This window comes from Curvibacter sp. Hmag1.1 (assembly GCF_059769165.1).
This window is the reverse complement of sequence record NZ_JBMBGX010000002.1, coordinates 394,819-451,529: the sequence shown is the minus strand read 5'-3', so window position 1 is coordinate 451,529 and position 56,711 is coordinate 394,819. Positions and strand designations below refer to the sequence as shown.

Sequence of the window (56,711 nt, the reverse complement as noted above, 5' to 3'; positions counted from 1 at the left end):
CACCACCTCGCCACCTTTGCGCGCGATGCCGGAAGCAACATGCGCCAGACGGTAAGCTTCGCGGGCGCTGTCTGCGTTCTGTCGTACGGTGGCACTGAGCTGCTCCATGGAGGCGGCGGTTTGCTCTAGGGCGCTGGCCTGTCGCTCTGTGCGCGACGACAGGTCGCCGCTGCCACTTGCGATTTGTGTGCTGCCGCTTGCAACGCTCTCCGAGCCCTCCCGCACCGTCCCGACCATCATTTGCAAGGCGTCCTGCATACGGGCCATGCCGGCCATCACGCTATCCGGGGCGTGGGCGGGCACCATGATGCGTGTCGTCAAATCACCCTGTGCCACGGCATTGGTGATGGACAAGACCTCGGCGGGTTCACCACCGAGTTGCCGGTGGAGCGTCCGGATCATGAAATACCCGAGCGCTATGGCAATCAGCAGGCCACTCAATATAGCCGTTAGGCAGACCGCTCGTATCCAGGCAAAGTAGGCCACACCGGATTCGTATTCCTGTTTCGAAACGGCGTACTGGATTCCGTTGAGTTGCTCAATTTTTTCCATGACAGGGGCCATCTGGCGGACCACGTGGTCGTTGTAGACCATGAGTGCCTTGCCATGGTCCCGGTCTGCCAGGGCGTTGCGCATGGGGCGTAAAGCCTGGTCCAACAAAGATCGATAGAGCGCTGAAAACTCTTTGGCCAACGCAGTTTCTTCCGGGGTCAGGTAGGTCGCCTCGTACGCCTGCCAGGTTGTGCCGATTTGTGTGGCGTTGCGGTCAAACTCGGCAATCTGGCCGGTTGTGTGCGCGGGCTCGGGGTTCATCACACTGTCCATCAGAACGATCCGGTTGCGTTGCAACAGTCGCGACACTTCACCTAGTTGGCCCAGTGCAATGACGCGGTCCTCATACACGGTTTTCAGTGAGTCATTGGATGCTGCCAGGCCCTGCAGGCCGAGGCCGCCGATGCCAAGTAGCAAGCATCCTAGGATGCCGATGATCCACTGAAGGCGGGTCGCGATTTTCCAGGCTTTCATATGCACGGTCTCCCTACAAACAAAGGAGCGGCATGCCCGATGGTCCAACGGATGTCCGCCGGTCGCCGCCTCCCGTCAGCAATAGGTGCACAGCTCCGCCTTGGTGGTCTATGAGCTGCTTGTGTGCTGCATTTTGGTGCATTGATATGAAAAATGCACCATTTCGATACGAATTTAGGGAATTTTCAGGTTTTCAGCCGGACATGAGCTTGTGCACCGGGTCTGCGGTGGTTGATGCCTTGTACTTGCGCATCAGTCGTGCGCGGTAGATTTCCACGGTGCGGTGGCTGATCTCCAGCGTTTTGCCGATCTGCTTGGAGGTCTGACCCTGCATGAGGTAGGCCGCAACTTCCCGCTCCCGGGGGGTGAGTTCCGCGCGCACCGGACGCAGGGCGCTCAGGTCCTCGAAAGTCCAGATGCCGGCTTCGTGCGGGGCGCTGGGGTTCAGGGCCCTGCCGCTCACGTGGCACCAGAAGGTTTCGCCCTTGAAGCGGCCGTCCAGCCGTTTCATGATCCGGTCATCTGCGTAGGTTCCATTGCGGTTCAGCAAAGGGGCCATGCGCGCACCGAGGCGCTCGAATTCGTCCGCGCTGGGGTACAGCACCTGGAAGGACTGGCCGACCAACTGGTCTTTACCGGCGCCGAACATGTCGCAGAGTTGCTGGTTGCAATCGATCATGGTGCGGTTGCGGGACAGCGCCAGCCCGACGGGCGCGAGGTCAAAGGCTTGGCGGTAGTCAATATCCATGCGGTTTGCAGTGAGGGAAAGGCTTTACGGGGAACTACGTATCCGGTTACGTAGTATCGTAGCGGCCATGTTGTTTCTATCCATATAGGAGATACGCGCAGTGAACAAGATTTACCCCAGCGCCGCCGCGGCGCTTGAAGGCATCATCCAGGACGGCCAGTTGCTGGGCGTGGGTGGTTTCGGCCTGTGCGGCATTCCGGAGGCCTTGATTGACGCGCTGCGCGACAGCGGCGCCAAGAACCTGACCGCCATTTCCAATAACGCCGGCGTGGACGGTTTCGGTCTGGGCAAACTGCTGGAGACCCGCCAGATCAAGAAAATGATTTCCAGCTATGTGGGTGAGAACAAGGAGTTCGAGCGCCAGTACCTGGCCGGCGAGCTGGAGTTGGAGTTCACCCCCCAGGGTACCTTGGCCGAGAAGCTGCGCGCCGGTGGTGCGGGCATTCCGGCTTTCTTCACGAAAACCGGCGTGGGCACCATGGTGGCCGAGGGTAAAGAGCTGCGCGAGTTTGATGGCCAAACCTATGTGATGGAGCGCTCCCTGGTGCCGGATGTGTCGCTGGTCAAAGCCCATCGTGCCGACAAGTCGGGCAACCTGCAGTTTCGTTTCACTGCGCGCAACTTCAACCCGGCCGTGGCCATGGCCGGAAAAATTTGCGTGGTGGAGGTCGAAGAGATTGTTGAGACCGGCGCTATCGCCCCGGACCATGTGCATTTGCCGGGCATTTATGTGCACCGCATCGTCCTGAATGCTTCGCCCGAGAAGCGGATTGAAAAACGCACGATCACAGAGAAAGCAGGAGTCTGAACATGAGCTGGAATCAAGACCAAATGGCTGCCCGTGCGGCCCATGAGTTGGAAGACGGGTTTTATGTGAACCTCGGTATCGGCATTCCTACCTTGGTGGCCAACCATGTGCCTGCAGACAAAGAGGTGTGGCTGCAAAGCGAAAACGGCATGCTGGGCATAGGCCCCTTCCCGACTGAAGACGAAGTGGATGCTGACCTGATCAACGCCGGCAAACAAACAGTAACCACCATCAAGGGCAGCAGCATCTTCGGTTCGGACCAGAGCTTTGCCATGATCCGTGGCGGCAAGATCAATCTGTCCATTCTCGGCGCCATGCAAGTGAGCGAAAAGGGTGATCTGGCCAACTGGATGATTCCCGGCAAGATGGTCAAGGGCATGGGCGGTGCCATGGACTTGGTGGCCGGCGTGAAGCGTGTGATCGTGCTCATGGAGCACGTGGCCAAGAAGAAAGACGGCACCGAGGACCTGAAGATTCTGCCCAGCTGCACCTTGCCCTTGACCGGCGTGGGTGTGGTGGACCGCATCATCACGGACCTGGCTGTCATGGACATCACCCCCGAAGGACTGAAGCTGGTGGAGTTGGCTCCCGGCGTCACCCGCGAGGCTGTGCAGTCTAAAACGGGTGTGACCCTGCTCTAAGCCGGGGGTTCTAGCGGGTAAGATGCTGCGCAGTGTCAAACCCCGGGGAAAACATGTCCAGAGCGCTTAAATTTCTGATGTTCATCTACTTCGTGGTCTTCGCGACCACGGGGGCTTTCATGGTTCTCATCGTGAATGCGGATGAAACCTCCCAACCCTGGATTGCGCTCCTGGTGCGCAACCACGCCATTGTGTATGCGTGGCATTTGGGCTGCTGGATGGTGATGGGCATGTTTACCAACTACTACTGGGATTTGTTTAACCTCGGCAAGGGGCTGGAGTCCATGCAGGCATTGCGCATTGGTTTGCCTTTGCTGGTGTCTCCGTTTGTGTTCATGCCGGTGTACAACCTCTGGCTCGCTTCCAGCTCACAGAGCTACATGTTGTTTGCCGTGATTGCTATCCAGAGCGGCTTCTTCTGGCAGGCCCTGTTGACCAAGGTTGCGCCTTTGGACCGGGCACCTTCCATTCCATGGTCGGTGAACAATGGCGTGAACCGCAATGCGCGCGCCAGCAACCCGCAAGGGCCTGAGCTGAGCTGATCAGATTGCTACAGAAAAAAAGCGGGGCCTCGGCCCCGTTTTTTTTCGTCTGACTGTTGCTTTATCAATGCGCTCCAGCTGCTGCCTCGGAGGCACCTGCACCGCTACGGGCCGGGCGTGAGAGCCATACCAGCGGGATCAGCAATACGAAGATCATGGCCGATGCGTAAAACACGTCGTTTGCAGCCAGCGTTGCTGCTTGCTGATCGATCATGCGGTTGATCTGGCTGAAGGCTTGCTCTGCACTCAGGCCCGCAGCGTTCAGGCCTGCCAGGGCACTGTTGGAGGCGGTGCTGCCGCGGTTGATCATCTCGGTGAGCTGGGCGTGGTGCAGGGCGGTACGGTCCTGCCATACGGTGACCGAGATCGAGGTACCGAAAGATCCGAACAACACCCGGCAGAAGCTGCTCAGGCCCGAGGCGGATGCAATCTTGTCACCCGGCAATCCACCCAGAATGATGCTGGTGAGCGGAATGAAGAACAGCGCCAGCGCAATGCCCTGGATCAGCGTCGGAATCATCATCGTGTTGAAGTCCGATAGCGTGCTGAAGTGCGAGCGCATCCAGAGCACCAGTGCAAACACCAGAAAGGCCACGGTAGCCAGCCGGCGGGTATCGAACTTGGCGATGTTCTTGCCGATGATGGGCGACAAAATGATCGCAAACAGACCTACCGGTGCCATCAGCATGCCGGCCTGGGTAGCCGTATAGCCCATAAAGCTTTGCAGCCACAACGGCAGCAACACGATGTTGCCCATGAACAGGCCGTAGGCAATCGACATGGCCACCGTGCCGGTCAGGAAGTTGCGCACCTTGAAGAGCTTCAAGTCCACCACCGGGTGGTCATCGGTCAGTTCCCAGGCAATCAAAAAGGCAAACGCAATCACCGACACCACGGTCATGATGATGATTTCTTCGGAATGGAACCAGTCCAGCTCCTTGCCGCGGTCCAACATCAGCTGGATGGCCGTCACACCAATCACCAGCAGTGCCAAACCGACCGTGTCGATCGGCAGCTTGCGGGTAGGTGTCTCGCGCTTGTGAAAGATGGTCCAGGTGATGAAGCCTGCAATGAAACCGATGGGCACGTTGATGAAAAAGATCCATCCCCAATGCGCGTTGTCCGTGATCCAGCCGCCCAACAGTGGACCCATCACAGGGGCTACGAGCGTGGTCATGGCCCATAGTGCCATGGCGAGACCCGCGAGGGCCGGCGGGTAGCTGGAGAGCAGCAGGGTCTGCGCCAGCGGCATCATGGGGCCCGCAACAAAGCCCTGCAACGCGCGGGCACCGATCAGGAAGGGCATGTTAGGGGCAATGCCGCACAACCAGCTGGAGAGCACAAACAGCAGCACGCTGGTGACGAACAGCCGCACCTGGCCGAAGCGCTGGGACAACCAGCCGGTCAGGGGCAGGGCAATGGCGTTGGCCACACCGAAGCTGGTGATGACCCAGGTGCCCTGGTTAGAGCTGACACCGAGATCGCCGGCAATGGCGGGCAGAGACACGTTGGCAATCGACGAGTCCAGCACGTTCATGAACGTGGCGGCTGACAAGGCAATCGTGCCCCACAAACGCGCCGATCCCTGCAAGGGGGCCGGCGCAGCGTAGGCGGGAGCGCTCATAGGTCTTTACACACCCGAGGCGGTTTTGGCAGCCGCGTGGGCATTGGTTTTGGCACCGCGGCCGAGGTTGGCAGCGATCACCTTGCGCACTTCGTCGCTAGCCTGCTGGTCGAGCACGGTGTACACATCGGTTTGAGTCGCAGAAGCCGTGCGGGGTGCATCAGCCAATGACTTGCCGCTTTGGTCTGTTACGTCCACTGTGGCTTCCATGGACAGGCCCACGCGCAGCGGGTTCTGGGCGAGTTGCTCGGCATCCAGCGCCACACGCACCGGCACGCGCTGCACGACCTTGATCCAGTTGCCGGTGGCGTTCTGGGCGGGCAACAGAGAGAAGGCGGCGCCCGTGCCGGCACCCAAGCCTGCCACCGTGCCTTTGTATTCCATCTTTTTGCCGTAGAGATCAGCGGTGAGCTTGACCGGCTGGCCGATGCGGATGTTGCGCAGCTGCACTTCCTTGAAGTTGGCATCCACCCAGAGTTGGTTGAGGGGGATGATGGCCATCAGCGGGGCACCGGCGGCGACGCGCTGGCCCAGCTGTACGGTGCGCTTGGCTACGTAGCCGTCCACGGGCGCGGGCAGCTCAGCGCGGTGCAGCGCCAGAAAGGCCTCGCGCACTTTGGCAGATGCGGCAACCACGCTGGGGTGACCTTCCACATTGGTGCCTTCGGTCAGGGTCTGGTTGCTGGAGAGCTGCTCACGCGCAGCAGCCACACCCGCCTGGGCGGCGGACAGTGCGTTCTGCGCGGTGGTGAGTTGTGACTTGGCGTGGTTGAGTTCTTCTTTGGACACGGCGCCATTGCCTGCCAGTGCTTGGCGGCGGTTCAGGTCGTCGGTGGCACGGGCAATGTCGGTTTGCGCGCGGGCGATGTCGGACTCACGTAGCGTGACCTGGGCGGACAGCGTGCCGTTGTTGGCATACAGGGTGCGGACTTGACGCACCGCTTGCGCCAGGTTGGCCTCAGCTTGGTCGAGCGCAACTTTGGCATCCGCCGGATCCAGCTTCACCAGTGCCTGGCCGGCTTTCACGAAGTCGGTGTCGTCAGCCAGGATGGCGGTGACGGTGCCGCCCACTTGGGGGGTGATTTGGATCACGTTGCCTTGTACATAGGCGTTGTCGGTTTCTTCGGAATGGCGGGCGCCGTAGTACTCAAAACCGCCATAGGCCAAGCCCAGCAGTACGACGATGGAGAGAACAGTCAGGGCTTTTTTGCGTGCGGGATTGCCGGATGGCGCAACGGTAGGGGTAACAGTGGAGGTGGAAGAAGTGCTCATGGTGTTTCTTTCAATCAGGTTCAGTGCGAGTTAGGTGGGGCCGTGGTCAGTGCTTAGCGGACTACGGTGTCGCTCGTCGGTGCGGCGGCCGAGGTGGTGTCGGTGTCGGTAAAGCCGCCACCCAGTGCGCGGATCAGCTGGATCTGGGTGTCTACGCTGCGGGCCGCCAGGTCCACGGCCAACTTGCGCTGGGCCAGCACGGCGGTCTCGGCGTTGAGCACGTTCAGGTAGTTGCCCAAGCCTGCCTCGTAGCGTTGCACGGCAATGGCGTAGGCGCTTTCGGCGGATCGCTGCGCGGCTTTTTGCTCGGCCTGCTGGCGTTCAATCGATTGGGTGGATGCCAGCTGGTCTGCAACGTCGCGCACGGCGTCCGCCACAGCGGCGTTGTAGGTCTCAATGGCGGCATCCAGATCCGCTGCCTTGCCTTTGAGGTTGGCGCGCAGGCGGCCACCTTCAAACAGTGGCAGGCGGATGGCCGGGCCCACGCCCCATTGGGCGCTGCTGCTTTGCACCAGCTTGTCAAAGCCGATGCTTGAGAAGCCGGCAAACGCGGTCAGGTTGATGTTGGGGTAGAACAGGGTTTTGGCGTTGTCCACATCGCGGGTCGCAGCTTCGACGCGCCAGCGGGCGGCGACCACGTCGGCGCGCCGGCCCAACAAGTCCATGGGCACGGCCTGTACCTTGGTTTGTGCAGCTGCTACGGAATTGATAGCTGCTGGCGCACGGTTGGTGAGCGCCAGGCCCCCATTTTGTTGTCCGGTTAAGGCGGCGAGGGCGTTGGTGAGCAGAGCTTCCTGCTCTTTGAGGGCCTCGATCTGAAAGCGGGCATCAGGCAGGGCGCTCTCGCTTTGCTGGAGCTCGAGTTGGGTGTCCAGGCCGGCTTGCAGGCGATCTTTCACGAGTTGTTGGGTTTGCTGGCGCTGGGCGAGGGTGCGCTGAGCAACTTCAAGCTGGCCCTGCACCCGCAGCCACTGGAAGTAGCTGCGTGCCACATTGCTGGCCAGCATCATGCGGGCGGCCTGGGCGTCGGCTTGAGCAGCGCGGCTTTGGCCGATGGCAGCATCCAGCGCAGCGCGGTTCTTGCCGAACAGGTCCAGCTCCCAGCTGCCAGTGGCTTGCAGCGTGGCAATCTCGCGCTCGCTGCCGGCGATCGGCGCGGGCACCAGGCCGTTGCGGGTGTATAGCTGGTGGGTGGCATCCAGCCCGGCGTTCAATTGCGGCGCGCTGGCGGCATTGGCGTTATCGATTCCTGCTTGCACGCGCTGCACACGTGCCTGGGCCACGCGCAGGTTGGGGTTGTTGGCCAGGGCTTGGGCGACCAGCTGGTTGAGTTGCTCATCGCCGTAGGCTTTCCACCACTGGCTGTCCAGCGCCACGCTGTCCGAAGGAATGGCTTGGGTGGACAAGCCGGCTTGCTGCGCAGCAACCGGCTTGGCCTGGGAAAAGATGCCCGAGAAGTTGGCACACGCGCTCAAAGACGCAATGGCCACCGCGCTGAGCGCAAAACGGCTCCAGCGCAGTGCTTGTGAAGTGGAGAAGATGGTGTCTTGCATGGGGTGCTTGGCGGTCGGTAGAGGGGGTGTCGGCAGCGGCGTTGTTGGCTGCCTTGATGCGTTGGGCGTTATCCAGAATGCGGCGCAGGTAGCCCTTGAGGTTCTCGAACTCTTCAGTGCTGAAACCTTCGAGGTGGGTGTTTTGCACCTCGCACAGCACCTGGGGGATGTCGGCTGCGGCTTGCGTGCCGGCAGGGGTGAGCTGGATGTTGACCACCCGGCGGTCTTGCTCGGAGCGCACGCGCTGGACCAGGCCTTTGGCCTCCATGCGGTCCAGCAGGCGGGTGGTGGCGCCGTTGTCGAGCTCGCAGGCGCGGGCTAGTTCGGCCACTGTCGAGGCCTGCTTGTTATACAGCTTGAAGAGCGGAATCCACTGCGCGTTGGTCAGGTCGGTGTGGGCGAGCTGATGCTCCACCGACTGGGCCACGTGCGAGAGGATGCTGCGCATCAGGTAACCGACGCTGTCTTCCGGCCGGTAACTGTCGGGGCGGTAAAACGAAGGGGCAATGTGTTGCATAGCCCGAATATTAGTTGCCTGAGCAAATATTGTCAAGGCTGATATTGCGTGGGCAATGGAATGGGCGAAAAAAAAGCCGGCCCAAGCCGGCTTTCCAGGCATGCGGGTGCAGGCTTATTTCAGGATGTCGCCCAGGCAGAGGTACTTGACCTCGATGTAGTCATCCATGCCGAAGTGCGAGCCCTCGCGGCCGAGGCCCGATTGTTTGACACCGCCGAACGGCACGTGCTCGGTCGCCAGAATGCCTACGTTCACGCCCACCATGCCGTACTCCAGCGCTTCGCCCACGCGATAGATGCGGCCGATATCGCGGCTGTAGAAGTAGCTGGCCAGGCCGAACTCGGTGGCGTTGGCTGCGTCAATGGCTTCCTGCTCCGTGGTGAACTTGAACACCGGTGCAAAGGGGCCGAAGGTTTCTTCGCGGGCGCACAGCATGTCGGCGGTAGCGCCGGAGACGACGGTGGGCTCGAAGAACTGGCCTTGCAGGGCATTGCCACCGGTTTCCACCTTGCCGCCCTTGGCGACTGCGTCCGCCACATGGCGCTTCACCTTCTCGACGGCGGCGTCTTCGATCAGGGGGCCTTGCACCACGCCGTCTTCAAAACCGTTGCCGACCTTCATGGCTTTTACCTTGGCGCTGAACTTGGCCACGAACTGGTCATACACGCCGGCCTGCACATAGAAGCGGTTGGCGCATACGCAGGTTTGGCCAGCGTTGCGGTACTTGCTGGCCAGAGCGCCTTCGACCGCAGAGTCCACATCGGCGTCGTCAAACACGATGAAGGGCGCATTGCCACCCAATTCCAGCGACAACTTTTTGACCGTAGGCGCGCTTTGCGCCATCAGGATGCGGCCCACTTCGGTGGAACCGGTGAAGCTCAGGTGGCGCACCACGTCGCTAGCGCAAATGACCTTGCCCACGGCAATGGACTGATCGCTGTCGGCGGTGATCATGTTGAGCACACCAGCCGGAATGCCGGCGCGGATGGCCAACTCGGCGGCTGCCAGCGCAGTCAGCGGCGTCAGCTCCGCGGGTTTGATGATGACCGGGCAACCGGCGGCAAGCGCAGGCGCCACCTTGCGGGTGATCATGGCCAGCGGGAAGTTCCACGGCGTGATGGCTGCACACACGCCGATGGGCTGCTTGATAACCATGAGGCGGCGGTTGTTGTCGAACTGGGGCAGGGTCTCGCCGTTGACGCGCTTGGCTTCTTCGGCGAACCATTCCACAAAGCTGGCGCCATAGGCAATTTCGCCCTTGGCCTCGGCGAAGGGCTTGCCTTGCTCGGCGGTCATGATGCGGGCCAGGTCTTCCTGGTTGGCCATGAGCAAGTCAAACCACTTGCGCAGGATGATGCTGCGCTCTTTGGCGGTCTTGCTTTTCCAGGCAGGCCAGGCGGCGTTGGCCGCGGCAATGGCGGCTTCCGCGTCTGCGGCACCGAGGTTGGCCACATCGGCCAAGTGCTGGCCGTTGGACGGATCGGTCACCGCAAAGCGGCTGGCGCCAGTCACCCACTGGCCATTGATGAGTGCGTCTGTCTTGAGCAGGCTGGGGTCTTTCAACAGGGAAAGCGGCGATGTGGACATGGTGTCTCCTCAATATACAAACAAAATTGGCTGCCAGCGCCCGTGGAATATGCGCAAGCAGCTATGAAAAACGTAGCAAATTCAGGTGTGTAGCCGGCAGTCAGCGCACCGGCACCCCGGGCAGCACACACAGCATCTCGTACAACAGGTTGGCCCCTAGCAAGGCGGTGTTGCCCGTGGTGTCGTAGGGCGGTGATACCTCCACCAAGTCTGCCCCAACGATATTAAGCCCACGGCACCCCCGGATGATCTCCAGCGCCTGCGGCACGGTCAGTCCACCGATTTCAGGCGTCCCGGTACCGCCGGCGTAGGCAGGGTCAATACCGTCAATGTCAAAGCTCAGGTAGCAGGGGGTGTTGCCCACCCGATGGCGCACCTGCTCCATCACGGGGGCCAAGGACTGGTGCCACACCTCGTGGGCGGGTACCAGCGTAAAGCCTTGGCGGCGCGGCCAATCGAAATCATCGGCCGCGTAGCCGGTGCCGCGCAAGCCGATCTGGGTGACCTTGCTGCAATCGAGCAGGCCCTCTTCCACAGCGCGGCGGAAGGGGGTGCCGTGCGCAATGCGCTCGCCGAACATGTCTTCATTCACGTCGGCATGCGCATCCACATGCACCATCGCCACCGGGCCGTGTTGGGCGGCCATGGCCCGCAGAATGGGTAGCGCAATGGTGTGGTCACCGCCCAGAGTAAGCGGTATGCAGCCGTGGCCCAGCACCTCGGCGTAATAGGCGGTGATGATGTCGACTGACTTCAACAACGAGTAGGTATTGATGGGCACATCGCCCAGATCCGCCACTTGCAGGGCATCAAACGGCGCAGCACCGGTGGCCATGTTGTAGGGGCGCAGCAGGCAGGATTCCGCGCGGATCTGGCGGGGGCCGAAACGCGCACCCGGGCGGTGGCTGGTGCCTATGTCCAACGGCACACCGATGAAAGCAGCATCCAGCCCTCGGGCGGATGTGGCGACCGGCAGGCGCATCATGCTGGCGATGCCGCCGAAGCGCGGCATGGCATTGCCGGAAAGAGGTTGGTTCAAATCCATAGGGGAGAGGGGTTCAGGGTCAGGCTTTGCGGCCGCGTAGCCACTCCAGCACCAGCAACATGGTGGTGGTGAACAGGATCAACAAGGTGGCAACCGCTGCAATCGTGGGCGAGATGTTTTCGCGGATGCCGGTGAACATCTGGCGCGGCAGGGTGGTCTGCTCGGCGCCAGCCAAGAACAGGGTCACCACCACTTCGTCAAACGAGGTGGCAAAGGCGAACAGCGCGCCGGAAATCACACCTGGGGCAATCACCGGCAGGGTGACCCGCATGAAGGTGTTGAAGGGTGTCTCGCCAAGGCTCAGCGAGGCGCGCACCAGGTTGTGGTTGAAGTTGGCCAGGGTGGCGAGCACGGTGGTCAGCACAAAGGGGGCACCCATGGCAGCGTGCACGGCAATCAGGCCCACATAGCTGTCGCTCAGACCCAAGGGGGCGAAATACAAGTAGGTGGCTACGCCGATCACGATCACCGGCACTACCATGGGGGCGATCAGGAATGCCATCAGCAGGCCCTTGAAACGAAATTCGGTGCGGGTCAGGCCCACGGCAGCCAAGGTGCCCAAGACCGTCGCAATCACCGTAGCGGCGGGCGCCACGATGAAGCTGTTGCGCATGGCGTTAGACCACTCGGGCGCGGTGAGCAAGTGGCTGTACCACTTGGTCGACCAGCCGGGGATGGGGTAGGTCAGGAATGAGCTGCTGGAAAACGACAGCGGAATGATGGCCAGGATGGGCGCAAGCAAGTAGCCCAGCACCAGCACACACACAATGCGCAACAGCCACCAACCGGCCTTGTCGGCCAGCGTGAAGTAAAGGGGAAATTCGGGCAGTTTGAACATGGGTGTCTTTCTTATGCCAAGGCCAGGTCGGATTTCCCGATGCGGCGGTACACGCCATAGAGCACCAGTGTGGTGGCCAGCAGCAGGGCACCCAAGGCGCAGGCCATGCCCCAGTTGACTTCAACGTTGGTGTAGCGGGCGATGTAGTAGCTCAGCATCTGGTCATCTGCACCACCCAGCAGCGCCGGCGTGATGTAGTAGCCAATGGCCAGAATGAACACCAGCAGTGCGCCGGCACCCACACCGGGAAAGGTTTGCGGTACATAAACCCGCACAAATGCAGCCAGCGGAGCACTGCCCAGCGACACAGCAGCACGCACATAGGTGGGTGGCACGCTCTTCATCACGCTGTATAGCGGCAAAATCATGAAGGGCAGCAGGATGTGCACCATGGAAATGATGACGCCGGTACGGTTGAACAGGAGCGCCAATGGTTCGCTGATCACACCGATGCCCAGCAGCGCACCGTTGACCAGACCTTCGGACTGCAGCAACACGATCCACGCCGCCACCCGAACCAGGATGGAGGTCCAAAAAGGCACCAGCACCAGAATCATCAGCACGTTGGCTTTGCGCTCCGGCAAGGTGGAGAGCCAGTAGGCCAGCGGGTATGCCAGCACCAGGCACAGCAGGGTCACGATAAAGCTGATCTGGAAGGTCCGTACCAGAATGCCGCTGTAAGCACGCTGCTCTTCGGGCATGCGTTCGATATGGCCGTTGGCATCACGCTTCAGGTCCACCGAGGCCAGCAAGTAGTCGGGCGTCCAGCGAGAGCCGTTTTTGGCAATAGCCTGCCAGAACTCCGGCTCGGCCCAGCGGGCGTCTTTGTCCAGCAACTGCTGGCGGACGGATTCAGCATCACCTTCGATGGGCAGGGCCTTGTAGGCACCCATGATCAGCGAGCGTGCCCCGGGCGCTTCGGTGTTCAGGCGGCGCGCCAGAGCGCCGGCATCTGCCGTGTCCGGCAGGTGCGATAAATCTTGAACCAAGGCGGCGTAGGCCGCAGCTTGGGGTTGGGACGTGCGGTCCCAGCCTGCCAAGGCTTCTACCGTGGTGGGTAGGGCCTTGGCGACTTCGGGGTTTTCCACCGCGCGCATCAGGAGTGCTGCAATGGGAACCAGCAGGGTCAGGAGCAAAAACACCAGCAAGGGCAGTGTCAGGCTGAATGCCCGCCATTTGCGGCGGGACTCCGCACGGGAGAGTGCCGCGCGGAGATCGCCCGGGGGCTGGATGGCACTGGCTTGCATGGACATGGGTTCAGGCTCCTGACGGTCTACGGATTACTGGGTGGCCCAGGCAGCAAAGCGCTTTTCCAGGGCTTCGCCTTGGTCAGCCCAGAAGGTGGTGTTGAACTGCAAAGCTTCCTTGGCGTTCTTCTCGGAAGTAGGCAGGTCACCCAAGACCTTGGCGCTGAGCTTGGCCAGAGCCTTTTTGTTGGTCGGGCCGTAAGCGATGTTCTGGGCGTACACAGCCTGGTTCTCCGGCTTCATGGCGAAGTTCAGGAACTTGTAGGCTGCGTCTTTCTTGGCAGTGCCCTTGGGGATAACCCAGTAGTCCAGGTCATAAATGCCACCGGGCCAGTAGATTTGCAGGTTGCGGCCTTCGCGGTTGGCGGCGTCAATACGACCGTTGTACACGGTGGACAAGACCACATCGCCAGCCACCAGGAACTGGGGTGCCTGGGCGCCTGCTTCCCACCACTGGATGTTGGGCTTGAGGGCGGTCAATTTCTTGAAGGCGCGTTCTGCACCGTCTTTGGTGGCCAGAACCTTGTAGACGTCTGCGGGCTTCACACCGTCGGCCAGCAAAGCGAACTCGAGGTTGTAGCGGGCGCCTTTGCGCATGCCGCGCTTGCCGGGAATCTTGTTGGTGTCAAAGAAGTCTGCCCAGCTGGTAGGGGCTTTTTTGAGCTTGTCGCCGTTGTAGGCCATCACGGTGGACCACACAAACACACCCACACCACACTCGCTCACAGCGGAGGGCAGCAGGTCAGCTTTGGGGGCAATCTTGCTGTAGTCCAGCTTTTCGAACAGGCCTTCGTCGCAGCCGCGGGCTACGTCAGGGGATTCGACTTCCACCACGTCCCAGGTCACATTTTTGGTTTCCACCATGGCCTTGATCTTGGCTTGCTCACCGTTGTATTCCACTGCGGTGACCTTGACGCCTTCTTTGGCAACGGGCTCGTAGTACGCGACTTTCTGGGCGTTCGCATTGGCACCACCGAAGTTCACCACGGTAATGGCGTCTTGGGCGTGGACATTCATCGCAAAGCAGGCAGCAATAGATGCAGCAGCGATCAGGCTTTTTTTCATGGAGAGATTTCCTTAAGGGTTGAGGAAGGGACGGGGGAAAACTTCAGAGCGCGTAAATGCGCGTAAAGGGAGTCGGGAACTCAAGGTGCACCGTGCTGCCCATGGCAGGCGGTGTGAGGGCACATGCGTGGGTGAGCGGGAGCTTCACGGTGGCTTGCGCCTGGCCGGCACTCATTGAGCACAGCAAGCGCACGTGGTCGCCGTAGTACACAATGCCGGCCACTTGGGCGGCGACGGTGTTCAGTGCAGCGGGCGCCTGTACGTGCAATGCAATCCGCTCGGGCCGCACACATGCTTCCACCATCGCGCCTGCAACAGCGTTATTGACATTGATGCCGGGCAGCGTCTGGCCTTGGCCCAGGACTATGCTGGGGGCTTCTGCAGTTCCGCCCAATGTGCCGCGAAGCACCGTACTGTCTCCCACAAAACCGGCCACAAAGCGGTTGCTGGGGGCTTCGTACAGGCTTTGGGCATCTGCCAGTTGCTGGATCACACCTTCGTTGAACACCGCCACCCGGTCGCTCATGGTCAGGGCTTCGCCCTGGTCATGGGTCACATACACAAAGGTCACACCCAGCTGGCGGTGAAGCTCTTTGAGTTCGAGCTGCATGTGTTCGCGTAACTGCTTGTCCAGCGCGCCCAAGGGCTCGTCCATAAGCACCAGTTGGGGCTCGAACACCAGCGCGCGGGCCAGTGCCACGCGTTGCTGTTGGCCGCCGGAGAGGCGGGTGGGCAGCCGGTCGCCCATGCCGGTCAGTCGCACCATGTCCAAAGCCTTTTGCACCCGCTTTTCTTGCTCGTCTTTAGGCACTTTGCGCACGGTGAGCGGGTAGGCCACGTTCTGTGCCACCGTCATGTGGGGGAACAGTGCGTAGTTCTGGAACACCATGCCGAAGTTGCGCTTGTGCGGCGGGGTGCGCGTGATCTGCTTGCCGTCGAGCAGGATGTCGCCTGCTGTGGGGGACTCGAACCCGGCCAGCATCATCAGGGTGGTGGTCTTGCCCGAGCCCGAGGGTCCGAGCAGGCTCAGGAATTCACCGCGCTGGATATCGAGGTTCAGCTCCCGCACCACCAGCTGTTCGCCGTCGTACGTTTTTTGTACGCCGCTAAAGCGCACCAAGGGTTCAGTAGAGGACATGTGTTCTTCGAAAAGCAGATTCAAAATGGGCGATCAGGCCACAGCGGCGAAGCTGTCGGCCAGAATGGCCAAGCCTTCTTCCAGCAGCGCGTCGGGCGCGGTCAATGGCACCAGGATGCGGATGACGTTGCCGTAGGTACCGCAGGACAGCAGAATCAGCCCGCGTCGAGCAGCCTCTGTGACTACTTTCTTGGTCAACACCGCGTCTGGGCGGTGCACATCACCACCTTCAAACAACTCGATGGCGACCATGGCGCCCATGCCGCGTACATCACCGATGGCAGGTACCTTGGTGGCGATGGCCTTGAGCTTTTCAACCAGGAAGGCGCCCATGTCTTGACTGCGTTGCAGGAGTTTTTCTTCTTCAAAGGCCTTCATCACGGCCAGTGCGGCTGCGCAAGCCACGGGGCTGCCGGCATAAGTACCGCCCAAGCCACCTGCCGCAGGTGCGTCAATCACATCAGCACGGCCGACCACACCGGACAAGGGGAATCCACCTGCCAGCGATTTGGCCGTGGTAATCAAATCAGGAGCCACAGGCCATTGTTCGCATGCGAACCAAGTGCCGGTGCGGCCCGCCCCGGTTTGCACTTCGTCGGCGATCAACAAAATACCGTACTTGTCGGCCATGGCCTTGAGGCCGGAGATGAACTCGGGAGGGGCCACGTAGAAACCGCCTTCGCCCTGCGCGGGCTCGACGATGAAGGCAGCGACGCGTTCTGCTTCGATGTCATTCTTGAAGATCAACTCCACAGAATGCAGGGCATCCGCCACGCTCACGCCATGCAGTTCATTGGGGAACAGGGCGTGGAACACTTCGCCGGGGAAGGGCCCGAAGCCCAGCTTGTAAGGCGCCACTTTGCCGGTGAGGCCCAACGTGAAATTGGTGCGGCCGTGGTAGCCACCGGTGAAGGCGATCACTCCGGGGCGCTTGGTGTGAGCGCGGGCGATTTTGATGGCGTTTTCCACCGCTTCGGCGCCGGTGGTCAGCAGCAGGCTCTTCTTGGCAAAGTTGCCGGGTGCCATGGCGTTCAGGCGCTCGCACACTTCGACGTAGGGTTCGTAGGCGATCACCTGAAAGCAGGTGTGGGTATACAGGTCGAGCTGGGCCTTGACGGCCTCAATCACCTGGGGGTGAAGGTGGCCGGTATTGAGCACCGCAATGCCGCCGGCGAAGTCGATGAAGCGGCGACCTTCCACATCCCAGAACTCGGAGTTGCGGGCGTTCTTGATGAAAATCTCGTGGGCCTGACCGACGCCGCGGGCAACGGCGGATTGGCGGCGGGCATACAGGGCGGCATTGAGAACTTGGCGATCGGCTTGCATAAGATAGTCCGGTGTTGTTGAACGGGTGGCAGAACTATAGGAACCCGGTCCACAAACAACCATGTACACAATGATGAAAGTTTCGAGACACTGTGCAGGTCTAAAATCCTGTACAGAGTTTCCCTAAATTGGTGCGTTTTTTGACCACCTGTTGTCTGCTTTACGATCGCGCCATGCTCACACTCAGTCCCGACATTGCTACCCCCCTGGTAAGCCAGATCGTGGACGGACTGCGCGGGCTGATTGCGGGGCAGGTGCTCAAGCCCGGTAGCAAGCTGCCTTCCATCCGCGCATTTGCGGTGGCGCACAACGTCAGCGTGTTCACGGTGGTCGAGGCCTATGACCGTTTGGTCGCCCAGGGATGGCTGGTCTCGCGGGCCCATTCCGGCTTTTTTGTAAAGCGGCGTGAGGAGGGCGGCAGCGTCGGGGCACCAGCCCGCGAAGTGGAAACGCCCCGTTTTGATGCAAGCTGGTACCTCAAGCAGATTTTCGAAAACCGGAACCTGCCGTTAAAGCCCGGTTGCGGCTGGTTGCCGCATGATTGGTTATTCGGTGATGCCGTGCGCCGCAGCATGCGCCAGCTCTCCAGCGATGGCTCTGAATTGGACGGCTATGGCCTGCCCTATGGCCACATGGCCTTGCGCATGATCATTGCGGAGTCATTGGCCGAACATCAGATTTCGGCAGACGCCGGCCAGGTGTTGTTGACGCATGGCTCCAGCCAAGGGCTGGATCTGGTGGCGCGCTGCCTGCTCAAGCCGGGCGACACCGTACTGGTAGACGATCCGGGCTACCCCAATCTCTTGTTTATGTTGCGCTTCTGGGGCGTGGACGTGGTCGGCGTGCCGCGCACGGGCGTGGGCTACGACCTCGCTGCTTTGGAGGCCATTCTGGCAACCCGCAAGCCCAAAGCCTTCTTCACCCAACCCCGTTTGCAGAGTCCTACCTGCTCGGTTGCTTCGGTGGCGCAACTGCACCGCTTGTTGCAACTGGCGGAGCTGCACGATTTTGTTCTGGTCGAAAACGACATTTATGCCGACATGGATGCGACTTCGCGCACCACGCTGGCCAGTCTGGATCAGCTGCGTCGCGTGGTGTACGTGGGCAGTTATTCCAAAACCATTTCGCCCAACCTGCGTGTGGGTTACTTGTTGGCCCGGCCTGATCTGTCAGCGCAATTCGTGCAGCTGAAGATGATTGCAGGACTGACGTCTTCCGATATTGCCGAGCGGATTACATTCGGCGCGATTACGGATGGCCGCTGGCGCAAGCACCTGAAGTCGCTGCGGGACCGCTTGGGTGAAGCACACCGCCAAGTCAGTCGCAGGCTGCTGGGTCTGGGTTTTGAGATCTTTCATGAGCCTGAGGCCGGCATGTACCTGTGGGCCCGACACCCTGACATCTCGGACAGCGCCGTCCTGTCACAGTCAGCGACTCAGGAAGGCATCATGTTGGGGCCCGGCCAGTTGTTCCTGGTGGAGCCCCGGCCTACCGGATGGTTGCGCTTCAATGTAGCGTTTAGCTCGGACGAGCGCCTGTGGCGCTTTCTGGACCAGCGGATCCTGGTGGGGCAAAGCGCCGAACACGCCTGAGGCGCGCGGCGCTTACAGCAAGCCCCTCTTTGCCAAGTTGCGCATCAGGTGTGATGCGCTGAATGTCCAGGGCGGGCACTGGTCGCAGTGCCGCATGCGGTTGCGTAGGGTCCCCAGTTTGGCGCTGTGGATGGTGACCACATCGTCCAGTTTGTGGGTAAAGCCGCTGCCCGGGGCATCCCGGTCCTGCACGGGCGCAAACAAAGTGCCCAAAAACAGCATGGCACCATCCGGGTATTGGTGATGCGGGCCTATCAGCTGGGCGGCAAGGTCCAGCGGGTCACGGCTGATGCGTGCCATGGATGAATAGCCATCCATCACAAAACCGTCAGCGCCTTCCACACGCAATGTCAGTTCAGCGCTGCGCACTTCGTTGATGGTGAATTTCTCGTCAAACAGGCGAATGAAGGGCCCTACCGACGCCGAAGCGTTGTTGTCCTTGGCTTTACCCAGCAAAAGTGCTGAGCGGCCTTCCACATCACGCAGGTTTACGTCGTTGCCCAGCGTGGCACCCACGACTTCGCCGCGCGAGTTAACAGTGAGTACGACTTCCGGTTCGGGGTTATTCCAGTGTGATGCGGGGTGCAAGCCCGCGTCGTCCCCGCAGCCCACAGCGGCCAGTACCGGTGCTTTCGTAAAAATCTCTGCATCAGGGCCGATGCCGACTTCGAGGTACTGGCTCCAGGCACCTTGTGCAATCAGCACTTGTTTGAGTGCCATGGCCTGTTCCGAACCGGGCTTGAGTTTGGATAGGTCGTCGCCGATCAGTGACTGGATTTCAGTGCGTATGGCGCTCGCCGCCGCCGGGTTGCCTCTGGCTTTCTCTTCAATCACCCGTTCCAGCATGGACGTGGCAAACGTCACCCCGGCTGCCTTGATGGCTTGCAGATCACAGGGGGCCAACAGCCACGGTAAGGCAGCGTCCCTGCTGGCAGCGCTGCTGTTGGCCAGGAGGCTTTGCACACTGCAAACAGTCTCCCCATGGGCTGCGCGCAGTGCGCGGGCCGGATCGGCGGTTTCGCATACATCACGGGCTGTGGGATAGATGCTGCTGATGTCGATCACCATGCCATCGCGTACCGTAACCACGCTGGGGCCTTGTAGTTCAGGCCGCCAGATACGGCCCAACAGGGTGGCGTGGCCGGCATCGGCCGGCAGGGTGTTGTCAGGAGTGAGTTGCATAGAGGCCTATCGGGTCACGTAGCCCATGGTCTGCGGCAGCCAAAGAACGATCTGGGGAAAGCAAGTCATGGCCAGCAGCAGGCAGAGCAGCATGACCAGGAAGGGCCAGCCTTCCTTCATCATCTCGCCGATAGGAATCCCGGTCAGTGCCTTGGTGACAAACAGCAGCATGCCGAAGGGCGGATGGATCAAGCCGATCATCATGTTCAGGACCACCAGCACACCGAAGTGCACCAGGTCCACCCCCAGCAATTTGGCAGCCGGGAGCAGCATGGGCACGAAGACCAAGAGCAAGACGGACACATCCAGAAAACAGCCCAACACCAGAAACATAACGTTCACCAGCAAGAGGAACTGGATTTTGGACAGGTGCATGCTGTCGACCCACATCGCCATGCTTTGGGGCACGCCCTCGGCGGTGAAGGCGTAGTTCAGCATGAATGAGCCGGCAAGGATAAGGGTGATGACTGCGCTGCCGCGTGCGGACTCCATCACCACACCCCAGAAGCTGCGCCAGGTGAGCGCTCGGAACACCACGGCGGCGAGGATGAGTGCATGCAAAGCAGCCACTGCCGCAGCTTCAGTAGGCGTGAAAGCGCCTGAGTAAATGCCGCCTAGCAGGACGATGGGCATAGACAGCGGCAACGCACCGCGGAAAATGAGCCCGGCCCATTCAGAACGGGGCACCGGTTCGTCACGCGGCATGTTGCGTTTGACCGCGATGATGTGCACCACAAACATCATCAGGCCAGCCATCAGAAAGCCGGGCACTACACCGCCCAAAAACAAGGCGCCGACCGACGCACCGGACACCAGCGCATAAATCACCATGGGGATGGAGGGCGGGATGATGGGCCCCAGTGTTGCGCTGGCCACCACGACGGCACCGGCAAACCCGCGTGTGTATTCCGGCTTTTTGAGCATCTGGCGGATGGTGACCAGGCCGGGGCCGGCAGCATCTGCAATCGCACTTCCGCTCATCCCTGAAAAGATCACGCTCACCAGAATGTCGACTTGTGCCAAGCCTCCCCGCATGCGGCCGACCAGGATACGGCAAAAGTCAAAAATGCGCTCGCTCACGGTGCCGGCATTCATGATGTTGGCGGCGAATACAAAAAGCGGTACCGCCAGGAGCACGTAGCTGTTGTACAGGCTGTTGCCCACTTGCTCGGCTACCAGACCTACGTCCTGGCCCTTGGCAATCAAATAGCCGATACCTGCTGCCAACATAGAGAAGCCGATGGGCATGCGCAACAGCAAGCCGACCAAAAGATTAGCCACCAGTACCCACAGTCCGGTTGTCATAGTCGCAACTCCGCTTCCAGACCGATGCCGCGCACCGCGTTCCAGATGGCCCATGCACTGCGGATGACCAAAGCGATCAGCAGGAATACAAAGGGCATAAAAATCCACATGAAAGAAACGCCCAACACCGGCGAGCCTTCGCGCGCCATGAAGTGCACATAGTCCCAGCTGGCAGGAATGGCTGCAGCAGACAAGCCGCCAATCAGCAGGCTGCCTGCAATGCGCATGATCTGGCGGCTACGGTAGTTGACGCTGTTCCACAGCAAATCAAACACTACATGTTCGCGCTCTGGCACCACGGCCGCGGCACCCCAAAGAATCACCCACACATACAGAATCACCGCGGCTTCATCGGTCCACGGCAAGGGCTTGTTGAAACCGAAACGCGCCGTGATCTGGATGATGAAAACGACGAACAGGGTCAGGAAAAGGCCGCCGCCCAGAAGGTTGGCGGCCTGTTGCAATCGACGCAACATGGTTCGGTCGTCGCTTACTTGGTCGCGTTGATGCGATCCAGCAAGCCCTTGGGCCACACTTTGGCGTAGTCTGACGCTTGGTAAGTGGCTTGCACGGACTTGCGGAATGCATCCACATCAGGCGTCGATACCTGCAGGCCTTCCTTCTTGAAGAATTCGACGAGCTGGCCTTCTTCCTTGATGCGGTTCTCGTTGTTGTAAGCAGCTGCAGCTTGGGCGGCTGCTGTCACCTTTTGCTTTTGCGCCGGCGAGAGTGCATTGAAGCTCTTGTTGGAGATCGCGATGAAGATGCCGTCTACCAGGTGGCTGGTCAACACGATTTGTTTGGTGACTTCGTAAAACTTGGCAGCGCGTACCGAGGGCAGGGGGTTGTCCTGGCCGTCGATGGTACCGGTCTTGAGCCCCATGTACACCTCGCCGAATGCCAGCGGTGTGGCGGTGGCACCCAGCGCTTCACCCAGGAACAACCACTCTTTGGAGCCGGGCATGCGAAGCTTCACGCCTTTCAGGTCTGCAGGTGTTTTGACCGGCTTGGCTTCGCGCAGGTTGACTTGGCGGGTGCCCAAATAGACGGTGGCCAGCGGTGTGACCTCCATTTTTTCAGACACGGCCTTGAACAGCTCCGCACCAATGGGGCCGTTGAAAATCTTTTGTTGCTGTTCCGGATCGCGCACCACGTAGCCGGCGGTGAAGATGGAGAACTCGGGAACGAGCTTGGCAATGTCAAAGGCCGAAATGCTGGACAGCTCCAGGTTGCCACGCGCCATGGCCGCAGGCTCGGTGCCTTGCTTGAACAGGGTGGCGTTCAGATTGATCTGAACATCGAACTCGCCGGGTGCTGTTTTCTCCAGTTGTTCCTTGAACACGGTCCACATCTTGGCGTGCCAGTCGTCGGGCACTGCGGGGGTGGAGATGCGCAGCACGGTCTTAGTCTGTGCCATGGCCGGCAATGCGGGCAGCGCGGCAGCGCCCATTGCGGCAGCGGCGCCCAGCAGGGTTCGGCGATTCAGTCGGGTAGTTGTCATGGTGTTGTCTCCTCGTGTTGTTGGTGTTTACAGGTGGCTCAATGCGGCACCCAGTGCACGATAACCGCTGCGAACGGTTTGTAACTCGGTGTTATCCAAGGGGCTCAAAGGGGCGCGCATGGTCAGCCACGCCTCGTCGCCGGACTGCTCTGCAAGCATGGCTTTGTAGACGCCCACAAAGGGCATACCGGGCTTGACGGATAGCAGCTTGAGCAAATCAAGAATGAGTTGTTCATCCGCTTGGCTGACCTTGTCGGGTGCGCTCATCACCCGCTTCATCAGGCGTGGTGCAATGTTGGACAGGCCATTGATGGAGCCCGATCCACCTTGGCACATGACCGGTGCCACATGGGGCTCCGCCCCGACCAGAATGGACAAATCCGGGAAAGCACGGGCTAATGCGAGTGAGTGCTCGAGGTCTCCACTGCTGTCTTTCACGCCCATCACCTGCCCGGGGTGGCGGCGCACCAGTTCTGCAATGGCGGCGTGCGAGAAGCCGAAGGTGCTCATGAAAGGGAAGTGGTAGAGCAGCAGTTTCAAACCATCGTCGCCTATGCCTCGCACCACCTGGGACACGGCCTCGATGATGCCGGCGTCTTTGGGTTGATTGAAGAAAAAGGGCGGCATCAGCATCTGACGGTGCACGCCCAAGCCGCTGGCGTGACGGCCCAGTTCGATGGCATCGCCCAGCGCCAACGCGGTGGTGGTCACAATGATCTGGTCGGGACGTATGCCGTGGGCCAACATGGCTTCCAGCAGGCCCGTGCGCTCAGCCATCGTGAATGCCGGGCCCTCGCCCGTCGTACCGAAAAGGGTCACGCCATCGCAACCTGCCTCGAGCATGCGTTGTGCATGGGCCAAGGCACGTGGGGTATCTAGCGTGCCGTCGTCGGTGACGGGCAGCAAAAGCGCGGGCCAAAGGCCGTGGATATCGGGGTTCAAACGTGTCTCCTGGTGTTGTCGGTGGGAAGCGGGTCAAAGTGGGGGGTGGGGCTGACGCCCCATTCATTGCGCACTTGTTCCAAAGGGGCATGCATGACCCGGTTGCGGGCGCTACTGATGTGTTCCTCCAATAGGGTGGCGGCTTTGGCGCCATCCCGCGCTCGTAGCGCTTCGATAAAGCGCAAGTGCTCCTGCATGGCTGGAATGAGGCGGCCCGGGGTAATCACGCTTTGTTCGAGCTTGATCAGTCGTACCCGCAAGCTGTTGACCCGGTACTGGTCGGAAATGATGTCGTTGCCCAGTGCGTCCACCATGCGGTCATGCAGGCCCCAGTCCAGCGCTTGGGCTTCGTCCAGCAGGGTGGCGTCTTGCAATGCATCGGGCGCCGCGGCACGGGCCAATATCCGGTGGTGGCTGGCTTCAATGGCTTCCAGTTCAGCATCGGTTGCGGTGTGCACGAAATGCAGCAATGCCTCCCGTTCGATCATGGAGCGCACCTGAAACGCATTGCGGATCAGTCGCAGGTCCACATGGGCAATCTGCAGACCGCGTTGCGGCACAGTTTTGACAAGGCCAGCAGCTTCCAGGCGGGGAATCATCTCGCGCACCGCGCCCAAGGGCATATCCAGCAAGGTCATCAATTCGCGTTGCGACACAAACTGCCCGGCACGGATGGTTCCCTCAAACACCTGTCGCGTGAAACCTTGGTAAGCCTTGGCACGCTGGCTCAGCGAGTCGTCGACAGGGCTGTTTACCACTTGATTCATGACTGACATGTTAGTTGTGTGCCAGCCGGAGTCCTATTGGGATAAACCCGCAGCTAATGGAACGGCTCTGGAGCGGCCGGTCCATCTGCGGGGGCGGCGATAATAGTGGGTTCTATTGATCCACCACTCGAAGAAATTCCGTCATGACCCAGCCCGTAATGAGTGTTGCCGACATTCGTAAATCCTTCCTCGACTTCTTTGCCTCCAAGGGGCATACCGTCGTGGCGTCCAGTCCGCTGGTACCGGGCAATGACCCCACCCTGATGTTTACCAACTCGGGTATGGTGCAGTTCAAGGATGTGTTTCTGGGCACCGACAAGCGCAACTATGTGCGTGCGGCCTCTGTGCAAGCCTGCCTGCGTGCCGGTGGCAAGCACAACGATCTGGAAAACGTGGGCTACACCGCCCGCCACCACACCTTCTTCGAGATGCTGGGCAACTGGAGCTTCGGCGACTACTTCAAAAAGGAAAGCCTGAACTGGGCGTGGGAACTGCTGACCACCGTCTACAAGTTGCCCGCGGAAAAGTTGTACGCCACCGTCTACCAGGAAGACGACGAGGCCTACGCCATCTGGGAAGATATCTTCGTCAAGGCCGGCTGGACCCCTGAGCGCGTAAAGCAAGAGGGACGCATCATCCGCATCGGCGACAACAAGGGCGGCCGCTACAAGAGCGATAACTTCTGGATGATGGCCGACACCGGCCCCTGCGGCCCGTGCTCGGAAATTTTTTACGACCACGGTGCCCACATTCCCGGCGGCCCGCCCGGCAGCCCGGACGAAGACGGCGACCGCTTCATCGAGATCTGGAACAACGTGTTCATGCAGTTCAACATGGACGAGACCGGCGCGGTGACCCCGCTGCCCGCACCCTGCGTGGACACCGGCATGGGGCTGGAGCGTCTGGCCGCTATCTTGCAGCATGTGCACAGCAACTACGAAATCGACCTGTTCGATGCACTGATCAAGGCCGCCTCCCGCGAAACCGGATGCTCGGACCTTACAAATAAGTCTTTGCGCGTGATTGCCGACCACATCCGCGCCACTGCGTTCCTAGTAAGTGACGGCGTGATCCCGAGCAACGAAGGTCGCGGTTATGTGCAGCGCCGCATCGTGCGCCGCGCCATCCGCCATGGCTACAAGCTGGGCCAGAAGACACCGTTCTTCCACAAGCTGGTGAAGGACCTGGTGCAGGTCATGGGCGCGGCATACCCCAACATGGCATCGCAAGAGGCTCGCATCACCGAAGTGCTGCGCGTCGAAGAAGAGCGATTCTTCGAAACCCTAGCCACCGGCATGCAGATTCTGGACGAAGCCCTGGCTGGCGGTGTGAAAGTGCTGCCTGGTGAAGTGGCCTTCAAGTTGCACGACACCTATGGTTTCCCGCTCGATTTGTCGGCCGACGTGTGCCGCGAAAACGGTGTGGAAGTCGACAGCGCCGGTTTTACCGCCGCCATGGAAGCGCAAAAGGCCAAGGGCCGTGCAGCGGGCAAGTTCAAGATGGACAAGGCGCTGGAGTACACCGGCGCAGGCAACACCTTTGTAGGTTACGAGCATCTGACCCAGTCTGCAAAAATCGTAGCGCTCTACGCAGACGGTACGGCGGTTAGCGAGCTGAAGGCCGGTCAAGACGGCGTGCTGGTGCTGGACACCACACCGTTCTACGCCGAGAGCGGCGGCCAGGTGGGCGATGAGGGCGCGGTGTTCTCGGATGCCGGTCTGTTTGAAGTGGGTGATACCCAGAAGATCAAGGCCGATGTGTTCGGCCACCACGGCACGTTGAAGACCGGCGTTTTGCGCGTGGGCGATGCCGTAACCGCCCATGTGGACGCCGCCAAGCGCGCCGCCACGGTTCGCAACCACAGTGCCACTCACTTGATGCACAAAGCCCTGCGTGAAGTGCTGGGCGAGCATGTGCAGCAAAAGGGCTCGCTGGTGAATGCCGAGCGCACCCGTTTTGACTTTGCACACAACGCGCCTGTGACTGCCGAGCAAATTCGCCAGATTGAAGCAAAAGTGAACGCCGAAGTGCTGGCCAATGCCGCCGCGCAAGCGCGGGTTATGGACATTGAGTCCGCCCAAAAGACGGGCGCGATGATGCTGTTCGGAGAGAAATACGGTGAAACCGTGCGCGTGCTCGACATCGGCTCCAGCCGCGAGCTCTGCGGCGGCACCCACGTTCATGCCACTGGAGACATTGGCTTGTTCAAGGTGGTGGGCGAAGGCGGCGTGGCTGCTGGCGTGCGCCGCATTGAGGCGGTGACCGGTGCCAACGCACTGCATTACCTACAAGATTTGGAAGACACAGTCGGCGCTGCAGCAGCAACGCTTAAGACCCCCGTGGCTGAGTTGGGCAACCGCTTGGGCCAGATCGTGGACCAGGTCAAGGCGCTGGAGAAAGAAGTTGCAGCACTCAAGGGCAAGTTGGCTTCCGCACAGGGCGACGAGCTGGTGAGCAGCGCGGTAGACGTGAACGGCGTGAAGGTGCTGGCAGCCAAGCTAGAAGGCGCGGACGCCAAGACCTTGCGCGACACCATGGACAAGCTCAAGGACAAACTCAAGACTGCCGTCATCGTGCTGGGCGCTGTCGATGGCGACAAGGTGCAGATCGCAGCCGGCGTGACCAACGACACGACAGCCAAGGTCAAAGCCGGTGAGCTGGCCAACTTTGTCGCAAGTCAAGTAGGTGGCAAGGGCGGCGGCAAGGCCGACATGGCCATGGCCGGTGGCACCGAGCCTGCCAAGCTGGCCGGTGCGCTGGCCAGCGTCCAAGCCTGGGTAAGCGCCAAGCTGTGAAGGCAGAGCGTTAACCTCATAATTGCTATCAATACAGGAGCTGCTCGCGCTTATTCCATGGGCGTCAGCAGCTCTTTTTATGCCTAAATCAAGTATTCAACGCCGTCAGGCACTGGCAACTTTAGGGGCGTGGTGGATGCCCGCGGCCCAAGCTGCCACGGAATCCATCAGCCCAGGCTTTGACCTCCAGCCATGGCCTCGCGGTCGCGCGGCGCCAGCGTTTCCCGCGACGGATATGACCGGGCAAGCGGTGTCACTTCAGGCGCTACGGGGCAAGGTGGTGTTGGTCAACTTCTGGGCCAGTTGGTGCGAACCCTGCCGGGCCGAAATGCCCTCGCTGCAAGCGTTGGCCGAGCGCGAGAAAGCGCAGTTGGTTGTGTTGACTATCAACCTCAAGGAAAGCCCCGAGGCCATAGCGCGCTTTGTGCAGTTCACCGGCCTGACTTTGCCCGTACTGCGGGACCCGCTAGGCGACACTGCTCGCGTTTGGGGTATCAAGATTTACCCGTCTACGGTGTTGGTGGACTCAAAAGGCCAAGTCCGCAGTGTGGTGCGAGGGGCGTTGGATTGGGCGGGTTCCGAAGGCGAGGCCCTGTGGCGCCCCTTGTTAAGAGCAGAGCCTCAGCGCACGCCCAAGCGCTGAACCAGAGCTTGTACTTCGGCGTCCCGCACCGCAGGCGCCCCATCGGCCGCACTGGACTGAATCAGGCGGCGCAGCGTCTCCAGGTGGGGCATCACGGTGCCAAAAAATGTAGCGCGTTCACCTTGGGCAATCAACAGGGTGGGGAAGTTTTCCACCTCAATCGGGTCCACCAGATCGGCTTCATCTTCCACATCCACCCAGTGCATGCGCGCGCCGGGGAACTCAGCCTGCAGCGCGGTGAACAGGGGCTGGTAGTCCTTGCAAGTGCCGCACCATTGGGCACACAGGCAGGCAACCAGCAGTGGAGCGGTGGCGGATTCAGCGGGAGTAGACAAGTGCTGGCTCATGACTCAAATCAATATCGATATAACGGGCTTCAGGGGTATGAAGTTTTACAATATAGGGTTTCGCCCTAGGCCTTTGTGGCCTGTGCGGTGCTCCACAGTCTGACCCTCAAGCAAGGCCCCCATGAGTGCATTTCTGGAAGAAACAGTTTTAAGCGTACACCACTGGACAGACCGTTTGTTCAGCTTCACCACCACGCGTGACCCTGCGCTGCGCTTTTCCAACGGTCACTTCACCATGATTGGCTTGATGCAAGACAACGGCAAGCCGCTGCTGCGCGCGTATTCCATTGTCAGCGCCAACTACGAAGAACACCTCGAATTCTTGAGCATCAAGGTGCAGGACGGTCCTTTGACTTCCAAGCTCCAGCACATCAAGGTGGGCGACAAGATTGTGGTGGGCCGCAAGCCCACCGGCACTTTGCTGATTGATTACCTCTTGCCCGGCAAAAACCTGTACCTCTTGGGCAGCGGCACCGGCTTGGCCCCGTTTTTGAGCGTGGCGCGGGACCCCGAGACGTACGAGAAGTTTGAAAAAGTCATCGTGGTCCACGGCGTGCGCGAGGTGAATGAACTGGCGTACTACGACTATTTCAAGAACGATTTGCCCAAGCACGAATTCCTTGGCGAGATGGTCACGAACCAGATGCTGTACTACCCCACGGTGACCCGTGAGGCCTTTGAGCATCAGGGCCGTATCACCACCTTGATCGAGTCCGGCAAGCTGCCTGAAGACTTGGGCCTCCCCCCGCTGGACCCGGCCACCGACCGCATCATGATCTGCGGCAGCCCCGGTCTGAACAAAGACATGCGCGAAATCCTGGACGCCAAAGGCTTCAAGGAAGGCAACACCACCACGCCGGGCGACTACGTGGTGGAGCGCGCATTCGTGGAACAATAAATGCAGGGGCTCTCAGGAGCCGCCTCGTCATGGAAAGGCCCGCTTGCAGGCCTTTTTTTATGCCTGCCGGGTGTGACTGGCCCGGTGCCGCTGTACCTCGGATGAGCGTAGGGCGCGGTGTTTGGTAACCCGTCCTGCCATGCGTTTGCGCCACATACGGAAGGAGCTGGCCTTCATGTGTGAACGCATCAGCGCGATGACACCGGATTCATTCAAACCGAATTGCATTTCGATGGATTCAAATGGCGTACGGTCTTCCCACGCCATTTCGACAATGCGCGACACATCAGCGTCTGTGAGCGTCATGCAGCCATGCTCCCAGCCAACATGCACAGCGCTGCTACCACCGTGAGGTGCAAGCGCATGCTCAGCCAATCGCCCAAGCCGTAGGCCGGGTAGCTGCGCCGGTCTACCGCCAGGCATATGCCCAGCAACAGCGCCATGGTCACCAGTCCTTGGGACAGGGGCAGCAGCAAAGCGACCCAAGCCACCAGACTGGGAAACACGCCCCACACGAAGGGCCCGGGTTGAGGTGTAAGTGGCCCGCGCATCGCCAGGCCCCAGTGGATAGCGCCCAGAAAGCTCGAGATAGTGGCGCCGTAGGCCAACAAGGCAAAAGCCGCCTGCGCATGATGCGCGGCCGGAGCCAGCCATGCTGCTGCAGCCAGTGCCACAAACGGGATCAGTCCGGCGTATCCCAGTCGGGCTGCCCAGCGGGGCAGGGGAGTGCCTGCGGAGGGGGATGTGAATGGGGCACTCATGGTGCGTCGCCCGCCGCGTCTTCTGTATCGACCGGTTGGACAGTCATAGTTTTGTCAATTTCGGGCATCGGGCGGCACATCATGGTGCCGTTCCATTGCTGGCCGCACCAGCACAGGCCTTCCGCGTTGATGATGCAGGTGCCGGTACCGCAGCAGCGTTCGTCTTCTTCCATGGGGCGTCCTGAATATCCGTGTGAAACAAAGGCGCTTGCCGCTGTGGCAGCATCCGTTGCCCAGATTTTGCTGGAATCAGCTCCGCCCGTGTGCCTCAGGGCCTTTTCCCTGACTACAGAAAGCCAGTTCACCATGTCCGCACTCAATGTTTTAGGCACTGCATTGCAGGCCTGCTCGTATGACCCGCTCACCGGCTATTTCCGTGACGGGTGCTGCAATACCGATGCGCATGACCACGGCACCCATGTGGTGTGCGCCAAGGTGACGGCGGACTTTCTCGCCTATTCGCTGCAGCGTGGAAATGACCTCGTTACCCCCCGGCCGGAGTATCGCTTTGTGGGTCTCCGTCCCGGTGATCGCTGGTGTCTTTGTGTGAACCGTTGGCTGGAAGCCTTGCAGGCCGGCGTGGCGCCGCCGGTGCACCTGGAGGCCACGCACGCCAAGGCGCTGGAGCGGGTGAGCCTGGAGCAGCTCAAGGAATACGCCTTGTAAAGCCGTGCGCTACCGCACGGCAAGGCTTGCGTGCCGGTGCATACTGCCACCATGAAAAACAAACTTCTTTTGCTGTGCTTGGGTGCATTGTGGGCTACTTGCTCCAACTGGGTCCATGCGGAACAGCCAGCCTTGCAGACCATCGCGATGCTGGACGTGCCCCGCTATATGGGTACCTGGTACGAGATTGCCAAGTACCCCAACAGCTTTCAAAAGAAGTGCGCTCGCAACACCCGTGCGGAATACCAAGCCCGGCCGGACGGCAGTGTGCAAGTGCTCAACCGCTGCATCATGGCAGATGGCCAGATCACCGAGGCGCTGGGTGCCGCTCGACAAGTCGGACCCGCCACCTCCCCCAAACTGCAGGTGCGTTTTGCGCCAGCATGGTTGTCGTTTTTGCCTATGGTGTGGGGGAATTACTGGGTCATCGATCTGGACCCGCAGTACCAGCTGGTGGCTGTCAGCGAGCCGCAGCGCGAGTATTTGTGGGTTCTGTCGCGCACCCCCAAAGTTGAACCAGTGACTTACCAAGCCTTGCTCACACGCCTGGCCCAGCAAGGTTTCGATTTGAAGCGTTTGGAACCCAGCCCGCAGGAGTGAGCATGATCGATGGACTGATTGCAGGGCACTTGGTGGGCTTGGCAGAAACCCGTCAGGGCAAAAACGGCAGCAGCTTCGCGCTGGCCAAAGTCAAAGCCACCGCAGGCGATGGCGAAACCTTGATCGTGAACGTGATTGCCTTCGCCGCTGAGGCCAGTGCCGCGTTGATGGCCTTGGACGATGGCGATGCTGTCGCGCTGGCAGGGGCACTGACACCCAAGGTGTGGACCGATAAACAAGGCAATACGCGCCCCGCGCTGGACATGGTAGCTACGCAGGTGCTTACCGCGTACCACGCGGCACGTAAACAGCACGTGCTTGCTGCACCGGAGATAGATGCGCGGTGATACAGGCTGTAGTTCTCGCACTGGCAATAGCGCTGGCTTTTGGCTTCGCTTGGTGCGTCCATCGTGAGCGCCGCCTGGCGGTCTGGGCCTTGGCTTGGTTGGCCTATGCACTGTACGAGTACCTCATGTTTGCGCGGGTACTGTGTTCTGGCGAGTGCAATATCCGAATTGATCTTTTGCTTATCTTTCTACCGATGGCGCTGGGCACTTTATGGGTGGCTTTGAGAGCGATTTTCCGCTGGTGTCTCAGGTCATTAGGGCGAAGTTCCGAACAATGAGGGTTTGAAATAGTCAAACCCGACCGTAGTTGTCTTCCAGGCGAACGATGTCGTCCTCACCGAGATAGCTGCCGAACTGAACTTCCACAATCTCGACTGTTTCATCGCTTTGGTTGGCCAGACGATGTACCTGCCCCATAGCTATGTCGCAGTGTTGACCCGGCGTTAGATCAAACTCTTTGTCACCCAAGGTGATTCGAGCGGTGCCCTTAGTGACAATCCAGTGTTCAGCGCGCTGACTGTGTTTTTGGAGGCTCAACTGTTGTCCCGGGGCGACCTGAATTCGCTTGATTTTGTTGCCGGTCACTTCAGATACTGTTTCGTACCACCCCCAAGGGCGCATGATGCGTTCAACCGTTTCTGTACGTTGCTGGGTAGTACTTTGCGGAGTCATTTTTGAAGACGAATGTTGTATTCGGTAGAAATGTCGACTGAAGACAAGGACTTCAGCGTGATGCGTTGGGTTCAATCCAATAGAGGTAGGTCGCAGCAGTCCACGAAAACTCTCCTCCACCCAAACCTCTGCCGTTGGTGGGGTCGTAATACTCATGGAAGCCTTGTTGACGCAGCAATATCTCTGAATCAACCCGTATACGGTCAGCAAGTTCCACGTGACCTTGATCGGCCAATCCCACGGCGATCAACATATTGATGTGCTGCCAGATGGGTCCACGCCAATAACGAAGAGGCTCGAATCCAATATAGGTACTACGGGTCGACGGGATGCCGTAGAGGGTTTCGTCCAACCATGAGTCGACCGTGTCGGCGCAATCTTTCTGGAACCCGGCATATGCCGCCATCAGGCCTGCGGAAGTCGGCACATCCAAAAGTGCTCCCGTTCGTGCATTGCGGGATACATATTGCTGCCAGCGCTCAGACCATAGTGATTCCACTGCAACTTGAGTGCGGTCAACATGCTGTTGCATTTCCGTTGCGGCGTCTTGCAAGCCGAACTCCTGGCACAAGGCCACCAGGTCAATGCTGGACCGCTGAAGGATGCTGATGATCCCGATGTCATTCACCCGATATGGGCATTCCGCAAAGATGCGCTTGGGATCAAAGCCACACGCACTATTGAAGTCCATGAGGCTCACCATGCGGTCGTAAAAGACCTTTGGAGGGCGCATGGAAGCGTCCACGTGGTTCAAGTCTTTGCGTACATAGGGTCGCTGGGTGGGTGGGACCGCGGACTGAGGGTCATCCCATGCAGGCGAATTGTCCATACCGGTTTCCCAAGGATGAATGTTTACCACCAGGCCGGAACCCTGCGGATCGCGGCACCGGTACCACCAGCGGTGGTGCGCAATCACTTTGGGCAACAAGTCTTGCAGACAAGCTTCTGCCATGTCCCTCAGTGGGGCGAGGGTCTTGTCTCGCTCACTGGCTCGAACCGTATCCTTCCACATCCAACGCAACATGGTCGCATGTAGTGGAGGCTGACTGATGGAACTTGTCCGTATCGCAAGGCTGTCGGTGCCCCACTGTTCGGGGCCGGGGAAATAAGTGTCACTGTCCTGGTGAAAGGTAATCTGGGCCAGAAAGCCGTCATTGGCGCCACCAAAGTGGTCAGCCCCCCACTGACCGCTAAACAGCGTTTCGTATTCACGCCAAGCCCGTGCGGGGTCAAAAGTCATCCATCCCAAAGCAGTGATCCCGGCATCCCAATTCCATTGGAATGGATACAAACCTTGTGTAGGTAATGTGTAGCCACCGCGATCATTTTTGCGCAGGGTTTCGCGCGCGATTTTTTGAAGTTGCTCGTGTGATTGCATCAATGAATTCCTTGTTCAGGCTACAAGCTTCTTGTTACTGTCATACCAGCGAGCAGCGCCGGATTTTGCTATCACTTGCAGAGCGTCAGACGCCATGACGGTGGGCTGCGCTGCGGTACTGATGCGCAAGAGTTCTGACCCTACAAACGTGTTTATCTGCTGGGAGGCTCCCAGCATTTCGACCACCCTGGCTCTCACTTGCAATCCACCGCGGTCCACCAGGTCCATCGACTCTGGTCGCAGACCCAGCGTAAGACCGGGCGACGGCGCCGTGCAACCAAGGGCTTCTTGCACTGAGCTATCGGTAATGAAGTTCATCGGCGGATTGCCAATGAATCCCCCTACAAATTGATCAGCAGGGTTGTCATACACCACCGGTGGCGAGTCATATTGAACAATCTCACCGCCATTCATGACCGCGATGCGATCTGCAAGACTCATCGCCTCGGTTTGATCATGGGTGACATAAATCGTGGTGGTCTTGATATCTCTCAGCAGGCCTTTGAGCTCACTGCGCATCTCAAGACGTAACAGTGCGTCCAGGTTGCTTAAGGGCTCGTCCATCAGTAGCACATCTGGCTCCACTGCGAGTGCCCTTGCCACGGCGACCCGCTGACGTTGACCGCCGGATAACTGGCCTGCGTAGCGGTCCAGCAAGTGCTCTATGTGCATCAAGCTCGCTGCACGCTGAACCTGGGTCTCCAACCGTTCAGGGGATGCGTTTTTCATGCGAAGACCAAAGCCTATGTTTTCACGAATGGTCATATGCGGAAAGACGGCATAGTTCTGAAAAACCATTGCGATATTCCGTTTGCGAGGTGGCAGCCCGTTCATGCAGCGATCACCGATAAACACATCGCCACTGGTTTGGGTTTCCAGCCCGGCAATGATGCGCATCAATGTCGTTTTGCCACAGCCGGATGGTCCGAGTAGCACACAGAACTCTTGATCGCGCACTTCCAGACTGATCGACTTGAGCGCCTGATGGCCCTTGAATTCTTTGCGGATGGATCGGATGGAGATGGAAGACATAGTGTTCCTTTGTACTCAGCGGTTGCTGATGCCCCACATGGAGAACAGATACTTGCGTACTACGAATATGAAGAGCAGCGAGGGCAAAATTAAAAAGAAGCCACCTGCAAATCGGAAGTGAAGTGGGCTTTCCTCCAGGCTGGCGAACAGGAACGCAGTCAGGGTCCGGTTATTCAGCGTAAGGACACTCGCTGCAAACACTTCATTCCAGGAAATCACAAAGCTGAAGATCATGGTCGCAGCCATACCTGGTAGTGCCAAGGGCAAAACGATCTTCATGAACGCTTGCAATCGACTGCATCCGAGCGTCCATGCAGCCTCTTCAAGTTCCCGCGGGATACCCATAAAGAGACTGGAAGACACCAGAATGGAGAAGGGCAGAGCCAAAGCGGTGTGAACCAACGCCACGCCCAAATGGGTGTCATACAAGCCGACGCTAATGAAGCGGGTAACCAAAGGCAAAGCGAGAATGGCCAATGGGAAGGCTCGTGTCATTACGACCAGAAGGCGATAGGCTGTTTGCCCTGTGAAGTCATATCGCGCAAGCGCGTAACCGGCGGGCGCACCCAGAATCACGGCAAACAACATAGTCAGCGCGGCTACCAAGACGCTACTCGTCACAGCCTTCCAGACACCTGCGTAGTTCAGAAAGAAGCGCATGGTGTCCAGTGAAAAAGCTTCCGGAATGAAGCTCTTGGGCCACGCGCTGACTGCTTCGCGCGGCACGAATGCACTTAGTCCGATCAGAACGATGGGCACCAGCCAGCAGACGGATAGCAGCAAGGCGGAGACAGTGACAAATCGGGAGGTGTTCTGCATGCTTATGCCAATGTTTCACGGCGTACACGCAGAACGCGCAGGTACACCAGCGTAGACAGGATTGAGACGCCTAGGATGAATACCGCGTAGGCTGAAGCCACATGCGTGTTCTGGTAAGCGCCTTGCCAGTTGTAGGCCTCACCCACCAATACAGGCAGGTCGCGCCCTGCCAAGGCATGCACCACGGCGAAGACTTCAAAGGCAAGTACCGTTCTCAAGATCAAAGCACTTTGCAAGCTGGGTTTGAGGAGCGGTAGCGTGATCTTGACAAAGCGTGTCCATGGACTCGCACCGAACACCTCTGCAGCTTCGTTGTACTCCTTGGGTATCAACTGGACGCCCGCTACCAAGATCACCAGCACGATCGACGTTGCTCGCCAAATCTCGGCAAGGATCACGCAGACGAAGAGCGCGACGGGGTTCTCATAGCTCAGCCATGCGACCGGGCCGTCGATCAGGCCCACTGCATTCAGGGCAGAACTGAAATAACCCCGATCTGTGAAGATGGCAAGCCAAGCCAGGCCGGCGGCCAAGTCACAGACACCGAGGGGAACTGTCCAGATGTAGAGGAAGCCCATGCGACCCCACTCCACCTTCTGCAGCATCATCGCCATCGAGAGTGCAACTCCGATCTGAAGTGGCACGATGATGGCAACCAGAATCAAGGTGTTTTTCAGGGCAACCGAAAAGTTGAGGTCGCCGGCCATTTTGCTGAGGTACTGGCTGGTCCAAAGTCCTTCCGGTGTGCGAAAAGCCATCAATGCCGTCTCTACCAGTGGCCATACAAACAACAGCAATAAAAACACCAAGCTCGGTGCAATGAGCAGATAGGGTGTCCGGCTGGAGTGGGATTGCATAGGTCTTTCAGTCAGTCAACAAAGCACGGACGGCCATTGGTGGAGACATCCGGTGCCCAGCATGGGGCACCGGTTTCTTGAACCAGATCGTTCAGCACCTTGGCTTGCTCACCCAGTACCGTCTTGATGTCCTCTTTGCGCAAAACAATGCGCGTAAAGGTATCTACGTAAACCTTGTTGAACTCACCGCTCTTGGCGCCAAGGTGCACCGGCAGTTGCGTTACGACTCCATCCTTGGCCGCAAACACTGCGTTCATGCCATCTGCCGCCAGTTGGATCCCCGGGGACAACGTGCCAAGGTTGGATTTGACGACGGGAAAGAAACCAATTTCTTTCATGAGCAGCGCCTGCGTGGCGGGTTTAGTCATGTGATCGATCACCCTTTCCGCGGCTGCACGGTCCGGTGCATTTTTGGGAATGGACATTCCGACCATGACAGGCATGTAGCCGCGGCCTTTGGCACCTGCGGGGGCGGGGAACACCACGAAATCAGCCGGCTTCTCCATCAATGCCGGCAGCAAACGGGCTGTGTGATCGAATGCGACCCACACTTCTCCCGTCTTGAGTGGCTCTTCCATGAATCCATAACTGGTGGACCGTGGATTCACATAACCCCACAGCTCACGAAGGCTGGCCCAACCTTTTTCTGCGTCTGCACTGCGGAATGTCCGGACGATGCCGCCGGTGTGGCTGGGGTAGAAGGACGCTTGGAAATAGCGGTGCATCAAGCCCTTGGGCCCGGCAGGAAATCCGATCTTGGATTCGCCCGTAGCGGCTTTCATTGCTTTGCCCCATGCGGTGAGTTGGTCGTAGGTCAGTGCATTGATGTTTGCACCCTTGGGCAGGTACTGCAGCGCTTTCTTGTTTGCTGCCATCTGGAAGGTGTTGGTCATCAACGGAATGAAGCGCTGATTTTTCCCCCCGAACTTGCCCAGTGTGACTGCTGCAGGCGAGAACTCGCGGCTGGCAGACAACGACTTCAGCAAACCGTCCAGGTCGGACAACCCTCCGATCTGGTTGACTGGCGCCAGTTCTCCGTCCAAGGCAATCGTCGCGTGTACTTTTCCCTGCGCGGCACTGAGTTCCGCCTTCATGCGCGTGAAGTAGGTATTGCCGTCTTCCGGAATGAAGTTCACCGTGTCAGGCGCCCCGGCAAGAATGATGCTCCTCACCTTGGCAGCCTCTTCTACCGGCCGCATCTGTGTCGAGATGACATTAGTTTGGGCATGGGCGATCCCCGAAAGGACCAAGACTGAAAACAGGGTTACAGACGTTTTCTTCACAGCTAGTCTCCTCGTTGTAGTTAACTTTTTGTGCCCGTACGCACTTTTCTGGATGGGGCTTGACGCATTGGGCCTATGGATGGGCGTTCAATGAAATGAACCGGTTCGAGCCTGTTGAGCGTGTTCAAGTCGTCGCCTGCCATGACACGCAGTAGCAATTCAGCAAGGTGGCGGCCGTTGTCCACGATGGCGTGCTCAATGGTGGAAAGGGGAGGTGAGGCATATGCTGCGGCCTCACTGTTCCCATACCCGGTAACGGAAATGTCTTTGCCCACTTGAATGCCACGATGGCGACAAGCAGACATGGCCCCCAGAGCCTGCGAATCGGTTGCACACACAAGGCCGGTGACTTGGGGGGGGCTATTCAGGATCTCATTCGCGGCTCGCTCCCCCGCTTGAGAGGTCACCTCGCAGTGCTGAATGGTGATCCTGGATTGATCTATTCCAGCTTCATTGCAGGCCCGCAAAAATCCACGTTTCCGTAGTTGGGCGTAGGTCATGGACTCAGGCCCGTTGATCATTCCCAAGTGGCTATGCCCGAGCTCAATGAGTCGACGGGTTGCCACATAAAAGGCCTGTTCGTTGTCAGTGTCAACCCAAGCGTGTGGGGCGTTGGTTTCTGTTCGTCCATGAGTGACGAATGGAATTCGACGTTCCTGCAACAACGCGACGCGGGAATCAAATGTGCGGGTTCGGGCGAGGATGACCCCGTCGACCAGCCGACCTTCAATAAGGCGATCCAATTCTTTGAGTTCGCCGTCTCCGACAGGCAAGGCTAAAGACATGGCGAAATATCCTTGCTCGCGCAGCACTTCGGCGGCACCCGAGAGCAGGGCCGCGAATGAAGCATCTAGGTAATTTCCAGCCCGCACCGAGGTCATGAGTGCTATGGCCCCGTTCCTACCAGTGGCCAGGCGATGTGCGACCGGGTGGGGACGGTATTTCATGTCACGGGCAGCTTCCTGCACGCGCTGACGTGTCTTGACGTTGATGTCGGCATATCCGTTCAAGGCACGGGATACCGTAGAGGGCGCCAACCCCAACGCGTCAGCTAACTTTTGAATCGACACAGCGCTCCTTGAACAAGGCCTTGGATGGGCGCATTGTTCTTCCGAAAGCGGTTTCGGAAATCAGTGTTTTCCCTTGATCAAGTGACGCGAGTTCGCGACTTCTTGCTTGCGATAAGGCGCCGAAATGCCCCGGGATCCGCTCTCTGACACTCTTGCAAATAGCGGTTCAAAAAGTGACGAAGCCCTCGACAAGCCGGGCTGATGGGGCAGGGTAGCGAAAACGGTCGGTGAATGAATTCGAGCTTGCGAGGCGTCTCAGCCTGTCAACCGCGTCCCCAACTTGTAAGCAGGCAATCCTGCCAACATCCGCTTTCCGTAGCTGGTTTGCGTGAGCCGCCTGTCGTAGCAGATGACTTGTGCGCGGTCTTCCTCGGTGCGGATGGCGCGGCCGGTCCATTGAAGCAGTTTCACGCCGGTGGCGGGGATTACCAGTTCGTTGAACGGGTCGCGGCCTACGCTGCGCAGCCACTCGGCACGCGCCTCATCCACCGGGTCGCTAGGCGGTGCGAAAGGTAGCTTCGCGATGAACACGGTTTCGCATAGGGCACCGGGCAAATCCAGTCCTTCGCCAAAGCTTTGCAGGCCGAACAGCACCGAGGGTAAACCGCTCTCTACCCGTTCGGCGTGTGCAGCCAGCAGCCGCGTGCGGGACTGTGTGCCTTGCACCAGCACCATGTCCATCATGTGGCCGGGTATGGCCTCAGACGCGGTGCGCATCTGGGCGCGGCTGGTGAATAGCACCAGCGCGCCACGCTTGACTTGCTCGATGTCTTGCATCAGCGCGCGCACCATTTCAGCGGTGTAGGCATCGGCATGCTTGGGGTCTGCCTGGGTTTGCACCACCGTCAGGCTGCCCTGCTTGGCGTAGTTAAAGGGGCTGGCCAACTCCAAGGCGGTCACGTAGTCCTTGTTGGCAAGTCCTGCCTCTTTCAAAAAGTAGTCAAAGCTGCCGCAGCTAGTGAGCGAGGCGCTGGTGACGATGGCACCGCGCACCTGGCTCCACAAAAACTGGCGCAGCAAGTCGCCGGGCACGATGGGACAGGCATGGGCGGTCATGGTCAGGTAGCCGTTCTCGCTCTCGGCTTGCAGCCACTTGGCCAGTGGCTGGTCGCCGTGCTCCAGCAGCAAATTTGCCGTGCTCACCAGGCTGCCCAAGCGCGGCGCGATGCCGCCCAGCTGGGCATACAGTTGGGCGCACAGCACGGCCTGGGACGGGTCGTCTTTGGCGATGGCTTTTACGTCCACGCCCAGTGCTTCCAGGGCTTTGGACAGGCCAGTGGCCTGCAACTGAATCTGGCGCACCGGCTCGTGCAGGGCCTCGGGCAGTACCCCATGGGCAAAGCGCAGCGTGCCGTCTTTTCCGCCGCCGTGGGCGTCCTGGCCTGTGTGGGCCCACACCAAGTCCATGGCCATGCGGGCCACGGAGGTGAGGGCGCCCTTGAGCTGGCTGGTCACCGTCTGCACGTCTTCGCCCAAGTGCAGCGCCAGCTTGCCGGCGACCTCGGTCATCGTTTTGGGCAGCTTGTCGAGCCAGCGCAGGTTGGATAGGTCCATGGCGCTGGAGAACTGGTCGAGCGCCACGGCCGGCAGGTGGTGGCCTTCGTCAAACACCACCAGGCAGTTGTCCAGGTCGGGCAGGGTTTTCATACCCAGGCTTGCCAGCACCAAGTCGTGATTGGCCACGATGACATTGGCCTCCGCCAGCTTGGTGCGCGCGTTGTAGTAGCTGCACTCTTTGTAGCGCGGGCAATGGCGTGCGGTGCAAGTGTGGCGCTCGGCGGCCACGGCGGACCAGTCGCGCGGGTCGGGGGTGTCGGCCAGGTTGTCGCGGTCGCCATCCCAACTGGCCACAGCCAGCTTGTGGGCCATGCCTTCATACAGGGCTTGGCGGCGTTCTTCAATGGCCTCTTGCGAGAGGGCGCTCACCTTGGGCTGTGGCAAGTCGTCGTCAAACAAATCGTCTTCGGCCGCGCCGCTGCCCACCAGTCGCTCCAACTTCACCTTGCACACATAGCGCCCGCGGCCCTTGGCCAGTGCGTAGGCAAAAGGCTGGTCCATGCTGCGTGCCAGGGCCGGCAGGTCTTTGGTCATCAGCTGTTCTTGCAAGGCCACGGTGGCGGTGCTGATGATCACGCGCGTCTTGCGCTCCAGCGCCATGGCAATGGCAGTGCTGGCATAGGCCGCACTTTTACCCACGCCGGTACCGGCCTGGATGACCGCAATGGCTTTGGTGGGGTTGGGGTGCTCGCCGATGTCGGCCTGCGCAAGGGTGGCGGCCACGGTCTCGGCCATCTGGTGCTGACCGGCGCGACGCCTGAAGCCGCTGGTGCTGCCCACCACCTGCTCAAAGGCACGTAGGGCGTGCTGTGCCAGGGCGGCGCTGGCAGGGGGCAGGGAAGAGAAATCGGAGCTCAAGGGGATGGAGGCGTGGGGCCGTTGAGGCAGAGGAGGGCTGAATATACAGGCAGCAGGGGATAATCTCGGCTTCGCTGCCACGCAGCCCCTGCTGCTTCTCAGCGAAAGCGGCAATACCACCCACCGGGAGATTTCAGCATGAACGAACACAACTCGATTACCACTGGCAACCCGACCCAGGCCGCACGCCGTAAATTCATGAAGAATTCGGCTGTAGCGCTCGCCGGATGTGCGCTGCCTGCTATCAATTTTGCACAAACTGCGCCGGCAGTAGAACGCCAGTTCAGCCCCAAACCTGCCGAATGGCGCACCTTTGAGGTGACCACGCGGGTCGATTTTGCCAAACCCCAAGGTGCTACCCGATTGTGGTTGCCCGTGCCCTCCATCAACAGCGAGTGGCAGCAATCGCTGGAGAGCAGCTACTCCAGCAACGGCAGCGCCCGCATGGAAGACGACAACGCCACCGGTGCCCGCATGCTGTTTGTGGACTTTGCGGCCGACCAGGCCAAGCCCTATGTCGAACTGACCAGCCGCATCCGCACCCGCAGCCGCGCCCAGGACTGGAGCCTGAAGACCTCCGTGGCCGAAGATGCCGCCACTCTGAAGTACTGGACCCAGCCTACTGATTTGTTGCCGCTGGACGGCATCGTGCGTACCACCGCGCAGGAAGCTACCCGCGGCGCAAAGACCGATGTAGAGAAAGTGCAAAAGATTTACGACTGGATCGTGACCAACACTTACCGCGAGCCCAAGGTACGCGGATGTGGTGAAGGCGATATCAAGACCATGCTGGAGACCAACAACCTCGGCGGCAAGTGCGCCGATTTGAATGCTTTGTTCGTGGGCCTGTGCCGCGCTGCCGGCGTGCCTGCGCGCGATGTATATGGTTTGCGCGTGGCACCCAGCGCTTTCGGCTATCGCGAGCTGGGTGGCAACTCTGCCAGCCTCAAAGGCGCACAGCATTGCCGTGCGGAGGTTTACCTCAAAGGCTATGGCTGGGTAGGCATGGACCCCGCCGACGTGGCCAAGGTCATGCGCCAGGAAACGCCGGAATGGATCAAGTCCGCCAGCAACCCGCTGGTGGCTCCGGTCAACAAGGGCTTGTTCGGCGGCTGGGAAGGCAACTGGATGGCCTACAACGTGGCGCACGACGTAGTTCTGCCCCAATCCAAGGGCCCCAAGCTCGGCTTCCTGATGTATCCGGTGGCTGAAACTGCGGCAGGACGTCTGGACTCGTATGCACCGGACGACTTCAAGTACCAGATCAGTGCTAAGGAACTGACCGCTTGAGTCTGCGGCGCGCTTGCCCATGACGATTCCCCGCGCGCTGCTGGAGTTCGGCGACCCCTACCACGCAGGCCAGCCCCCGAAGCGTCTCGCCTTTGGTGAGCCGCAGCAGGTGCTGGTAGCCCGCACGCTAGCCGAGGTGCGGCCCGTCCTGGAGCAGGTGGATGCACTGAGCCGCCAAGGCCTGTGGTGTGTGGGCTATGTGCGCTACGAAGCAGCCCCGGCTTTTGATGCTGCGCTGCAAGTTCATGCGGCCGAAGGGCCGTTGGTGTGGTTCGGTGTGCATGCGCAGCCCTTGGCGGATGCCGAGGTGCAGCAGCCTACCGGGCCTGAGCCGCATGTGGCCTGGACCCCGCGCATCCGCCGCGAGACGTTTGACGCCAACATGGCGCGCATCCACGAGGCCATTGCAGCCGGTGACTTCTACCAGTTGAACTACACCGCGCAGCTTGAGGCACCGTTTCCAGCTTCGCCTTCATCAAACTCGGTAGACAGTGCCTGGACCTACTTCGCGGCTTTACGTCGCTCGCAACCGCGAGCCTATGGCGCCTTTGTCGATACCGGCGATGAACAGGTGTTATCGGTGTCGCCTGAGCTTTTTTTCGACTGGGATGGTCAGCGCATTTTGAGTCGCCCCATGAAGGGCACCGCGGCCCGGGGCGCCAACCCGCAGGAGGATGCGGACAACGCGGAGCGCTTGCGCAGCACCCCCAAAGAGCTTGCCGAGAACGTGATGATTGTGGACTTGATCCGCAACGACCTCTCCCGTGTGGCGCAGCCCTTCAGTGTCAAGGTTCCGCGCTTGTTTCACCTGGAGGCGCTGCCCACCGTGTGGCAGATGACCTCAGATGTGGTCGCCACCACCCGCGAAGGTACGCGCCTGTGGGACGTGTTTGCAGCGCTGTTTCCCTGCGGCTCGGTCACCGGCGCGCCCAAGGTACAGGCCATGCGCCAGATCAATGCACTGGAGCCGGATGCGCGCGGGGTCTATTGCGGCGCGGTGGGCGTGGTGCGCCCGGGTGGCCACGCGACCTTCAATGTGCCCATTCGTACGGTCACTGTGCGTGGCGGCGAGGCGCGTTGCGGTATTGGTAGCGGCATTACCTTTGATGCACAGGCCGAGGGCGAATGGCAGGAATGGCGCAGCAAGCGCATGTTTCTGGAGAGGGCCAGCCAGCCCTTTGAGCTGCTGGAAACCTTGGCACTCCGCGATGGCGTAGTACACAACCTGGCCTTGCATCTGCGACGCATGGCAGGGGCGGCAGCCCACTTTGGCTTTGTGTGGAATGAGGGGCAAGCCGCGCAGACATTGGCAGGCGTGGTGCAATCACATCCCGCCGGCGCGTGGCGTATTCGCTTGCTGTTGCAGCCGGATGGTCAATGCACGGCCCACGCGTTCGCGCTGGCAGATACTCCCGTGCCGGTGACGCTGCAGCTGGCGGATCGTCCGTTGGAGGAAGCCCATGGCGAGTTCGTGCGTTTCAAGACTACCCGCCGCGCCCATTACGACGCCTTCACGCCGAGCGACCCGGCAGTTTTTGACACCATTCTCTTTAACCCGCAAGGCGAAGTGACCGAGTGCACGCGCGGCAACATCGCTTTCCTGCTTGATGGACAGTGGTTCACGCCACCCTTGTCCTGCGGCATGTTGCCCGGCGTGGGCCGCGAAGTGCTGTTGTCACAGGGGCGCCTGAAAGAGCAGGTGGTGCGGGTGGAGCAACTGCCGCAAGTGCAGGGCATGGCCTTTATCAACAGCCTGCGGGGCTGGCTGGATGCGAAACTGGTTTGATCTGAAAGCATTGGGGCGACTTGCATTCTGTGCCAGTCTCATGCTGTGTGCGACGGCCGCCCCCGTCACCGCACAAACGGGCTCGCCTGCCAAACCGGTGTGGATTAGCGTGCCACGGGTGGGTGGGCATTTAGGCGCCGCAGACATCGGGCTGATTATCAACATCAACGACCCCTACTCCGTGGCCGTGGGTGAGCACTATGCCCGCCAGCGCGGCATACCTGCTGAGCAGGTGCTGCGTCTGGCCATGCCGGTGAAAGCCTCGCTGAATGTTGCAGAGTTTGAAGCGCTCTCTCTGGAAATAAAATCCGCAATGGGGCCTAAGGTGCAGGCCTTGGCGCTGGCCTGGACGCAGCCGTATGCCGTGGAGTGCAACTCCATCACGTCTGCTTTGACGCTTGGCTTCGTGCCTGAGCTTTGCGGTCAGACCTGTGCGCCCAGTCCGCCGTCGGTTCTGTTCAACCAAGCCAGCGTCCGGCCGTTTACTGATTTTGGGGTGCGCCCCAGCATATTGCTGGCTGGCAAAACCGTGGCGAGTGGGATAGCGCTGATCGATCGCGGCGTGGCCTCTGATCGGCAACTGGGTAAGCGGGGCGTGCCGCCTGCCAGCATGGTGTTCTTGCGCACGGCGGATGCCGCCCGCAACGTGCGCGCGGCGTGGTATCCACCCATGCCATCCATGGGTCAGCCGGACCCCATGCTGCCGCTGGGGGCACAGCTCAGGGTGCAGCCGGACAAGGGGGAGCTGCCGGGCCGCGTGGTGCTCTTCCAGACCGGTGCAGTGCGGGTGGAAAACCCTGCCAACATTGACTGGCTGCCCGGTGCCCTGGCAGACCACCTGACATCATTCGGTGGCCAGCTCTCCAACACATCCGGGCAGATGACGGCACTGGAATGGCTGGAAGCTGGCGCCACTGCCAGCTATGGCACGGTGAGCGAACCCTGCAACCATTGGCAGAAGTTTCCCCACCCCCAAGCGTTGCTGTTGAATTATTTGCAAGGCTCCACCGCGCTGGAGGCCTATTGGCGCAGTGTGGCGTGGCCGGCGCAAGGGGTGTTGGTCGGTGAACCTCTGGCCGCACCTTTCGGGCGATAAGCCAATCCCGAGTTGGCTGCTCGGTAGACTGTGCCACTTATGCCGTTTGATGTTTCCATGTCTCCCCCTCCCGCACTGACAGACCTGATGCGCGCGCCCGCACGTGAGGCTCCGGTGACGGCGGGTCTCATGGTGCTGAATGTGATGGTCTTTCTGGCGATCGCGTTGGCTGGAGGCGGCTGGTGGCATGCAGTCAACGGGGTGCAGTTGGATTGGGGCGCGAATTTCGCCCCTGCTACCCAAGACGGTCAATGGTGGCGTCTGTTGAGTGCCATGTTCATCCACTTCGGTGTGTGGCACTTGGCGGTGAACATGTGGGCGCTGTGGGACATCGGTCGCTTGCTGGAAACTTTGTTGGGGCGCTGGCGCTTCGCCGCGCTCTACCTTGGTGCCGGGGTGTGCGGAAACCTGCTGTCCTTGGTGGTGCAGGGCAATCGCGCAGTGTCCGGTGGTGCTTCGGGCGCGGTGTTCGGCCTCTATGGGGCTTTGCTGGTGTTTTTGTGGGTCGAGCGTAAACAGGTGGAAGCCGGGGAGTTCCGGTGGCTCTTTGGTGGGGCTCTGGGCTTTTCTGTGCTGATGCTCGCCTTGGGTTGGTTTATGCCCGGCATTGACAACGCAGCCCATGGTGGAGGTTTGGTGGCCGGCATGTTGTGGGCAGGATTTCTGCTCCAGCCATGGACCGCTTTCAGCCCTGTCGCCGGTGTTCGGCCCTGGCTGTCTGCGGTGGTGTTGATTTCCTCAATCGCCCTATTGGGATTGGTTTTGCCCGAACCTGCGTATCGATTGGGCGAAGAAGTGAAGGTTCGTCAAAGCATCCAGCGGTTCATGTCAGACGATGAGCGAATTAATGAACACTGGAATGTAATTTTGAATGATGTTCAAAATAATGAAGCATCATTTGAATCTATCGCGGGTCGGATGGATGCAGAAGTGGTTCAACCCTATCGACAAAGCTTTGAGGCCTTGATGCGAGCCTCGCCGGCTGGCGCCGCACCGTCAGCTGCTACCTTGGCCACTCTGCAGGCCTATGCCGCGCAAAAAGCCTACCAAGCCCAGAGGCAGGCGGACGCCCTGCGCAATGGCATCAAGCCCGACGCACAAGCTTCAGAGAATACGAGCCACCCCAAACCATGAGTGTCAAACAGGAACATGTGTATTGTTTCTGTTTTATTCTCTTGGTTCATAAAGGCAAAACAGGGAGCGGGCATGCCGGATCCACGAGGTTTATCGCCGGGCGACAAGAGCCATGAGTCAGGTCTCAACCTGCCGCAAGCGACAGCCCATCTCGGCTTGCCCATCCGCTTGTCAATAGCTTCGGCGGTGGTTCTTTCCATGCTGGTGCTGGCAGCGCTGATCATCAGTGTGGGTTGGCAAGGTGCTCGGCAAAGTTTGTTGGATACGGCCTCCCGCAGCGCTGTTGACGCCGGCAAGCTGATCACTGAAAAGTCTTACCGCATGCTGGAGCCGGCCCAGGTGACTCTGCACTTGTTGTCAACGAGTTCATTGGCGTCCGCAAAGACCTTGGAGCAGCGCTTGCAACGCCTGCAAACGCTGGCGGATGTACTGGCTGGAAACCCTTTGGCGTCGGCCATCTACGTGGGCTATGACAGCGGAGAATTCTTCCTGGTTCGGCCGCTGGACACGCCCGATGTGCGCAAGCTTTTTGATGCGCCACCGATGTCCAATTTCCTGGTGCAAAGCATTGAACGGACGCCATCGGGGCAAGTTCGCGGGGAATACCTTTTCTATACCGCTTCCCTGCGGCTGATCCAGCGCCGCGTCCAAGCGGAGTACCGGTTTGACCCGAGAACGCGTGGCTGGTTTCAAGAAGCCCGGCACACGTCGGAAACGCAGACTTCGCTTCCCTATGTTTTCTTCTCCACACGCCAATTGGGTCTGTCCATGAGCCGCAGTGGCGCTTCGGGAGGCTCGGTGTTCGGCATCGATGTGGTTCTGGACGACCTCGCTAAGAGCATGGAAGGGCTGCGCATGTCGCCCCATGCCGAACTGGCACTCGTCGACAAACAAGGCACGGTGCTGGCGTATCCCGACATGAGCAAGGTGCTGCAGCGAGATGGCGACAAGATCCGTTTCTCCTCTGTGGCCGAGGCCGGTGTGCCCGCGTTGGCTGCATTGCAGTCGCTTCAACCACGTTCAGGACAGGTGGCCTTGTTTGATGTCGGCGGAGTAGAGTGGTTGGGCGTGGTGCTTCCGTTCAATGGATGGCGGGGCGAGGAACACCAATTGTTGGTCACCGCCCCCAGCGATGACCTGCTGGGGGATTTGAGACAGAAAAGGCGCAATCTCGGGATATTGATCGGTGTAGTCGTTTTGGCCTTACTCCCCTTGGGCTGGCTGGCGGGAGCCACGATCGGCAGAAGCTTGGACCGATTGACATCGAAGGCTGCACGTATGGTCGGCTTCGATTTTCATGATCAGCAGGAGCGGGACAGCTGGGTTCTCGAGGTGAACCGCCTGGCTGCCGCCCTGAACGATACCGGGCAGACCATTGAGACCTTTCTGGAGATTTCCCACACCATGGCCAGCGAGCGGGATGTGGAAGACATGCTCGCCAAGGTGCTGAAACAACTAGTGCATGCAACCCGTTGTATGGGTGGTGCGGTGTATTTGTGGGATGGCAAACAGCAACAGATGATTCAGGCGGCCCGCCAAGGAAACGTGATCGGTTTTTCTGAGATCGCAATGACCTACCCGCCAGCTGATCCCTCCGACTCATCGGGCATGTCCCCATCCGGTTCCCCGGTGTTGCAGCAAGAGTTGCGCGGCAGGACCGGAAGCCTCGAAGGCTTGTTGGTGGTGCAACATGCTGCCGACGAGCGTCACTCAGCGCCCGCGTTTGCCGAGTTCGTTCGCAAGCTATCGGGCAGCCTCGCCGTGGCCATTGAAACCCGGCAGTTGTTGGCATCGCAGAAAGCATTGTTGGATGCCATCATCAAGCTGATGGCAGGCGCCATCGATGCCAAAAGTCCCTACACCGGTGGACACTGCGAGCGTGTGCCGCGCCTGGCTGGCATGTTGGTGGATAGCCTCGCAGCTGAACATAGCGGGCCTTATGCGAACTTCCGCTTGACCGAAGAGCAACGTTACGAGTTCCACCTGGCGGCCTGGCTGCATGACTGCGGCAAAGTCACCAGTCCGGAGCACATCATTGACAAAGCGACCAAGCTTGAGACGATCTACAACCGGATTCACGAAGTGCGGATGCGCTTTGAAGTGCTCTGGCGTGATGCGGAAATAGCCTCCCTGAAAGGGGTGCTGGCGGGTGGGGATGCGGATAGAGTTGCGGACCATTTGGCGGCTACCCGTGCGCAGCTGATTGATGACTTCTATTTCGTGGCCCGTTGTAACGTGGGCGGTGAGTTCATGGCCGATGCGGACCTCACCCGCTTGCAAGAGATCGCGGCCACTCCGTGGATGCGCCACTTTGACAAGCGGGCCGGTTTGGCAGCCGAGGAGTTGCGGCGTATGGGAGATGTGCCGGGCGACCTGCCGGCCCGCGAGCTTTTGTTGGCTGATTTGCCTGAACATGTGGTGCCTTGGGGCTCGCGCAAACCGGCGGTGGAAAAAGGTAACCCGGCCAATGTGCATGGCTTTGACATGGCATTGCCTGCCAACGCACAGAACATGGGCGAGCTCTACAACCTGGGCATCCGCAGGGGCACCCTGACGGAGGAAGACCGCTTCAAGATCAATGACCACATCGTGCAAACGCTGGTCATGTTGCGAAGCTTGCCGTGGCCGCAACACCTGGCCCGCGTCCCGGAAATAGCTTCCAATCACCACGAAAAGCTGGATGGCCGGGGCTACCCGCGCAAGCTGACTGCAGAACAGCTCTCCTTGCCTGACCGCGTAATGGCGTTGGCTGACATATTTGAAGCATTGACGGCAGCCGATCGCCCCTACAAGAGTGCCAAAACCGTGTCGGAGTCGTTGCGCATCATGGCTTTTATGGCCAAGGACCAGCACATTGATGCTGAACTTTTCCGTTACTTCTTGCGCAGTGGTATCTGGCAGACCTTTGCCGAAAAATTCATGCTGCCGGCTCAACGCGATGAGGTCGATGTCAACGCGCTGGAGGCACTTCTTCCAGCGGCATGAGCGTGCGCCTGCTCTCAAACCTGCGCTGTTCTCCGCTGAGTGGATCGACGAACTCCAGAGTGCGGGCCAGCAGTTGCAGGGGACGGCGGTAGTCGTTAGTGCCTTCTGGAGTCAGCACCGGGTAGATGCCGTCAAACAAGATGGGCAACCCCAGTGCATGCATGTGTACCCGCAGCTGGTGGCGTTGTCCGGTCAGCGGGCGTAGCGCGTACCGGGCCCAATCGCCCGCTACTTCCAATAGCTCGATGTCGGTGATGGCATTCACCTCGCCCGGTACTTCGGCTTGTTGCATGAAGTGCTCTGCGTCGCCAATGCGGCTTTCGCGGTGCACCGGCCAGACAAGGCCCGGCTTCCAAGGGGCTATGCATTCGTAGGTTTTGCTCACACGCCGTTCGCGGAACAGGGCCTGGTAGGCGTTGCGACCAGCGGGTTGAGTGGTAAACATCACCAATCCCGCGGTGTCTTTGTCGATACGGTGGACGGGCGAGAGGTCAGGCAGGTTCAAACGCAGCTGCAGGCGGGCAAGCAGGGTCTCGCGTACATGCTTGCCACTGGGCACCACAGGCAGAAAGTGCGGCTTGTCCACCACCAGCAGATGTTCGTCCTGCCAGATCACTTCTTCCTGAAAGGGAATGATGGGTTCATCCGGCACATCGCGGAAGTAGTAAAGGCGCCTGCCCGCCGTCGCAGCGTCAGTGGGGCGGGCTGCTTGGTTGTCAGCGTCGATGATGTCTTCAGACGCAAACCGAGCTTGCCACGTGCTTGCCGGCACTGAGGGAAAGCGTTGGCAAAAAAAATCGAACAGATCTGTCCAAGGCCCTGGCGTTACCACGACGCAGCTGGGGCGCACCCCATGGCGTGCCGCAGGTGCAAGGGGCCGGATGCGCGCCATGGCGAGGGCCTGCTGTTAAATAGTCCCACCCAGGCCTAAGTGCTTAGACGCGCTCGAACACCACGTCCCATACCCCGTGGCCCAGCTTGATGCCGCGGTTTTCAAATTTGGTTAACGGCCGGTAGTGCGGTTTGGGTGCATAGCCGGCCAGTTCGGGGTGCTCGGGCAGGGCGCGGTTCTTGAGCTTGGGCTCTGCACTCAGCACTTCCAGAATCTGCTCCGCATAAGGCTGCCAGTCGGTGGCGGCATGCAGATAGCCCCCCGGCTTGAGGCGGGCTGCCAACTTGGCAACCAAAGGCGACTGGATCAGACGGCGCTTGTTGTGCTTGGTCTTGTGCCAGGGGTCGGGGAAGAAGATGTGCACGCCGTTCAGGCTGGCCAGCGGAAGCATATGGTCAATGACTTCCACCGCATCGTGGTTGCAGATACGGATGTTGGGGATGTTGTGCTCGCCGATGCGCTTGAGCAGGGCGCCCACGCCGGGCTCATGCACCTCACAGCACAAAAAGTTGGTACCCGGAAGGGTCAGGGCGATCTGTGCCGTAGCTTCGCCCATCCCGAAGCCGATTTCCAGCACCACCGGGCGTTTGGCTTCGTTCGGGGCTTCAGCGCCCGCCGCGCCTGCGAAGACCGCTTCGAAATTGATAGCGGATGGCTGGTAGGGCACCAGAAACTGGGGGCCCAACTCGGCCATGGCGCGTTCCTGCCCGCTGCCCATACGTCCGGCGCGCTTCACAAAACTCTTGATGGTCCGCATGAAGGGCTTGGCTGCTTCCTCAGGCTGGGAGGCTGCATTGGGAGTGTCGGGAGAAGCGGAATGGGGGGTCGTCATGGCGGCGCGCTGGAAGGGGAAGCAGGGCCTGCATTGTAGGCAGTCTGGTTGGCGGCCTAACGTTTTTTCAAAACACTGAACTTATTTCATTGTGAAAAATGTTTTTAACAAAAATTATGTTCAATATATTTAATATGATATATTTTGTCATTGTGTGTTTCCGCACATAGGCGCACTATTGCAATGGTCTTCAAGCTTGTCAGGGTTAACACTGAAGGGGTTTTGAATGTTCAAGTCATTACGCTGGGTCATGGCCCTTTTGGGCACGATTGGTGTTGCAGCTGCCCTCGCAGTGGCGGCCCAGGGGTATCACTTCATCAACAAGCTGGACGACTCGGCCAACAAGGTCTACGTGGCCAAGGATGTGGTGGCCGACATCCTTCCGCCTCCCATGTACTTGATCGAGATGCGCTTGGTGCTCTCGATGATGATGGACGGGAGCCTGAACGCGGCGGATGGCAAAAAGCGTTTTGACGAACTGGCCGCCGAATACGCCCAGCGCGTCGACTACTGGACAAAAAACCCGCCTTTCGGCTTGGAGGCCAAATTGCTGGGTGCCCAGCACACGGCAGCCAAAGCCTTTATTGCCGCGGCGCGCAGCCAGATTGTGGAGCCGGTGGTCGCGGGCCAGATGGATGTCGCCAAGGGTAACCTCGCCGCGGTGCATGGCCTTTACATGGAGCATCGCGCGGGCGTGGATGCCACGGTGACGGAAGGCAATGCATTCGCCGCTGCCACGATGAAAGACTTTGACGACACCCATAGTTTCAGTACCGGAGCCATGCTGGTTACGGCTTTGGTTGCGGGTGCGATTGTCTTTGTGGTGTACCGCGTGGTGTTGGCCAGCATCCAGAAGCCGGTGCGTGGCAGTACGCAGGCAGCCAAATTGATCGCTGCAGGAGATCTGGCAACGCATGTCGCATTGGATGAAGGCCGGACGGACAGCTTGGGCGCTTTGCAGGATGCTCTCCAGACCATGCGCACGGGCCTGAACAGCACGGTGTCTACGGTTCGTGGTGTGGCTGACAGCGTTGCGAACGCCAGTTCTGAAATTGCACAGGGCAACCACGACCTGTCTGCCCGTACAGAAAGCCAGGCGAGTGCCCTGCAGGAAACTGCGGCCTCCATGGAAGAGCTGACCGCGGTCGTCAACCAGAACGCCGAGTCTGCAGCGCAGGCCAACATACTTGCCAAACAAGCGGCTGATGTCGCTCAGCGTGGCGGGGCGGCCGTCGAGCAGGTGGTGGAGACCATGCGCGGCATCAATGAATCATCCCGCCAGATTGCGGGCATTGTCAGCGTGATCGAGGGCATTGCCTTCCAGACCAACATCCTGGCCCTGAACGCGGCAGTGGAAGCGGCGAGAGCCGGTGAACAAGGCCGTGGTTTTGCCGTGGTGGCGTCTGAAGTGCGCTCGTTGGCCGGTCGCAGTGCCGAAGCGGCCAAAGAGATCAAGGCTTTGATCGGTGCAAGCGTGGAGCGCGTGGCCCATGGTTCTGCCCTGGCAGACAACGCCGGCGCCACCATGGCGGACATGCTGCAAGCAACCCAGCGTGTGAGCAACATCCTGGCGGAGATCAGCTCTGCCAGCCAGGAACAGTCCAGCGGTATTTCGCAGGTGGGCGATGCGGTCATGCAAATGGACCAGGTCACCCAACAGAACGCCGCACTGGTGGAAGAAATCGCCGCCGCTGCCAGCAGCCTCAAGATGCAGGCGGCCGAGCTGGTGCGTCAGATGGCACAGTTCACCGTGGAAGACGAAAGGCGCGGCAATTTGTTGCTGGCCTGAGCACTTGGCTTGCCCCGGCAGCGCGTCTGCCCCGGGGTTTAGTGCCCTACTGCTCATAAGGTTGAAGCTAGGCAGGCCAAGACGATGTGTGCTGTGGTCTAGTCCTTGTCGATGCCAACCTCCCGTACCACCCGGCCTTTGGCATCATTTCGTGCTCCAGCGCCCGGCGCGCCTGCGGAGGCAGCTTCTAAATTGATAGCAGATAGTTTTGGAGCACCAGATACTGCGGACCCCATTCGGCCATGGCGCATGCCGGCCTGCTGCCCAAGGGTGGGGCGTAGTTCTTGGGGAAAAAATGTTCAGAACAAAAACGATGCACTAAATCAGTGTATTTGATCTATATTCCCGATTTGTGTGCACTCAATCGCACAATTTTGGTGAAGCGTTGGCCAATCAAACACAAGAAAGAAGGAGATACGGATGCTCAAGTCTTTACGCTGGGTCATGGCCATTCTGGGTGCGATTGGGGTAGCAGCGGCGCTTTCAGTGGCAGCGCAGGGATATCACTACATCGATAAGCTGGATGCTTCGGCCAACAAGGTTTATGTGGCCAAAGATGTAGTGGCAGACATATTGCCGCCCCCCTTGTATCTGATCGAGATGCGCTTGGTCCTTTCCATGATGTTGGATGGCAGCCTTACGGGCGCGGAGGGAAAAAAGAGGTTTGAGGAGCTTGCCGGTGAGTATGCGCAGCGCGTAGAGTTTTGGACCAAGAATCCGCCTTTCGGCTTGGAGTCCAAACTCCTGGGTGCCCAGCACACCGCTGCCAATGCTTTTGTGGCGGCTGCCCGCTCGCAGATTGTGGAGCCGGTGGTGGCCGGTCAGCTTGAAAGCGCTCGCGCACAATTGGGCGCTGTGCACGCGAAATATCTGGAGCACCGTGCCGGAGTCGATGCCACAGTGGAGGTAAGCAACACCTTTGCGGCGGGTTCCATCAAGGAATTTGAGAAGACCTATGAGGTCAGTGTTGCGGCCATGTTGATCACCGCTTGCGTAGCGGCTGTCATTGCGCTCTTGGTGTACCAGCTCGCGTTGGCCAGCATCCAAAAGCCAGTGCATGCAAGCACCCGCGCGGCCAAGCTGATCGCTGATGGCGATCTCGCAACCCGCACCACTATGGATGAGGGCCGTAGCGACAGCCTCGGTACTTTGCAAGCAGCCCTGCAAACCATGCGCGCGGGCCTCAACCAGACAGTCACCTCCGTTCGCACCGTGGCTGATAGCGTGTCTGATGCGAGTTCCGAGATTGCGCAAGGCAACCAGGACCTCTCCGCGCGCACTGAGAACCAGGCAAGCGCCATTCAGCAAACGGCGGCATCCATAGAGCAACTGACCGCGGTGGTCAATAAAAATGCCGAGTCCGCTGCCCAAGCCGACTTCCTGGCCAAGCAAGCCGCAGAGGTTGCACAGCGCGGCGGTACAGCGGTTGCTCAGGTCGTAGAGACCATGCGGGGTATCAATGATTCCTCGCACCAGATTGCCGGCATTGTGAGTGTGATTGAAGGCATTGCCTTTCAGACCAATATCCTTGCCTTGAATGCAGCGGTGGAAGCCGCCCGCGCCGGCGAACAAGGTCGCGGGTTTGCGGTGGTGGCCTCAGAGGTGCGTTCGCTGGCAGGGCGCAGCGCAGAAGCCGCCAAAGAAATCAAGTCTCTCATCAACGCCAGTGTGGAGCGGGTGGCCCAAGGCTCGACCCTGGCCGAAGACGCCGGATTGACCATGGTCGACATGCAGCAAGCCACCCAGCGCGTCAGCAACATCCTGATTGAGATCAGCTCAGCCAGCCGGGAACAGTCCAACGGCATCTCGCAGGTCAGTGACGCGGTCATCCAGATGGACCAGGCTACCCAGCAAAACGCTGCCTTGGTCGAAGAAATAGCCAATACCGCCACCGGCCTCAAGAAGCAAGCGGCCGAGCTGGTGCGTCAGATGGCGCAGTTCACCGTGGAAGACGAAAAGCGCGGAACCTTGCTGTTGGCGTGATTGGCTATGTGATCCCGCTCAGGGAAAGCGCAGGCGCCACTCGCCTGTCCAGTGAAGCAGGGCTGCGCTGACATCACCGGCCTGGGGTTGCATCCCCAAAGCGCTGGCAGCGCGATTGAGCGCAGCCAGCGGGTCTGAGAGGTCCAGTGCGGCAGCGCCGTTTTGCTTGCTCAGTTTTTCGCCATTGGTGCCCAGCTCCAAAGGCGTGTGCAAGTACTGCACGGGTGGAAGCCCCAGCGCCGCCTGAAGCGCCAACTGGCGCACCGTGTTGTCGGCCAGGTCGGCCCCCCGCACGATGTGGGTGATGCCTTGTGCCGCATCGTCTACCACCACCGCCAGCTGGTAGGCCCAGAGGCCATCTGCCCGCAGCAGCACAAAGTCACCCACTTCGCCCGACAAACTCTGTGATTGGAGACCGAGTCGCCGGTCCGTCCATTCCCAGTTCGGGCTTGGAGTTGCTATTATTTCCGTAGCTGCTCGCGCATATTCCGTGGGCGCTAGCACCTGTTTTTGCATGATTTCTGCCAGGTCGGTGCGGAATCGCCATGCACGGCCGGTGCGACCGTGCAGCCCCGCGCGGCAGGTGCCGGGGTAGACCAACTCGCCATGGCGTGACTTGCTTTCCCCCAGGGCTTCCCGCGCCAGTGCAATGTCTTTTCGCGAGCACGCACAGGGGTAGGCCATGTCCTTGGCAATCAACTGGTCCAGGGCGTCGCGGTACAGAGCGAAACGCGCGCTCTGCCACACGGGCGTCTCATCGGGCAACAGTCCGCAAGTGGCCAGTTGCTGCAGGATGAATTGGTCTGCACCGGGCACGCAGCGTGGCGTGTCCACGTCTTCGATGCGCACCAACCATTGCCCGCCATGGGCGCGGGCGTCCAGCCAGCTGGCCAGTGCAGCAAGCAAAGAGCCCGCATGCAGCGGGCCCGTGGGGGAGGGGGCAAAGCGCCCTCTGTAAGTCACATTCAATGTGCGGGAGTTAAGCAACTTTCAGTGCGAGTTCCAGGCCGGAGACAAACGCGTCCTCGACGCGGTGGCCTATGCACCAGTCACCACACACGCCGATGCCGGACTTGCTGTCCCACAAAAAGCTCTCGCCCAAGGGCGCTTCGGTTTTGGCATAGAGCCAGCGGTGCACCTGTGCGTGCGCGGGTTCGGCACGGATGCCGGTGATTTCGGCAAAGGCCTTGATCAGCTTGGCCTGAATGCGGTCAGGGGTGTCGTTCAAATGCTCCTGGGACCAGGCTGCACTGGCCTGTACCGTCCAGCGCTCGACCTTGCCGCGGCCGGGTTTGCTGGATTCACGTGACAACCAGGCCACGCGGTGGTGGGTGCTGCGGGCGGCATTCCACTGCGGGCCCAAGGTAGTGAGGCCGGGCTGCACCGCTTGGGGGTAGGCCAGCATCAGGGTCCAGCAGGGAGCAACGGAGACTTTGGAGGTTTTCTTGGCCAGCGCGGCGCCTTTGGGGGTGGTGGCCAGCAGCTCCTGGGCTTGGGGGTGGGGGATGGCGAGAATGACCTCGTCAAAACCGCCATAGACGTGGTTGGTACCCGCATCACCCGAGGTGCGCAATTGCCATTTCTTTTTGTGCAAGGAATCCTGTTCCAGCGCCGTCACGCGGGTGTTCACCAAGAGTTGGCCTGCATCCAGCAGCGGCTTGGCCCAGGCGCGCAACAAGGCGTTCATGCCGGGTGCTGGCACCCAGTGCGCATCGCGGCCGGGCAAGGCGGCAGCAGCTACCCGCCCATGCGAGTCCAGCACACGCACGGTGTTGGCGCTCCAGGGACGGCACAGGCCGGGCGTGGTTTGCAAGGCCTGGGTGAAACGCGCATCCCGCACCGTGAAGTACTGGGCGCCATGGTCAAAGGTGCCGAAGGCGCTTTCCCGCGTCGACATGCGTCCGCCGGGGCCACGGCTTTTCTCGAACACGGTGACGGTATGACCAGCTTGGACCAGGGTGCGCGCACAGGTGATGGCGGCCATGCCGGCGCCCACGATGGCTATGTGTCGGGATGTTGTCATGGGCGCAATCTCCAGTAGTTGTAATGGTCTCTTTATACACGCAGCTGCAGGG

Annotated in this window: 51 protein-coding genes and 1 pseudogene (1 of these 52 running past the window's edge); 17 read left to right on the top strand and 35 right to left on the bottom strand. The window is 60.0% G+C overall.

Going from position 1 to position 56,711, the window contains the following annotated elements:
- Positions 1-1,026: the 5' portion of a methyl-accepting chemotaxis protein gene (locus ACOAP0_RS02565; protein WP_498375716.1), read on the bottom strand. 573 nt of this gene lie to the left of the window's left edge; the window shows 1,026 of its 1,599 coding nt (coding positions 1-1,026); the start codon lies at positions 1,024-1,026; its stop codon lies beyond the left edge, outside the window.
- Positions 1,027-1,219: 193 nt separating this feature from the next.
- Positions 1,220-1,774, bottom strand: a complete 555-nt coding sequence (locus tag ACOAP0_RS02560) for a LuxR C-terminal-related transcriptional regulator (RefSeq protein ID WP_498391304.1) — start codon at positions 1,772-1,774, stop codon at positions 1,220-1,222.
- Between the two features lie 100 nt (positions 1,775-1,874).
- Between ACOAP0_RS02560 and ACOAP0_RS02555 the strand changes: the two genes are divergently transcribed.
- Genes ACOAP0_RS02555 through ACOAP0_RS02545 form a run of 3 tightly spaced genes read left to right on the top strand, consistent with a single transcriptional unit; the run spans position 1,875 to position 3,765 of the window.
- On the top strand, positions 1,875-2,582 hold the full coding sequence (locus tag ACOAP0_RS02555; protein ID WP_498375719.1) for a CoA transferase subunit A: 708 nt from the start codon (positions 1,875-1,877) through the stop codon (positions 2,580-2,582).
- Positions 2,583-2,584: 2 nt separating this feature from the next.
- Positions 2,585-3,223 (top strand): 3-oxoacid CoA-transferase subunit B, encoded by a 639-nt coding sequence (locus tag ACOAP0_RS02550; protein ID WP_087494343.1) that lies wholly within the window; start codon positions 2,585-2,587, stop codon positions 3,221-3,223.
- Positions 3,224-3,276: 53 nt separating this feature from the next.
- A complete protein-coding gene (locus tag ACOAP0_RS02545) occupies positions 3,277-3,765 on the top strand; it encodes a hypothetical protein (protein ID WP_157673050.1) in 489 nt (162 codons plus the stop codon).
- Between the two features lie 64 nt (positions 3,766-3,829).
- On the opposite strand, the gene ACOAP0_RS02540 is transcribed toward ACOAP0_RS02545, so the two are convergent.
- The 11 genes and pseudogenes from ACOAP0_RS02540 to gabT form a co-directional block, all read right to left on the bottom strand.
- Positions 3,830-5,389 (bottom strand): DHA2 family efflux MFS transporter permease subunit, encoded by a 1,560-nt coding sequence (locus tag ACOAP0_RS02540; protein ID WP_498375720.1) that lies wholly within the window; start codon positions 5,387-5,389, stop codon positions 3,830-3,832.
- A 6-nt stretch (positions 5,390-5,395) separates the two neighbouring features.
- Positions 5,396-6,661, bottom strand: coding sequence for an HlyD family secretion protein (locus tag ACOAP0_RS02535; RefSeq protein WP_498375721.1), 1,266 nt, complete (start codon positions 6,659-6,661; stop codon positions 5,396-5,398).
- 53 nt (positions 6,662-6,714) lie between these two features.
- Complete coding sequence (locus ACOAP0_RS02530; protein WP_498391303.1) at positions 6,715-8,214, bottom strand: efflux transporter outer membrane subunit; 1,500 nt, start codon at positions 8,212-8,214, stop codon at positions 6,715-6,717.
- Between the two features lie 190 nt (positions 8,215-8,404).
- A pseudogene (locus ACOAP0_RS02525) lies at positions 8,405-8,662 on the bottom strand (MarR family winged helix-turn-helix transcriptional regulator); the annotation flags it as partial.
- Between the two features lie 183 nt (positions 8,663-8,845).
- A complete protein-coding gene (locus tag ACOAP0_RS02520; RefSeq protein WP_498375723.1) occupies positions 8,846-10,318 on the bottom strand; it encodes an NAD-dependent succinate-semialdehyde dehydrogenase in 1,473 nt (490 codons plus the stop codon).
- A gap of 100 nt (positions 10,319-10,418) precedes the next feature.
- Complete coding sequence (speB, locus tag ACOAP0_RS02515; RefSeq protein ID WP_498375724.1) at positions 10,419-11,363, bottom strand: agmatinase; 945 nt, start codon at positions 11,361-11,363, stop codon at positions 10,419-10,421.
- Positions 11,364-11,382: 19 nt separating this feature from the next.
- A complete protein-coding gene (locus ACOAP0_RS02510) occupies positions 11,383-12,201 on the bottom strand; it encodes an ABC transporter permease (protein ID WP_498375725.1) in 819 nt (272 codons plus the stop codon).
- Between the two features lie 11 nt (positions 12,202-12,212).
- Positions 12,213-13,454 carry an ABC transporter permease gene (locus tag ACOAP0_RS02505; protein WP_428984457.1) on the bottom strand — a complete coding sequence of 414 codons (1,242 nt, stop codon included), beginning with the start codon at positions 13,452-13,454 and terminating at the stop codon, positions 12,213-12,215.
- 27 nt (positions 13,455-13,481) lie between these two features.
- Positions 13,482-14,513, bottom strand: a complete 1,032-nt coding sequence (locus tag ACOAP0_RS02500) for an ABC transporter substrate-binding protein (RefSeq protein ID WP_087494334.1) — start codon at positions 14,511-14,513, stop codon at positions 13,482-13,484.
- Positions 14,514-14,556: 43 nt separating this feature from the next.
- The gene (locus ACOAP0_RS02495; protein ID WP_498375727.1) at positions 14,557-15,651 is read right to left on the bottom strand and encodes an ABC transporter ATP-binding protein; all 1,095 of its coding nucleotides are present in this window, start codon (positions 15,649-15,651) and stop codon (positions 14,557-14,559) included.
- Between the two features lie 33 nt (positions 15,652-15,684).
- Positions 15,685-16,977 carry a 4-aminobutyrate--2-oxoglutarate transaminase gene (gene gabT, locus ACOAP0_RS02490; RefSeq protein ID WP_498391301.1) on the bottom strand — a complete coding sequence of 431 codons (1,293 nt, stop codon included), beginning with the start codon at positions 16,975-16,977 and terminating at the stop codon, positions 15,685-15,687.
- A gap of 173 nt (positions 16,978-17,150) precedes the next feature.
- On the opposite strand from gabT, the gene ACOAP0_RS02485 reads away from it, so the two are divergent.
- Positions 17,151-18,569 carry an aminotransferase-like domain-containing protein gene (locus tag ACOAP0_RS02485; protein WP_498375729.1) on the top strand — a complete coding sequence of 473 codons (1,419 nt, stop codon included), beginning with the start codon at positions 17,151-17,153 and terminating at the stop codon, positions 18,567-18,569.
- A 12-nt stretch (positions 18,570-18,581) separates the two neighbouring features.
- Here the strand turns inward: ACOAP0_RS02485 and ACOAP0_RS02480 are convergent, their stop codons facing one another.
- From ACOAP0_RS02480 to ACOAP0_RS02455, 6 genes are read right to left on the bottom strand one after another with little or no spacing between them, the layout of a single operon-like run.
- On the bottom strand, positions 18,582-19,751 hold the full coding sequence (locus ACOAP0_RS02480; RefSeq protein ID WP_498375730.1) for a fumarylacetoacetate hydrolase family protein: 1,170 nt from the start codon (positions 19,749-19,751) through the stop codon (positions 18,582-18,584).
- 6 nt (positions 19,752-19,757) lie between these two features.
- Positions 19,758-21,056, bottom strand: a complete 1,299-nt coding sequence (locus tag ACOAP0_RS02475) for a TRAP transporter large permease (protein ID WP_498375731.1) — start codon at positions 21,054-21,056, stop codon at positions 19,758-19,760.
- On the bottom strand, positions 21,053-21,532 hold the full coding sequence (locus ACOAP0_RS02470; protein WP_498375732.1) for a TRAP transporter small permease: 480 nt from the start codon (positions 21,530-21,532) through the stop codon (positions 21,053-21,055). Before ACOAP0_RS02470 ends, ACOAP0_RS02475 begins: the two co-directional genes overlap by 4 nt.
- 14 nt (positions 21,533-21,546) lie before the next feature.
- On the bottom strand, positions 21,547-22,557 hold the full coding sequence (locus ACOAP0_RS02465; RefSeq protein ID WP_498375733.1) for a sialic acid TRAP transporter substrate-binding protein SiaP: 1,011 nt from the start codon (positions 22,555-22,557) through the stop codon (positions 21,547-21,549).
- A 27-nt stretch (positions 22,558-22,584) separates the two neighbouring features.
- A complete protein-coding gene (locus tag ACOAP0_RS02460; protein ID WP_498391300.1) occupies positions 22,585-23,499 on the bottom strand; it encodes a dihydrodipicolinate synthase family protein in 915 nt (304 codons plus the stop codon).
- Positions 23,496-24,266, bottom strand: a complete 771-nt coding sequence (locus ACOAP0_RS02455) for a GntR family transcriptional regulator (protein WP_498375735.1) — start codon at positions 24,264-24,266, stop codon at positions 23,496-23,498. The genes ACOAP0_RS02460 and ACOAP0_RS02455 overlap by 4 nt, the downstream gene beginning before the upstream one ends.
- Positions 24,267-24,409: 143 nt before the next feature.
- Here ACOAP0_RS02455 and alaS point away from each other — a divergent pair, with 143 nt between their 5' ends.
- Both alaS and ACOAP0_RS02445 read left to right on the top strand, forming a co-directional pair.
- Positions 24,410-27,061, top strand: a complete 2,652-nt coding sequence (alaS, locus tag ACOAP0_RS02450; protein WP_498375736.1) for an alanine--tRNA ligase — start codon at positions 24,410-24,412, stop codon at positions 27,059-27,061.
- A 79-nt stretch (positions 27,062-27,140) separates the two neighbouring features.
- Positions 27,141-27,704 carry a TlpA family protein disulfide reductase gene (locus ACOAP0_RS02445; RefSeq protein ID WP_498375737.1) on the top strand — a complete coding sequence of 188 codons (564 nt, stop codon included), beginning with the start codon at positions 27,141-27,143 and terminating at the stop codon, positions 27,702-27,704.
- Here the strand turns inward: ACOAP0_RS02445 and ACOAP0_RS02440 are convergent.
- Complete coding sequence (locus tag ACOAP0_RS02440) at positions 27,683-28,039, bottom strand: thioredoxin family protein (protein ID WP_498391299.1); 357 nt, start codon at positions 28,037-28,039, stop codon at positions 27,683-27,685. The two genes, ACOAP0_RS02445 and ACOAP0_RS02440, sit on opposite strands and share 22 nt — an antisense overlap.
- A gap of 133 nt (positions 28,040-28,172) precedes the next feature.
- On the opposite strand from ACOAP0_RS02440, the gene ACOAP0_RS02435 reads away from it, so the two are divergent.
- Positions 28,173-28,949: a ferredoxin--NADP reductase gene (locus ACOAP0_RS02435; protein ID WP_498375739.1), complete on the top strand. Its 777-nt coding sequence runs from the start codon at positions 28,173-28,175 to the stop codon at positions 28,947-28,949.
- Positions 28,950-29,006: 57 nt separating this feature from the next.
- On the opposite strand, the gene ACOAP0_RS02430 is transcribed toward ACOAP0_RS02435, so the two are convergent.
- From ACOAP0_RS02430 to ACOAP0_RS02420, 3 genes are read right to left on the bottom strand one after another with little or no spacing between them, the layout of a single operon-like run.
- The gene (locus ACOAP0_RS02430; RefSeq protein WP_498375740.1) at positions 29,007-29,255 is read right to left on the bottom strand and encodes a TIGR03643 family protein; all 249 of its coding nucleotides are present in this window, start codon (positions 29,253-29,255) and stop codon (positions 29,007-29,009) included.
- Positions 29,252-29,710 carry a DUF3429 domain-containing protein gene (locus ACOAP0_RS02425; protein ID WP_498375741.1) on the bottom strand — a complete coding sequence of 153 codons (459 nt, stop codon included), beginning with the start codon at positions 29,708-29,710 and terminating at the stop codon, positions 29,252-29,254. The genes ACOAP0_RS02430 and ACOAP0_RS02425 overlap by 4 nt, the downstream gene beginning before the upstream one ends.
- On the bottom strand, positions 29,707-29,883 hold the full coding sequence (locus ACOAP0_RS02420) for a hypothetical protein (protein WP_498375742.1): 177 nt from the start codon (positions 29,881-29,883) through the stop codon (positions 29,707-29,709). The genes ACOAP0_RS02425 and ACOAP0_RS02420 overlap by 4 nt, the downstream gene beginning before the upstream one ends.
- Positions 29,884-30,016: 133 nt before the next feature.
- On the opposite strand from ACOAP0_RS02420, the gene ACOAP0_RS02415 reads away from it, so the two are divergent.
- The 3 genes from ACOAP0_RS02415 to ACOAP0_RS02405 are packed head-to-tail and all read left to right on the top strand — an operon-like array spanning position 30,017 to position 31,323.
- Positions 30,017-30,376: a DUF2237 family protein gene (locus ACOAP0_RS02415; protein WP_498375743.1), complete on the top strand. Its 360-nt coding sequence runs from the start codon at positions 30,017-30,019 to the stop codon at positions 30,374-30,376.
- A 51-nt stretch (positions 30,377-30,427) separates the two neighbouring features.
- On the top strand, positions 30,428-30,976 hold the full coding sequence (locus ACOAP0_RS02410) for a lipocalin family protein (protein WP_498375744.1): 549 nt from the start codon (positions 30,428-30,430) through the stop codon (positions 30,974-30,976).
- Positions 30,977-30,978: 2 nt separating this feature from the next.
- Positions 30,979-31,323: a single-stranded DNA-binding protein gene (locus ACOAP0_RS02405; protein WP_498375745.1), complete on the top strand. Its 345-nt coding sequence runs from the start codon at positions 30,979-30,981 to the stop codon at positions 31,321-31,323.
- A 291-nt stretch (positions 31,324-31,614) separates the two neighbouring features.
- On the opposite strand, the gene ACOAP0_RS02400 is transcribed toward ACOAP0_RS02405, so the two are convergent.
- The 8 genes from ACOAP0_RS02400 to dinG form a co-directional block, all read right to left on the bottom strand.
- Positions 31,615-31,995 (bottom strand): phosphomannose isomerase type II C-terminal cupin domain, encoded by a 381-nt coding sequence (locus ACOAP0_RS02400; RefSeq protein WP_498375746.1) that lies wholly within the window; start codon positions 31,993-31,995, stop codon positions 31,615-31,617.
- Positions 31,996-32,047: 52 nt separating this feature from the next.
- Positions 32,048-33,373: an MGH1-like glycoside hydrolase domain-containing protein gene (locus ACOAP0_RS02395; protein WP_498375747.1), complete on the bottom strand. Its 1,326-nt coding sequence runs from the start codon at positions 33,371-33,373 to the stop codon at positions 32,048-32,050.
- Between the two features lie 15 nt (positions 33,374-33,388).
- Positions 33,389-34,405, bottom strand: coding sequence for an ABC transporter ATP-binding protein (locus ACOAP0_RS02390; protein ID WP_498375748.1), 1,017 nt, complete (start codon positions 34,403-34,405; stop codon positions 33,389-33,391).
- A gap of 15 nt (positions 34,406-34,420) precedes the next feature.
- Entirely contained in the window at positions 34,421-35,224 is an 804-nt protein-coding gene (locus tag ACOAP0_RS02385) for a carbohydrate ABC transporter permease (RefSeq protein ID WP_498375749.1), read from the bottom strand.
- Positions 35,225-35,226: 2 nt separating this feature from the next.
- Complete coding sequence (locus ACOAP0_RS02380) at positions 35,227-36,081, bottom strand: carbohydrate ABC transporter permease (RefSeq protein ID WP_498391298.1); 855 nt, start codon at positions 36,079-36,081, stop codon at positions 35,227-35,229.
- Positions 36,082-36,092: 11 nt separating this feature from the next.
- The gene (locus tag ACOAP0_RS02375; protein ID WP_498375751.1) at positions 36,093-37,364 is read right to left on the bottom strand and encodes an ABC transporter substrate-binding protein; all 1,272 of its coding nucleotides are present in this window, start codon (positions 37,362-37,364) and stop codon (positions 36,093-36,095) included.
- 20 nt (positions 37,365-37,384) lie between these two features.
- Complete coding sequence (locus ACOAP0_RS02370; protein WP_498375752.1) at positions 37,385-38,434, bottom strand: LacI family DNA-binding transcriptional regulator; 1,050 nt, start codon at positions 38,432-38,434, stop codon at positions 37,385-37,387.
- Between the two features lie 255 nt (positions 38,435-38,689).
- The gene (gene dinG / locus ACOAP0_RS02365) at positions 38,690-40,849 is read right to left on the bottom strand and encodes an ATP-dependent DNA helicase DinG (protein ID WP_498375753.1); all 2,160 of its coding nucleotides are present in this window, start codon (positions 40,847-40,849) and stop codon (positions 38,690-38,692) included.
- A 138-nt stretch (positions 40,850-40,987) separates the two neighbouring features.
- Between dinG and ACOAP0_RS02360 the strand changes: the two genes are divergently transcribed.
- The 5 genes from ACOAP0_RS02360 to ACOAP0_RS02340 all read left to right on the top strand — a co-directional run bounded on the left by ACOAP0_RS02360 (position 40,988) and on the right by ACOAP0_RS02340 (position 49,140).
- Positions 40,988-42,139 carry a transglutaminase-like domain-containing protein gene (locus tag ACOAP0_RS02360; protein ID WP_498375754.1) on the top strand — a complete coding sequence of 384 codons (1,152 nt, stop codon included), beginning with the start codon at positions 40,988-40,990 and terminating at the stop codon, positions 42,137-42,139.
- A gap of 19 nt (positions 42,140-42,158) precedes the next feature.
- Complete coding sequence (gene pabB, locus ACOAP0_RS02355; protein ID WP_498375755.1) at positions 42,159-43,925, top strand: aminodeoxychorismate synthase component I; 1,767 nt, start codon at positions 42,159-42,161, stop codon at positions 43,923-43,925.
- Entirely contained in the window at positions 43,909-45,021 is a 1,113-nt protein-coding gene (locus ACOAP0_RS02350) for a TIGR03790 family protein (protein WP_498391297.1), read from the top strand. Before pabB ends, ACOAP0_RS02350 begins: the two co-directional genes overlap by 17 nt.
- A 57-nt stretch (positions 45,022-45,078) precedes the next feature.
- Positions 45,079-46,155, top strand: coding sequence for a rhomboid family intramembrane serine protease (locus ACOAP0_RS02345; protein WP_498375757.1), 1,077 nt, complete (start codon positions 45,079-45,081; stop codon positions 46,153-46,155).
- 72 nt (positions 46,156-46,227) lie between these two features.
- Positions 46,228-49,140 carry an HD domain-containing phosphohydrolase gene (locus ACOAP0_RS02340; protein WP_498375758.1) on the top strand — a complete coding sequence of 971 codons (2,913 nt, stop codon included), beginning with the start codon at positions 46,228-46,230 and terminating at the stop codon, positions 49,138-49,140.
- On the opposite strand, the gene ACOAP0_RS02335 is transcribed toward ACOAP0_RS02340, so the two are convergent.
- Entirely contained in the window at positions 49,106-50,032 is a 927-nt protein-coding gene (locus ACOAP0_RS02335) for a pseudouridine synthase (RefSeq protein ID WP_498375759.1), read from the bottom strand. The two genes, ACOAP0_RS02340 and ACOAP0_RS02335, sit on opposite strands and share 35 nt — an antisense overlap.
- 43 nt (positions 50,033-50,075) lie before the next feature.
- A complete protein-coding gene (trmB, locus tag ACOAP0_RS02330) occupies positions 50,076-50,864 on the bottom strand; it encodes a tRNA (guanosine(46)-N7)-methyltransferase TrmB (RefSeq protein WP_498375760.1) in 789 nt (262 codons plus the stop codon).
- Between the two features lie 226 nt (positions 50,865-51,090).
- On the opposite strand from trmB, the gene ACOAP0_RS02325 reads away from it, so the two are divergent.
- Together ACOAP0_RS02325 and ACOAP0_RS02320 are read left to right on the top strand one after the other, a co-directional pair.
- Positions 51,091-52,653: a methyl-accepting chemotaxis protein gene (locus tag ACOAP0_RS02325; protein WP_498375761.1), complete on the top strand. Its 1,563-nt coding sequence runs from the start codon at positions 51,091-51,093 to the stop codon at positions 52,651-52,653.
- Positions 52,654-53,073: 420 nt separating this feature from the next.
- On the top strand, positions 53,074-54,636 hold the full coding sequence (locus tag ACOAP0_RS02320; RefSeq protein WP_498375762.1) for a methyl-accepting chemotaxis protein: 1,563 nt from the start codon (positions 53,074-53,076) through the stop codon (positions 54,634-54,636).
- A gap of 18 nt (positions 54,637-54,654) precedes the next feature.
- On the opposite strand, the gene gluQRS is transcribed toward ACOAP0_RS02320, so the two are convergent.
- Both gluQRS and ACOAP0_RS02310 read right to left on the bottom strand, forming a co-directional pair.
- Positions 54,655-55,605, bottom strand: coding sequence for a tRNA glutamyl-Q(34) synthetase GluQRS (gluQRS, locus tag ACOAP0_RS02315; protein ID WP_498376108.1), 951 nt, complete (start codon positions 55,603-55,605; stop codon positions 54,655-54,657).
- A 10-nt stretch (positions 55,606-55,615) separates the two neighbouring features.
- Entirely contained in the window at positions 55,616-56,659 is a 1,044-nt protein-coding gene (locus ACOAP0_RS02310; RefSeq protein WP_498375763.1) for an NAD(P)/FAD-dependent oxidoreductase, read from the bottom strand.
- Positions 56,660-56,711 lie beyond the last annotated feature (52 nt).

Excerpts from the sequence above, each read along its gene's own strand:
- ACOAP0_RS02560 (WP_498391304.1), bottom strand. The coding sequence starts at position 1,774 with ATGGATATTGACTACCGCCAAGCCTTTGACCTCGCGCCCGTCGGGCTG.
- ACOAP0_RS02550 (WP_087494343.1), top strand. The coding sequence starts at position 2,585 with ATGAGCTGGAATCAAGACCAAATGGCTGCCCGTGCGGCCCATGAGTTG.
- ACOAP0_RS02545 (WP_157673050.1), top strand. The coding sequence starts at position 3,277 with ATGTCCAGAGCGCTTAAATTTCTGATGTTCATCTACTTCGTGGTCTTC.
- ACOAP0_RS02540 (WP_498375720.1), bottom strand. The coding sequence starts at position 5,389 with ATGAGCGCTCCCGCCTACGCTGCGCCGGCCCCCTTGCAGGGATCGGCG.
- ACOAP0_RS02535 (WP_498375721.1), bottom strand. The coding sequence starts at position 6,661 with ATGAGCACTTCTTCCACCTCCACTGTTACCCCTACCGTTGCGCCATCC.
- ACOAP0_RS02530 (WP_498391303.1), bottom strand. The coding sequence starts at position 8,214 with ATGCAAGACACCATCTTCTCCACTTCACAAGCACTGCGCTGGAGCCGT.
- ACOAP0_RS02520 (WP_498375723.1), bottom strand. The coding sequence starts at position 10,318 with ATGTCCACATCGCCGCTTTCCCTGTTGAAAGACCCCAGCCTGCTCAAG.
- speB (WP_498375724.1), bottom strand. The coding sequence starts at position 11,363 with ATGGATTTGAACCAACCTCTTTCCGGCAATGCCATGCCGCGCTTCGGC.
- ACOAP0_RS02510 (WP_498375725.1), bottom strand. The coding sequence starts at position 12,201 with ATGTTCAAACTGCCCGAATTTCCCCTTTACTTCACGCTGGCCGACAAG.
- ACOAP0_RS02505 (WP_428984457.1), bottom strand. The coding sequence starts at position 13,454 with ATGTCCATGCAAGCCAGTGCCATCCAGCCCCCGGGCGATCTCCGCGCG.
- ACOAP0_RS02500 (WP_087494334.1), bottom strand. The coding sequence starts at position 14,513 with ATGAAAAAAAGCCTGATCGCTGCTGCATCTATTGCTGCCTGCTTTGCG.
- ACOAP0_RS02495 (WP_498375727.1), bottom strand. The coding sequence starts at position 15,651 with ATGTCCTCTACTGAACCCTTGGTGCGCTTTAGCGGCGTACAAAAAACG.
- gabT (WP_498391301.1), bottom strand. The coding sequence starts at position 16,977 with ATGCAAGCCGATCGCCAAGTTCTCAATGCCGCCCTGTATGCCCGCCGC.
- ACOAP0_RS02485 (WP_498375729.1), top strand. The coding sequence starts at position 17,151 with ATGCTCACACTCAGTCCCGACATTGCTACCCCCCTGGTAAGCCAGATC.
- ACOAP0_RS02480 (WP_498375730.1), bottom strand. The coding sequence starts at position 19,751 with ATGCAACTCACTCCTGACAACACCCTGCCGGCCGATGCCGGCCACGCC.
- ACOAP0_RS02475 (WP_498375731.1), bottom strand. The coding sequence starts at position 21,056 with ATGACAACCGGACTGTGGGTACTGGTGGCTAATCTTTTGGTCGGCTTG.
- ACOAP0_RS02470 (WP_498375732.1), bottom strand. The coding sequence starts at position 21,532 with ATGTTGCGTCGATTGCAACAGGCCGCCAACCTTCTGGGCGGCGGCCTT.
- ACOAP0_RS02465 (WP_498375733.1), bottom strand. The coding sequence starts at position 22,557 with ATGACAACTACCCGACTGAATCGCCGAACCCTGCTGGGCGCCGCTGCC.
- ACOAP0_RS02455 (WP_498375735.1), bottom strand. The coding sequence starts at position 24,266 with ATGAATCAAGTGGTAAACAGCCCTGTCGACGACTCGCTGAGCCAGCGT.
- alaS (WP_498375736.1), top strand. The coding sequence starts at position 24,410 with ATGACCCAGCCCGTAATGAGTGTTGCCGACATTCGTAAATCCTTCCTC.
- ACOAP0_RS02445 (WP_498375737.1), top strand. The coding sequence starts at position 27,141 with ATGCCTAAATCAAGTATTCAACGCCGTCAGGCACTGGCAACTTTAGGG.
- ACOAP0_RS02435 (WP_498375739.1), top strand. The coding sequence starts at position 28,173 with ATGAGTGCATTTCTGGAAGAAACAGTTTTAAGCGTACACCACTGGACA.
- ACOAP0_RS02430 (WP_498375740.1), bottom strand. The coding sequence starts at position 29,255 with ATGACGCTCACAGACGCTGATGTGTCGCGCATTGTCGAAATGGCGTGG.
- ACOAP0_RS02425 (WP_498375741.1), bottom strand. The coding sequence starts at position 29,710 with ATGAGTGCCCCATTCACATCCCCCTCCGCAGGCACTCCCCTGCCCCGC.
- ACOAP0_RS02420 (WP_498375742.1), bottom strand. The coding sequence starts at position 29,883 with ATGGAAGAAGACGAACGCTGCTGCGGTACCGGCACCTGCATCATCAAC.
- ACOAP0_RS02415 (WP_498375743.1), top strand. The coding sequence starts at position 30,017 with ATGTCCGCACTCAATGTTTTAGGCACTGCATTGCAGGCCTGCTCGTAT.
- ACOAP0_RS02410 (WP_498375744.1), top strand. The coding sequence starts at position 30,428 with ATGAAAAACAAACTTCTTTTGCTGTGCTTGGGTGCATTGTGGGCTACT.
- ACOAP0_RS02405 (WP_498375745.1), top strand. The coding sequence starts at position 30,979 with ATGATCGATGGACTGATTGCAGGGCACTTGGTGGGCTTGGCAGAAACC.
- ACOAP0_RS02400 (WP_498375746.1), bottom strand. The coding sequence starts at position 31,995 with ATGACTCCGCAAAGTACTACCCAGCAACGTACAGAAACGGTTGAACGC.
- ACOAP0_RS02395 (WP_498375747.1), bottom strand. The coding sequence starts at position 33,373 with ATGCAATCACACGAGCAACTTCAAAAAATCGCGCGCGAAACCCTGCGC.
- ACOAP0_RS02390 (WP_498375748.1), bottom strand. The coding sequence starts at position 34,405 with ATGTCTTCCATCTCCATCCGATCCATCCGCAAAGAATTCAAGGGCCAT.
- ACOAP0_RS02385 (WP_498375749.1), bottom strand. The coding sequence starts at position 35,224 with ATGCAGAACACCTCCCGATTTGTCACTGTCTCCGCCTTGCTGCTATCC.
- ACOAP0_RS02380 (WP_498391298.1), bottom strand. The coding sequence starts at position 36,081 with ATGCAATCCCACTCCAGCCGGACACCCTATCTGCTCATTGCACCGAGC.
- ACOAP0_RS02360 (WP_498375754.1), top strand. The coding sequence starts at position 40,988 with ATGAACGAACACAACTCGATTACCACTGGCAACCCGACCCAGGCCGCA.
- pabB (WP_498375755.1), top strand. The coding sequence starts at position 42,159 with ATGACGATTCCCCGCGCGCTGCTGGAGTTCGGCGACCCCTACCACGCA.
- ACOAP0_RS02350 (WP_498391297.1), top strand. The coding sequence starts at position 43,909 with ATGCGAAACTGGTTTGATCTGAAAGCATTGGGGCGACTTGCATTCTGT.
- ACOAP0_RS02345 (WP_498375757.1), top strand. The coding sequence starts at position 45,079 with ATGTCTCCCCCTCCCGCACTGACAGACCTGATGCGCGCGCCCGCACGT.
- ACOAP0_RS02340 (WP_498375758.1), top strand. The coding sequence starts at position 46,228 with ATGCCGGATCCACGAGGTTTATCGCCGGGCGACAAGAGCCATGAGTCA.
- ACOAP0_RS02335 (WP_498375759.1), bottom strand. The coding sequence starts at position 50,032 with ATGGCGCGCATCCGGCCCCTTGCACCTGCGGCACGCCATGGGGTGCGC.
- trmB (WP_498375760.1), bottom strand. The coding sequence starts at position 50,864 with ATGACGACCCCCCATTCCGCTTCTCCCGACACTCCCAATGCAGCCTCC.
- ACOAP0_RS02325 (WP_498375761.1), top strand. The coding sequence starts at position 51,091 with ATGTTCAAGTCATTACGCTGGGTCATGGCCCTTTTGGGCACGATTGGT.
- ACOAP0_RS02320 (WP_498375762.1), top strand. The coding sequence starts at position 53,074 with ATGCTCAAGTCTTTACGCTGGGTCATGGCCATTCTGGGTGCGATTGGG.
- ACOAP0_RS02310 (WP_498375763.1), bottom strand. The coding sequence starts at position 56,659 with ATGACAACATCCCGACACATAGCCATCGTGGGCGCCGGCATGGCCGCC.